Source organism: Escherichia sp. MOD1-EC7003, assembly GCF_002965065.1.
Taxonomy (GTDB): domain Bacteria; phylum Pseudomonadota; class Gammaproteobacteria; order Enterobacterales; family Enterobacteriaceae; genus Escherichia.
On sequence record NZ_PTRE01000010.1, the window covers coordinates 1 to 55,997 of the forward strand.

61 protein-coding genes, 1 tRNA gene and 2 pseudogenes are annotated in these 55,997 nt (G+C 50.1%); 52 read left to right on the plus strand and 12 right to left on the minus strand.

Annotated elements, in window-relative coordinates:
- Window positions 1-186 (plus strand): hypothetical protein (locus tag A7090_RS26280; RefSeq protein WP_206748386.1); only part of this gene is annotated, 186 nt, incomplete at its 5' end.
- A gap of 230 nt (window positions 187-416) precedes the next feature.
- On the opposite strand, the gene A7090_RS00980 is transcribed toward A7090_RS26280, so the two are convergent.
- From A7090_RS00980 to flgA, 8 genes are all read right to left on the minus strand, one after another.
- On the minus strand, window positions 417-914 hold the full coding sequence (locus A7090_RS00980) for an SMI1/KNR4 family protein (RefSeq protein WP_105272678.1): 498 nt from the start codon (window positions 912-914) through the stop codon (window positions 417-419).
- A 144-nt stretch (window positions 915-1,058) separates the two neighbouring features.
- Window positions 1,059-1,220: a hypothetical protein gene (locus A7090_RS25925; RefSeq protein ID WP_157941434.1), complete on the minus strand. Its 162-nt coding sequence runs from the start codon at window positions 1,218-1,220 to the stop codon at window positions 1,059-1,061.
- 576 nt (window positions 1,221-1,796) lie between these two features.
- Window positions 1,797-4,241 carry a glycosyltransferase gene (locus A7090_RS00985; protein WP_123056914.1) on the minus strand — a complete coding sequence of 815 codons (2,445 nt, stop codon included), beginning with the start codon at window positions 4,239-4,241 and terminating at the stop codon, window positions 1,797-1,799.
- 110 nt (window positions 4,242-4,351) lie between these two features.
- A complete protein-coding gene (locus A7090_RS00990; protein ID WP_123056915.1) occupies window positions 4,352-5,281 on the minus strand; it encodes a lysine-N-methylase in 930 nt (309 codons plus the stop codon).
- A gap of 127 nt (window positions 5,282-5,408) precedes the next feature.
- The gene (flgN, locus tag A7090_RS00995) at window positions 5,409-5,837 is read right to left on the minus strand and encodes a flagellar export chaperone FlgN (RefSeq protein WP_105272681.1); all 429 of its coding nucleotides are present in this window, start codon (window positions 5,835-5,837) and stop codon (window positions 5,409-5,411) included.
- Between the two features lie 12 nt (window positions 5,838-5,849).
- A complete protein-coding gene (flgM, locus tag A7090_RS01000; protein ID WP_105272682.1) occupies window positions 5,850-6,128 on the minus strand; it encodes a flagellar biosynthesis anti-sigma factor FlgM in 279 nt (92 codons plus the stop codon).
- A 214-nt stretch (window positions 6,129-6,342) separates the two neighbouring features.
- Entirely contained in the window at window positions 6,343-7,767 is a 1,425-nt protein-coding gene (locus A7090_RS01010; RefSeq protein ID WP_105272683.1) for a DNA cytosine methyltransferase, read from the minus strand.
- Between the two features lie 312 nt (window positions 7,768-8,079).
- Window positions 8,080-8,817 (minus strand): flagellar basal body P-ring formation chaperone FlgA, encoded by a 738-nt coding sequence (flgA, locus tag A7090_RS01015; RefSeq protein ID WP_105272684.1) that lies wholly within the window; start codon window positions 8,815-8,817, stop codon window positions 8,080-8,082.
- A gap of 77 nt (window positions 8,818-8,894) precedes the next feature.
- Between flgA and A7090_RS01020 the strand changes: the two genes are divergently transcribed.
- The 12 genes from A7090_RS01020 (at window position 8,895) to A7090_RS01075 (ending at window position 19,997) form a co-directional block, all read left to right on the plus strand.
- Window positions 8,895-9,230: a flagellar basal body protein gene (locus A7090_RS01020; protein WP_000512950.1), complete on the plus strand. Its 336-nt coding sequence runs from the start codon at window positions 8,895-8,897 to the stop codon at window positions 9,228-9,230.
- 2 nt (window positions 9,231-9,232) lie between these two features.
- Complete coding sequence (gene flgC / locus A7090_RS01025) at window positions 9,233-9,664, plus strand: flagellar basal body rod protein FlgC (protein ID WP_105272685.1); 432 nt, start codon at window positions 9,233-9,235, stop codon at window positions 9,662-9,664.
- Window positions 9,664-10,383, plus strand: a complete 720-nt coding sequence (locus tag A7090_RS01030) for a flagellar hook capping FlgD N-terminal domain-containing protein (protein WP_105272686.1) — start codon at window positions 9,664-9,666, stop codon at window positions 10,381-10,383. The genes flgC and A7090_RS01030 overlap by 1 nt, the downstream gene beginning before the upstream one ends.
- Before the next feature lie 155 nt (window positions 10,384-10,538).
- Window positions 10,539-11,741, plus strand: a complete 1,203-nt coding sequence (gene flgE / locus A7090_RS01035; protein ID WP_105272687.1) for a flagellar hook protein FlgE — start codon at window positions 10,539-10,541, stop codon at window positions 11,739-11,741.
- Window positions 11,741-12,478, plus strand: coding sequence for a flagellar basal body rod protein FlgF (locus A7090_RS01040; RefSeq protein ID WP_105272688.1), 738 nt, complete (start codon window positions 11,741-11,743; stop codon window positions 12,476-12,478). Before flgE ends, A7090_RS01040 begins: the two co-directional genes overlap by 1 nt.
- A gap of 79 nt (window positions 12,479-12,557) precedes the next feature.
- A complete protein-coding gene (flgG, locus tag A7090_RS01045) occupies window positions 12,558-13,343 on the plus strand; it encodes a flagellar basal-body rod protein FlgG (RefSeq protein ID WP_105272689.1) in 786 nt (261 codons plus the stop codon).
- A 468-nt stretch (window positions 13,344-13,811) separates the two neighbouring features.
- On the plus strand, window positions 13,812-14,477 hold the full coding sequence (gene flgH / locus A7090_RS01050; protein WP_105272690.1) for a flagellar basal body L-ring protein FlgH: 666 nt from the start codon (window positions 13,812-13,814) through the stop codon (window positions 14,475-14,477).
- A 14-nt stretch (window positions 14,478-14,491) separates the two neighbouring features.
- Entirely contained in the window at window positions 14,492-15,592 is a 1,101-nt protein-coding gene (locus A7090_RS01055) for a flagellar basal body P-ring protein FlgI (protein ID WP_123056916.1), read from the plus strand.
- Entirely contained in the window at window positions 15,592-15,891 is a 300-nt protein-coding gene (locus A7090_RS01060) for a rod-binding protein (protein ID WP_105272692.1), read from the plus strand. The genes A7090_RS01055 and A7090_RS01060 overlap by 1 nt, the downstream gene beginning before the upstream one ends.
- A 794-nt stretch (window positions 15,892-16,685) precedes the next feature.
- Window positions 16,686-18,062, plus strand: a complete 1,377-nt coding sequence (gene flgK, locus A7090_RS01065; protein ID WP_105272693.1) for a flagellar hook-associated protein FlgK — start codon at window positions 16,686-16,688, stop codon at window positions 18,060-18,062.
- Between the two features lie 14 nt (window positions 18,063-18,076).
- Window positions 18,077-19,006, plus strand: coding sequence for a flagellar hook-associated protein FlgL (gene flgL, locus A7090_RS01070; protein WP_105272694.1), 930 nt, complete (start codon window positions 18,077-18,079; stop codon window positions 19,004-19,006).
- A 16-nt stretch (window positions 19,007-19,022) separates the two neighbouring features.
- The gene (locus tag A7090_RS01075; RefSeq protein ID WP_105272695.1) at window positions 19,023-19,997 is read left to right on the plus strand and encodes a flagellar hook-associated protein; all 975 of its coding nucleotides are present in this window, start codon (window positions 19,023-19,025) and stop codon (window positions 19,995-19,997) included.
- Window positions 19,998-20,054: 57 nt separating this feature from the next.
- On the opposite strand, the gene A7090_RS01080 is transcribed toward A7090_RS01075, so the two are convergent.
- On the minus strand, window positions 20,055-20,906 hold the full coding sequence (locus A7090_RS01080; RefSeq protein WP_123056917.1) for a transcriptional regulator: 852 nt from the start codon (window positions 20,904-20,906) through the stop codon (window positions 20,055-20,057).
- Between the two features lie 483 nt (window positions 20,907-21,389).
- Here A7090_RS01080 and lafA point away from each other — a divergent pair, with 483 nt between their 5' ends.
- The 14 genes and pseudogenes from lafA to A7090_RS01155 all read left to right on the plus strand — a co-directional run bounded on the left by lafA (window position 21,390) and on the right by A7090_RS01155 (window position 33,072).
- Window positions 21,390-22,304 carry a lateral flagellin LafA gene (gene lafA / locus A7090_RS01085; RefSeq protein WP_105272697.1) on the plus strand — a complete coding sequence of 305 codons (915 nt, stop codon included), beginning with the start codon at window positions 21,390-21,392 and terminating at the stop codon, window positions 22,302-22,304.
- Window positions 22,305-22,708: 404 nt separating this feature from the next.
- Window positions 22,709-24,025: pseudogene (gene fliD, locus A7090_RS01095) on the plus strand (flagellar filament capping protein FliD).
- 22 nt (window positions 24,026-24,047) lie between these two features.
- The gene (gene fliS, locus A7090_RS01100; RefSeq protein WP_105272699.1) at window positions 24,048-24,440 is read left to right on the plus strand and encodes a flagellar export chaperone FliS; all 393 of its coding nucleotides are present in this window, start codon (window positions 24,048-24,050) and stop codon (window positions 24,438-24,440) included.
- A gap of 4 nt (window positions 24,441-24,444) precedes the next feature.
- A complete protein-coding gene (locus A7090_RS01105; RefSeq protein WP_105272700.1) occupies window positions 24,445-24,756 on the plus strand; it encodes a flagellar protein FliT in 312 nt (103 codons plus the stop codon).
- Entirely contained in the window at window positions 24,753-25,814 is a 1,062-nt protein-coding gene (locus tag A7090_RS01110; protein WP_105272701.1) for a flagellar hook-length control protein FliK, read from the plus strand. Before A7090_RS01105 ends, A7090_RS01110 begins: the two co-directional genes overlap by 4 nt.
- A gap of 7 nt (window positions 25,815-25,821) precedes the next feature.
- Window positions 25,822-26,289, plus strand: a complete 468-nt coding sequence (locus A7090_RS01115) for a flagellar basal body-associated FliL family protein (RefSeq protein WP_105272702.1) — start codon at window positions 25,822-25,824, stop codon at window positions 26,287-26,289.
- Window positions 26,290-26,308: 19 nt separating this feature from the next.
- A complete protein-coding gene (locus A7090_RS01120) occupies window positions 26,309-27,025 on the plus strand; it encodes a FliA/WhiG family RNA polymerase sigma factor (protein WP_105272703.1) in 717 nt (238 codons plus the stop codon).
- 12 nt (window positions 27,026-27,037) lie between these two features.
- Window positions 27,038-27,901 carry a flagellar motor stator protein MotA gene (gene motA, locus A7090_RS01125; RefSeq protein WP_105272704.1) on the plus strand — a complete coding sequence of 288 codons (864 nt, stop codon included), beginning with the start codon at window positions 27,038-27,040 and terminating at the stop codon, window positions 27,899-27,901.
- Between the two features lie 2 nt (window positions 27,902-27,903).
- Window positions 27,904-28,827 (plus strand): putative lateral flagellar export/assembly protein LafU, encoded by a 924-nt coding sequence (gene lafU, locus A7090_RS01130; RefSeq protein ID WP_105272705.1) that lies wholly within the window; start codon window positions 27,904-27,906, stop codon window positions 28,825-28,827.
- 70 nt (window positions 28,828-28,897) lie between these two features.
- Window positions 28,898-29,953: a DNA polymerase IV gene (dinB, locus tag A7090_RS01135; protein ID WP_105272706.1), complete on the plus strand. Its 1,056-nt coding sequence runs from the start codon at window positions 28,898-28,900 to the stop codon at window positions 29,951-29,953.
- The gene (locus A7090_RS01140) at window positions 29,950-30,402 is read left to right on the plus strand and encodes a GNAT family N-acetyltransferase (protein WP_105272707.1); all 453 of its coding nucleotides are present in this window, start codon (window positions 29,950-29,952) and stop codon (window positions 30,400-30,402) included. Before dinB ends, A7090_RS01140 begins: the two co-directional genes overlap by 4 nt.
- 317 nt (window positions 30,403-30,719) lie before the next feature.
- On the plus strand, window positions 30,720-31,859 hold the full coding sequence (locus tag A7090_RS01145) for an RNA ligase RtcB family protein (protein ID WP_198599553.1): 1,140 nt from the start codon (window positions 30,720-30,722) through the stop codon (window positions 31,857-31,859).
- On the plus strand, window positions 31,856-32,470 hold the full coding sequence (prfH, locus tag A7090_RS01150; protein ID WP_105272709.1) for a peptide chain release factor H: 615 nt from the start codon (window positions 31,856-31,858) through the stop codon (window positions 32,468-32,470). Before A7090_RS01145 ends, prfH begins: the two co-directional genes overlap by 4 nt.
- A gap of 77 nt (window positions 32,471-32,547) precedes the next feature.
- Window positions 32,548-33,072 (plus strand): metal-dependent hydrolase, encoded by a 525-nt coding sequence (locus A7090_RS01155; RefSeq protein ID WP_123056918.1) that lies wholly within the window; start codon window positions 32,548-32,550, stop codon window positions 33,070-33,072.
- 8 nt (window positions 33,073-33,080) lie between these two features.
- Here A7090_RS01155 and A7090_RS01160 read toward each other — a convergent pair whose 3' ends face one another.
- A complete protein-coding gene (locus A7090_RS01160) occupies window positions 33,081-33,362 on the minus strand; it encodes a hypothetical protein (RefSeq protein WP_105272711.1) in 282 nt (93 codons plus the stop codon).
- Window positions 33,363-33,370: 8 nt separating this feature from the next.
- Window positions 33,371-34,828 carry a cytosol nonspecific dipeptidase gene (gene pepD / locus A7090_RS01165; RefSeq protein WP_105272712.1) on the minus strand — a complete coding sequence of 486 codons (1,458 nt, stop codon included), beginning with the start codon at window positions 34,826-34,828 and terminating at the stop codon, window positions 33,371-33,373.
- Window positions 34,829-35,088: 260 nt separating this feature from the next.
- Here pepD and gpt point away from each other — a divergent pair, with 260 nt between their 5' ends.
- The 3 genes from gpt (at window position 35,089) to crl (ending at window position 37,342) form a co-directional block, all read left to right on the plus strand.
- Window positions 35,089-35,547 (plus strand): xanthine phosphoribosyltransferase, encoded by a 459-nt coding sequence (gpt, locus tag A7090_RS01170; RefSeq protein WP_001291990.1) that lies wholly within the window; start codon window positions 35,089-35,091, stop codon window positions 35,545-35,547.
- 91 nt (window positions 35,548-35,638) lie between these two features.
- Window positions 35,639-36,883 (plus strand): esterase FrsA, encoded by a 1,245-nt coding sequence (gene frsA, locus A7090_RS01175; RefSeq protein ID WP_105272713.1) that lies wholly within the window; start codon window positions 35,639-35,641, stop codon window positions 36,881-36,883.
- 57 nt (window positions 36,884-36,940) lie between these two features.
- A complete protein-coding gene (gene crl / locus A7090_RS01180) occupies window positions 36,941-37,342 on the plus strand; it encodes a sigma factor-binding protein Crl (protein ID WP_105272714.1) in 402 nt (133 codons plus the stop codon).
- A gap of 109 nt (window positions 37,343-37,451) precedes the next feature.
- Here the strand turns inward: crl and phoE are convergent, their stop codons facing one another.
- Window positions 37,452-38,507, minus strand: coding sequence for a phosphoporin PhoE (gene phoE, locus A7090_RS01185; protein WP_105272715.1), 1,056 nt, complete (start codon window positions 38,505-38,507; stop codon window positions 37,452-37,454).
- Window positions 38,508-38,794: 287 nt separating this feature from the next.
- On the opposite strand from phoE, the gene proB reads away from it, so the two are divergent.
- The 22 genes and pseudogenes from proB to A7090_RS01300 form a co-directional block, all read left to right on the plus strand.
- On the plus strand, window positions 38,795-39,898 hold the full coding sequence (proB, locus tag A7090_RS01190) for a glutamate 5-kinase (protein ID WP_105272716.1): 1,104 nt from the start codon (window positions 38,795-38,797) through the stop codon (window positions 39,896-39,898).
- An 11-nt stretch (window positions 39,899-39,909) separates the two neighbouring features.
- Window positions 39,910-41,163 carry a glutamate-5-semialdehyde dehydrogenase gene (gene proA / locus A7090_RS01195; RefSeq protein ID WP_105272717.1) on the plus strand — a complete coding sequence of 418 codons (1,254 nt, stop codon included), beginning with the start codon at window positions 39,910-39,912 and terminating at the stop codon, window positions 41,161-41,163.
- 114 nt (window positions 41,164-41,277) lie between these two features.
- A tRNA-Thr gene (locus A7090_RS01200) sits at window positions 41,278-41,353 on the plus strand.
- Window positions 41,354-41,518: 165 nt separating this feature from the next.
- The gene (locus A7090_RS01210) at window positions 41,519-42,733 is read left to right on the plus strand and encodes a tyrosine-type recombinase/integrase (protein WP_019841421.1); all 1,215 of its coding nucleotides are present in this window, start codon (window positions 41,519-41,521) and stop codon (window positions 42,731-42,733) included.
- Between the two features lie 143 nt (window positions 42,734-42,876).
- On the plus strand, window positions 42,877-43,758 hold the full coding sequence (locus A7090_RS01215; protein WP_019841420.1) for a DUF6387 family protein: 882 nt from the start codon (window positions 42,877-42,879) through the stop codon (window positions 43,756-43,758).
- 197 nt (window positions 43,759-43,955) lie between these two features.
- Window positions 43,956-44,153: a helix-turn-helix transcriptional regulator gene (locus tag A7090_RS01220; protein ID WP_000083330.1), complete on the plus strand. Its 198-nt coding sequence runs from the start codon at window positions 43,956-43,958 to the stop codon at window positions 44,151-44,153.
- Complete coding sequence (locus A7090_RS01225) at window positions 44,153-44,584, plus strand: hypothetical protein (RefSeq protein ID WP_021542405.1); 432 nt, start codon at window positions 44,153-44,155, stop codon at window positions 44,582-44,584. Before A7090_RS01220 ends, A7090_RS01225 begins: the two co-directional genes overlap by 1 nt.
- Before the next feature lie 12 nt (window positions 44,585-44,596).
- A complete protein-coding gene (locus A7090_RS01230; protein ID WP_021542404.1) occupies window positions 44,597-45,430 on the plus strand; it encodes an antA/AntB antirepressor family protein in 834 nt (277 codons plus the stop codon).
- Window positions 45,423-45,605 (plus strand): DUF4222 domain-containing protein, encoded by a 183-nt coding sequence (locus tag A7090_RS01235; RefSeq protein ID WP_000042977.1) that lies wholly within the window; start codon window positions 45,423-45,425, stop codon window positions 45,603-45,605. The genes A7090_RS01230 and A7090_RS01235 overlap by 8 nt, the downstream gene beginning before the upstream one ends.
- Window positions 45,599-46,666, plus strand: a complete 1,068-nt coding sequence (locus A7090_RS27210) for an ash family protein (RefSeq protein WP_021542403.1) — start codon at window positions 45,599-45,601, stop codon at window positions 46,664-46,666. Before A7090_RS01235 ends, A7090_RS27210 begins: the two co-directional genes overlap by 7 nt.
- On the plus strand, window positions 46,659-46,853 hold the full coding sequence (locus tag A7090_RS01245) for a hypothetical protein (RefSeq protein WP_001065738.1): 195 nt from the start codon (window positions 46,659-46,661) through the stop codon (window positions 46,851-46,853). The genes A7090_RS27210 and A7090_RS01245 overlap by 8 nt, the downstream gene beginning before the upstream one ends.
- The gene (locus A7090_RS01250) at window positions 46,850-47,113 is read left to right on the plus strand and encodes a hypothetical protein (RefSeq protein ID WP_001024675.1); all 264 of its coding nucleotides are present in this window, start codon (window positions 46,850-46,852) and stop codon (window positions 47,111-47,113) included. The genes A7090_RS01245 and A7090_RS01250 overlap by 4 nt, the downstream gene beginning before the upstream one ends.
- Window positions 47,110-47,331 carry a hypothetical protein gene (locus A7090_RS01255; RefSeq protein WP_000181940.1) on the plus strand — a complete coding sequence of 74 codons (222 nt, stop codon included), beginning with the start codon at window positions 47,110-47,112 and terminating at the stop codon, window positions 47,329-47,331. The genes A7090_RS01250 and A7090_RS01255 overlap by 4 nt, the downstream gene beginning before the upstream one ends.
- Complete coding sequence (locus tag A7090_RS01260) at window positions 47,324-47,926, plus strand: hypothetical protein (protein WP_001058743.1); 603 nt, start codon at window positions 47,324-47,326, stop codon at window positions 47,924-47,926. Before A7090_RS01255 ends, A7090_RS01260 begins: the two co-directional genes overlap by 8 nt.
- A 10-nt stretch (window positions 47,927-47,936) precedes the next feature.
- On the plus strand, window positions 47,937-48,278 hold the full coding sequence (locus A7090_RS01265; RefSeq protein ID WP_000628966.1) for a hypothetical protein: 342 nt from the start codon (window positions 47,937-47,939) through the stop codon (window positions 48,276-48,278).
- Window positions 48,271-48,642, plus strand: a complete 372-nt coding sequence (locus tag A7090_RS01270; protein WP_001208878.1) for a hypothetical protein — start codon at window positions 48,271-48,273, stop codon at window positions 48,640-48,642. The genes A7090_RS01265 and A7090_RS01270 overlap by 8 nt, the downstream gene beginning before the upstream one ends.
- Complete coding sequence (locus A7090_RS01275; RefSeq protein ID WP_020231445.1) at window positions 48,629-51,385, plus strand: TOPRIM and DUF927 domain-containing protein; 2,757 nt, start codon at window positions 48,629-48,631, stop codon at window positions 51,383-51,385. Before A7090_RS01270 ends, A7090_RS01275 begins: the two co-directional genes overlap by 14 nt.
- 584 nt (window positions 51,386-51,969) lie before the next feature.
- Window positions 51,970-52,131: a hypothetical protein gene (locus A7090_RS26095; protein ID WP_001018524.1), complete on the plus strand. Its 162-nt coding sequence runs from the start codon at window positions 51,970-51,972 to the stop codon at window positions 52,129-52,131.
- Window positions 52,132-52,147: 16 nt separating this feature from the next.
- The gene (locus A7090_RS01285; RefSeq protein ID WP_001468271.1) at window positions 52,148-52,609 is read left to right on the plus strand and encodes a DUF2824 family protein; all 462 of its coding nucleotides are present in this window, start codon (window positions 52,148-52,150) and stop codon (window positions 52,607-52,609) included.
- Window positions 52,603-53,280 carry a hypothetical protein gene (locus A7090_RS01290; RefSeq protein ID WP_000909175.1) on the plus strand — a complete coding sequence of 226 codons (678 nt, stop codon included), beginning with the start codon at window positions 52,603-52,605 and terminating at the stop codon, window positions 53,278-53,280. The genes A7090_RS01285 and A7090_RS01290 overlap by 7 nt, the downstream gene beginning before the upstream one ends.
- Entirely contained in the window at window positions 53,280-54,701 is a 1,422-nt protein-coding gene (locus A7090_RS01295) for a phage DNA ejection protein (RefSeq protein WP_019841349.1), read from the plus strand. The genes A7090_RS01290 and A7090_RS01295 overlap by 1 nt, the downstream gene beginning before the upstream one ends.
- Window positions 54,701-55,936, plus strand: a pseudogene (locus A7090_RS01300) (injection protein); the annotation flags it as partial. The gene A7090_RS01295 and the pseudogene A7090_RS01300, both read left to right, overlap by 1 nt.
- Between the last annotated feature and the right edge of the window lie 61 nt (window positions 55,937-55,997).

Sequence of the window (55,997 nt, forward strand, 5' to 3'; positions counted from 1 at the left end):
TTCTTTTGTTCTGCTATTATTGACCGAAAGGAGACTGCCACGCATAACGGTTCTGCGAGAGGCGACCGTCTTCATATGATTTTTTCAGAAAATCTTTCATATTATATATCCTTCATTGAGCAGGAAATGTCTTACCAGCAGCAGGGTGAGAACATGAAAAGTATGTTTTTGTACACGCCTGAATAAAGGATAAAATACAATCAGAGTCTGTGTATTTAGCACGCTAAACACAACATTTTAAATGCAACTCTGCATTAAATTTTACAGGTCAATATTGCATTATTGCTAAATTCATAAATTAACATTTAAATTATAGTTATCATGATCTTTCCCTGGGGGATAACAGTCATTTTCAGTATTGCTGGAAATTTATACTCACTATCAGTGTTGTTGAATTATATCTAAAGTGTTTTTTATTATATTCCGGCGCAAATTCCTTTGCAGAAAATAAAAAATGATGGAGCGACATTTATTATGTAGCTGGGATCGGAGTCAAAGCATATATATTTTACCCTTCCTGTTTTTAAATCAATCCAATAATCATTGCCACTGGCATCAGATGCGAACGGGAAGTGTGAGTTTACAAAATTGGACATATTTGTTAAGTGTTTTATTCTGGCATTCCATCGTTTGAAAATAGAGCCAAGGTAAGGCATCTGTTGTTCAGGCATCGCCGGAATAAAGTAAAATGACTCAATTTCAACAGAAGTATAGCCATCTTTTGATGACTCACTATCATCTCTACAAAAACGAGCACCATCAGGGAAGCGTCCACCATTATTTTCCAGATAAAAATGAATAAAGTACTCATCACCGTTAAAACCAAGAGGAATGATTGCTGCTAGTTGCTCTTTAGTAACATTCATAGCAGAACATTCAAATCTAACATTACTCTCTAAAAAAAATCCATTCATTGTAATTTTCCTTAATAAATTAGTTTTGTTTAAATTAATTTATTCAGTTTCAATAGTCAGGAGATACTGCCTTGAGCCTCTTCAACGCCTCAGATCTTGCAGATTCCGTATCATATTTGAAGTTGTCTGTACCAGTCTTAAGTTTTACATCATCTTCAAACTCTTTGACACCACCGACATGCTACCTTTGTGAGCATCTTTAGATACAAGTTGCATTTTCATTTCATTAGTCTCTGGATCATAACTAATATGATGGCTGATCCAGGCTTGTCTGTAATCGGGGATAATAGAAATATATCCCATCATTTTTTAAGTTCCATTTTGTTCTACTTATTTAAGTAAGGAGTATTTGATCATGTATAAGAAATAAAAAACAGCCTCAGGCAATAACGAATATCTCAATTATTGAACATAAAATGCGAATTATTTAGTACAAAAAAGCAGCGTTACGTGATCTTTCCCTGCCTGGACTCGGATCCTGTAAAAATATTATGAATGACAAGTAATATTCTTCTTTATAACGCTACCGCCCTCCCGTTTCATTATTCACAGGCTTGCAGCTATAGGTGGCCCCCGAGGGATACAACATGCATTTTGCGGGTGAGGTATGTTGCCGCCAATATAGGTAAAAAAGAATAGTTATAGAAGGAAGAAGGGCGCTTTTCGGAATTCATAAAGACAACTCCCCCTGGCTCCAAAATGTGCAACTTTTACCGATTCACAGTCATAAAGCGATGTGTTTGAAATCAGAGGGTAGATAAGTGCGCTGTTCGTGCCGGATGCGGCGTAAACGCCTTATCCGGCCTACAAATTGCTACGAATTCACTATATTGCAATGGCGCGTAGGCCTGATAAGCGAAGCGCATCAGGCACTTGCGCGGTTTACCCCAGCGCCTCCATAATCACCATCGCCGCCCGTTCTCCTGCTTTGCCATCCATAAACGCGTCGCAATAGTGATGCCGAATCTCCGTCAACCGTTCCTGCAACGCTGTCCAGTCAAATGCGTCGGACAGCAAATAACGCAGTTGCGCCATATCACGAGCAACCGGCAATATTTCGCGGATTTGCTGATCGGTGCTTTCCGGTGTGGAGTAACTTTTCTCGCCATCGAGCAGTTCGGTCATGCCCGGAAAGTCGAGCAGGATAACCCGCTTATCGACATGGATAGCATCGAAAATAAAGCCGCTGTTATCGGTGAGCACATAATCGGCCTTTGCCAGCAGCGCCAGCGTGTGGCGTGCTGAGTCGGTGCGCTGTTTTAAATGCCTGCACGCCAGTGCCCGCGATGCGGCTTCTTCCGGGCGCGAGCAGGTGCCATGGTGAAGCTTGCAAATCAGATTCATATCGCCGCTCAGGCGGCCTAGTTTTTCTGCCCAGTAGGGCAGGGAACAGAGTGCACCGAAGGTAGGGGCGTAGAGTACGGTGGCTTTATGGTCATCCAGCAAGATATTTTCCGGCAACGAACGATCGAACGTGCCGTTATGCCAGGCGTCGAAGCGCGGGTTGCCAACCACTTCTGCATTGCCGAAATGTGCCAGCGCCTGCTGGCTGTAGTGGCTGTAACACAAAATGCGCTGATAAAAACGGTTCCAGTCGGCGTGGTTCCACGTTTCTTTGGCTAAGCCGTACATGGCGCGGATGTTCATCGCCGCCAGGCCATTGAGCGCGGGCGTGTGGTAGGGGCTGACCAGGCATTTCATCCGCTGACCGTGCGCCTGCATTTCAGACAAGCGCATACCTTTAAGCAGCTGATCGTCGATGCTTTTTAGCGTCGCCAGCATTTCATCCAGAAACGGTTTAAACACGCGGTCGTTGATCACCAGCGTGCAGCTCTGCCCCCGAGCCTGTAGGGCGGTGATGATTGGGCGGTAGAGGGCGTAGTGGAAGGAGGTTTCCATAAAAAAGCCGATGGTGTCGGTGATGGGGAACGTGGATGGCTTGGTGGCTACGGGTAATTTATTGAAATAGTGAGCAATGTTATCAGTTGTTTTTTTCTCGATATCACTAAAGCCCGGTCGCTGGTAACTAAGGCTCGGGTAACAGGCCAGCCATTTGTCGGTGCGTAGCAGCGGCTGCCAGCAGGCTTCCAGCGAGTGCTCACCGCTGCTCATCTGCTGCGCCAGTTGCGGGTAGTAGCGGCTGTTCACCAGATAAGCACACACTTTGCGGCAGTCCCGCGCGTGTACCAGCCCCGGCAAACTTTTTAGCATCGTTCCTTGCGAAATTTCGCCGCCAAGGAGCATCACCTGCCAGGGAATTTTCGCCAGGCTGGCGAGCAGCGTGTTCAGCACCTGAATATGTTTTTCCTGCTTGAGAATAACCGCGTCATCTTCCAGCAGCAGGTAGTTTTGCCAGCCGTGCTGTTGTGCCAGGCGCAGCGCCTGCAAGTGTGACTGACGGCGTCCCCGTTGACCGTTTTCATCTTCACTGGCGGCAAGGCGGGTGATCTTCTCGGGTGGAATATGCAGCTGTGCCAGTTCTTCATTGATCTGCTGTAGACGATCCGGGCGTTTATCCAGATTCACGATGACCACCTGATCGATTGCCTGATGATTGATCGCCTGGTGATGAGTGGTGTTATGCAGACTTAGATAAGCATTGCGTAGCAGCGGATCGCGGACGATATCCGCAAGCACCGTGTTTACTGGCGTGCAGGCCCCGAGAATAAAGTCTTTATCAAAGGTGTTGTGGTTGTGCGAGATACACAGGATGGTGCGCTCGCCGGGGAGTTGTAGCGGGTTAACGGTGAAGTTATTGGTAAAACTTTTCTCTTCACCTAAATTGCAATCATCGTCGTAACGGTGTTTTTTCAGGTAGTTACGGTGATAGCAAAAGGTGCCGTTGAGGATGTTACGCGGGCCAAAGCTGTGGCTTTTGAAAATGCGGTTGATGTGGCTGTACCAGATAGGGATCTGGTCGGAACCGGAGATGAGCGCCCGGTGTTTTTGCATCATGGCGAGGGTCCAGGAGATTTTATCTGCCGGATAATAGTCGTCATCGTCCATGCAGAGGATGTATTCGCCGCGCGCCAGTTCGTTGAGTATGTTACGTTTTTTGCCCAGCGGCAGTTTTTCCGGGTGATGGATGTAGCGGATGTTAAAGGCTTCCGGCGTGCCATTGGTCAGACGGTTGATGATGTGTTGATGGCTTTGCGGAGAGTCGTCGAGGATGATCAGTTCGCGGCGGTCTGCTGGGTAATCCTGATAGCGGTACATGTAAACCAGGTACGGCAGGAATGTGCTGCGGTTCCAGGTTGGCGTGACGACGCTGACAAACGGTTTTTCGCGGTGAGTGACGAGTGTTTTGATGATGGTTGGTGTTGGCATGGTGTTTGGGTGAGTTAATGGGTGAATGTGATGGATAAGGGGGGCTGAACGCGCTTGCCCCTCACCCTAACCCTCTCCCCGAGGGGCGAGGGGGCCGATCGAGCGAGGCTTCACCTCAGCAACGAAAACGCTGAAAGCAGCGGGTCGGCAGCACATAACGACTGAATTTGCTGGCGAATCAGCTGCGCATTTTCACTGGCTCGCCAGCGTTCAAATACCGCGAAGAGGGCGAAAATATCCTCCCGCCGCAGCGTCGAACCATCCAGCGTCCACAAACTGATTAACGTGCGGATGAGATAGAAATCGCATACCAGCGGCAGATAATCTGCCCCGTCAGCTTGCCCAATCACGTCGTGGTAAACACGGTAAATCAGATAATTATGCAAGAATGAGGGGGAAGCCGTGAAATGTGGCTGCCAGGTGGTTTGCCACTGCGCCTGAAGCTGTTGTTGCAACAAAGCTTCGCTGTTAGCGTCATGTAGTGTCAGCAAAGTAATCTGCAACGGCAGTGAGGCTTTGCGAGGGCTTTCCGGCAGGATCGACCAGTCAAACGCAAAACTCCCGAGCAGCGTCATCAACTGGCGCGCCAGCTGTGGCACGGGCGGGAGTTGGGCGAACTGTGCCTGTAGCGTGCCTTTTTGTGCATGATCGGCCAGCGCCTGTGGCATCGTCGTCAAACGGGCCAGAGTATCGCCATCCCTGCCGGGCATTTTACTGGCGCGGGAAAGCAGGATACCGACAGCATACAATGACAGTTCTGGTGTTAAATCGGGCAGCGTGAGCGTGCTCAAAATCATCTGGTTGACTATCGCATCGCGTGCGGATAGCTCTGCGGCATTTTCTTCCATAGGGTGATAGGTAAGCTGTAATTCAAAGTCCCTGGCATCGTTGAGCACCGCTTTGCAACTGGCAATATCGGTCAATGCCAGGCTCTGGCGAATCTCATTCTTCCAGACCTTACGGACGTATAAGGGTGAACCGGGATGCTGCGACAAAAAATTGTGCACATATTTCGGTTCGTAACATTCAATAAAACTCATAGGTGGCTTCCAGTCTTTATTATTTTGTGGGATGTGCAATAAGCGTGCCGGGAATTTTTACAATCAAAAACAAAGGATTGATAATCAGGCGGAAAATCCGTTTCCGCGATGGGGGAAGGAATTGTTGTTATTCGTGGTAAATAAAATCTGCTTCGCTGCCTAAAAAAGACTGAATAAATTCATACTGGCGAATCAACAGCTCGCCGTTTTTATCGTTGTAGGATTTGCAGCGTTCCGCTTTTTGCTCAAGGCGTTGCCACAACTGCTGTGCTGCCGCTTTTTGAACTGCCGGAAGCCAGGCGAAAACCTGAGCCAGACCGTCACGATTGACGCTGACACCGAGCAGTTGCAGCAGGCTGTGCCGCTGATGGCTATGGCTGTGTAACTGCTCATAGTGATGGGTTATCTCATCATTAACCGTCAGCAGCTCCTCGCTGGCGCGGCGAATCATGCAGATCCGCTGACGCTGGAGAAGTTCACGCAGGGAATCATATCGCGCGTCGTCGTCGCGAATGCCCTGCAACAGCGCCTTCACCTGTTGTAACCGGATACTCACTTCATCGGCCTCTTATTTCTGGAAAAAACTCAGCATGTCGCTGGCTAACTGTTCGGTGTCCACTTGCAGGTTGCCGGAGGCCAGTATCGCCTGCATTTGCGCCACTTTGTCGCTGTCTATATCGCTCTCGTTCCGGTCGTTCAGTGTTTGCTGGGCAGACTGTAATCCCGCCTGGGTAATGTCGTCGGCGCTTAGCGTTGTGGTAGTGGTCGCCGTGTTTTTGCGTGGCTGGCTGGTGCCTGCCGTTGTGGCTGTCGGGCGATTGCCTGACATAGTCGGGGTGATTTTCATTGCAACCTCGTCTCGGTATTTGGGGGATACTCCGGTAAAGCGGTTAGCAGGCGGCAAAACTTTAATCGTCCTTCGGTTTTATTCCGAAAAGCTGGAAATATAGCTTTCCTTCTGGTCTGGCGATTATTCAATATGCGGCGGGTTATTACCCGGCTGGCGTAACCAGCCAGATGACCAACTTTTAGAATGCCGCCGTATTGAATATTAATTATTATTAATCGTTAATAACATGCCTGTTGACTGCTTTTTGTATATATGGTTCTAGTAATCTTGCTACAGCTTCAAATACTGGAACAACAACTGAGTTCCCAAATTGTCTATAGGCTTGAGTATCTGACACAGGTATTCTAAAAGGTCTTCCCCCAGCTTTTTCAAAACCCATTAGCCTGGCACATTCGTGAGGTGTCAGTCTTCTTGGACGATTTTTTTGATTCGCTGGATTACTAAAATCAATTTCACCGATAGTCTTATCCCAGCCACGATCGATCAGTATTTCAGAGCCATCTTTATGGTAACGAGCAGACAGCGTCCGTGCGATACTTTCTGGATTTTTAGGATCCACCAGGCTAAAACCAAACCCATTTCCTTTTGCTGCATGTTTTTTGGCGTAATTGTAAAGATACTCCCATAACCTTGGCGTTAAAATATATTTATCGTCAACATCATGATCTAATAATTCACCAAATGTTGGCCTGTTTTGAGGGTAAAAGCGGTTAATGTTTCGTAACGTGAAATCATTGTGAATATTCAGATCCCTACGAAATCCTACCAACACGATACGTTCGCGATGTTGGGGTAAAAAATGTTTTCCATCGATAATTTTAGGATCATCTGAGCCAGTAACACCGGCATCGGCGACTTCATATCCTAATTCATCGAGTGTTTCCATGATGACTTTGAAAGTCTTACCTTTATCGTGACTTTTAAGGTTCTTCACATTCTCAAGCACAAAAATAGCTGGTTTTTTTGATTTAATAATTCGAGCGACATCAAAAAATAGTGTTCCTTGTGCCTCACATTCAAAACCATGTGCACGCCCCAGAGAATTTTTCTTGCTTACCCCTGCCAGACTAAAGGGCTGACATGGAAAACCAGCCAGAAGGACATCATGATCTGGAATATTTTTGCTTATATGATTATAGGCTTCCACTTCGGAAACATCATCTCTATCACTTAAAGTGACTTCTCGTATATCAAGATTAAATTTATGATTTAGTTCATCATTAAACCAATTCGCTTTGTAGGTTCTTACCGCTTCTTTATTCCATTCGCTAGTAAAAACACATTGCCCACCAATATTTTCGAAGCCTTTACGAATACCCCCAATCCCTGCGAATAAATCAATAAAACGAAACGTATAGTTAGGATGATGTTCGGGGGGTTCTGGAAGCATCTTTCGTAGTAAAGTTTCCTCAGCAGAAGTTAATTGCTTAGGGTTACATTTACCATTTATCCAACGGTTAAGTGTTTCTCTGCTCCATTCATTTTTTCCTACTTTTCGTAGGAGTTCTGCAACATATTTTTGATCATAGATTTCAAGAACCTTTGAAATTAATTCTCGATCTTTTTCTTGTCGCTTTTTCTCATCTTTTTCTGATTTTAAAAGAAGATCTTTCACGAGCAATTCAAATTCAGACATAGCACCCCCATAGGTCTTATTAGTGATAAGATATCACTCATTTGACCCAGATGAAATGGTTATCGTCTGGATATTTAAACAGTGGTGATTATACCCGTCATACTTCAGGTTGCATGTGCGTTGGCTGCGTTCGTTCACCCGAATCACTTACTTAGGTAAGCTCATCGGGATTCTCTCACTTACCGCCTTCCTGCAACTCGAATTATTCAGGGGACAGATGCTCAATAATCCCCCAAAAGATACGATGAAATTTGTTAGAAAGTCATAATATTGGGAGATAGTCATACATATGCTACGCGGTATTGCAGCAAGTTACTCTGCGCTTACCGTTGTCACCACGCCGCTTTCTGCCACCATTGTGCTGATGACCCGCTGGCTGCTGGCGTTACGTACTTTCACCATCTCGCCTTTACGACCATTTTTCAGCGCCACGCCGGGCATTGAGGCGGTGATCCCCGCATTCTGGTAAACAATCATCACGGGTTGATCGCGCTCGACCAGCACAGGCGAAACCAGCTCTTCTTTGGTGATTGGCCTGCCCGGTTGCAGCGCGTGCTTACTGCTTAAACCAATTGCGTCGTCAAGGTTCATCAATACATCCCGGCGCTGGGCGCTGACGTTGTAGGGCTTCAACTCCACATCATTTGCCGTGAGCGGCGTATCGCGGGCAATCACTGATTTCGTCATGACCACTGGCACCCGTACATCCGGGCGCACCGCCACATTCATCTGCCAGCTTTGCGGGCAACTGACGGTGAAGTTCATCCGGTTAAGGGCTATTTCCGCAGGTGAAGTCAGCGTGATGCCGGGTGCCGTAGCACAGGGCGCGGCGCTCGCCACCTGCGAGGGAATGTAGACCTTAAAGGTGTAGCGATAGTCATGCCATTGCCGCTGTTGCGCCAGCGATCCAATTTCTTGGCTCGCGGCGTTCAGCACCTGGGCGTTGACTTGTTCCCGCGCACTGTGTTGCACGGGATGGACGGCGGCGTAGCCCGGTAAGGCCAGCATCAGGAGGAAGTAAAACTTCCACCTGTAAAATTGAAAACTCATAAACCCTTTCTCATCAGTCACTTAAAAAATGGCACGGTAATTGCCTAGCGTATGCGGATGAGTCAGGAGCGACGGACATGGGGATCAGTTTTCAGCAGGCATTGGGAGTACATCCGCAGGCAGTGAAGTTACGTCTTGAGAGGACCGAGCTACTGACTGCGAATCTGGCGAACGTCGATACGCCAAATTTCAAGGCTAAAGATATTGATTTCGCCAGGGAGATGCAACGGGCAAATAACGCGGCGGTGGATGTCCAGTACCGTGTGCCGATGCAGCCATCGGAAGATGGCAACACCGTGGAACTGAACAGCGAACAGGCGCGGTTTTCACAAAATAGTATGGATTATCAAAGCAGTCTGACCTTCCTGAATCTGCAAATCAGCGGCATCAGAGAGGCCATCGAAGGGAAATAAGTATGTCATTTACGGATATTTATCAGATTTCCGGCTCGGCGATGACGGCGCAGACCATTCGCCTGAATACCGTTGCCAGTAACCTGGCAAACGCCCAGGCGCCAGCGGGCAGTGAGGCGCAGGCGTATAAAGCGCGCAGCCCGGTGTTTGCTGCGGTGTATCACAGTAGCTTGCTGGCGGGAACTCATCGTCATGCTATCGACGGTGCCAGCGTGCAGGTGCAGGACGTGCTGCAAACCGGCGGCGCGGTAAAACGCTACGAACCGCATCATCCACTGGCTGATGCCAATGGCGATGTCTGGTATCCCGATGTCAATGTGGTGGAGCAGATGGCAGACATGATGTCAGCCTCGCGCGATTTCGAAACCAACGTCGATGTGCTCAACAACGTGAAAAGTATGCAGCAAAGTTTGCTGAAACTGGGAGAGGCCTGATGAATACCCTGGCACTTAATGCACAGCAACAGCCGCACTCGTCTGCGGTAGGAAGCAGCGCGGTGGGTGACGCTACGGATACCACCACTTCATCAACGAATTCATCGCCTGTCGATACCTTCCTGACGCTGTTTGTCGCCGAGATCCAAAATCAGGACCCGACCGACCCGACCGACGCCACTGAATATATCGACCAGCTCTCTTCCATGGCCCAGGTGGCGATGATGGAAGAGATGAGCGTGCAGGCCAACACCAACGCGGTGCTGATGAGCAACATTCAGGTGATGGCGCTGGGCAACCTGGTGGGCGACGACATTATGGTGCAGACCACCGCCTTGCAGGTGAGCGACCAGACCATTAACGGTCGCGCCACCCTGGATGATGCCTGTACCACCGCCGATCTCCACTTTATCGATGCCGCAGGCGATGACTACACCGTCTCGCTGATCCCGCAAGGGAGCTCCTCTGTCGGGCCAGGCCAGGTCGATTTCTCGGTGAATCCCGCCGATTACGGCATACCACCGGGCGATTACGACGTCTCGGTAGTGACCAACACCGGGGAAGAGGAGGTGCCGATTGAAGTCTCCGGCGAAGTGGAAGATGTGCGTATCCCGCTTGACGGTAGCTCTCCGGTGCTGAACGTCGCGGGTGTAGGTGAAGTGCCGTTCACCATGATTAGCCAGTTTGGTGTACCCGATGCCGACAGTGATGTGGCCTGATTTTGTAGGCCGGATAAGGCGTTCGGTGCAAGATGCCTGATGCGATGCTGGCGCGTCTTACCAGGCCTACGAGTTCGCGCATATTTGTATGTTTACGCCGCATCCGGCAAAACAACGGGCACGTTGTCAACAATCTGAATTAACAGGAAGACACAATGAGTTATGAAATTGCCGCAACGGGGCTGAATGCCGTTAACGAACAACTGGACGGGATCAGTAACAACATTGCTAACGCCGGAACGGTGGGCTACAAGTCGATGACCACCCAGTTTTCTGCCATGTATGCCGGAAGCCAGGCGATGGGCGTCGGCGTGGCGGGCACCGCGCAAAGTATCTCCCGTGGCGGTTCGATGGTCTCTACCGGTAATGCATTGGATCTGGCGATTAATGACGATGGCTTTTTTGTTATGTGTGACAGCGCGGGAAATCTGACTTATACCCGCAATGGGTCGTTTGAAACCGATAAAAACGGCTATATCGTTAACGCGTCAGGTGATTATTTGCAGGGGTATCCGGTGGATGGCAACGGCACCCTGCAAACGGGTACGGTGACGGATATCCAGATTAAAACGGGTAATATTCCGGCCCAGGCCAGTAGCAGCCTGACCTTCACCGCTAACTTTGACGCCAGCGATGAGGCGATCGATCGTACCTCTGTACCGTTCGATCCGACCATAAGTAGCTCGTATACCAACAGTTACACGACTACGGTATACGACTCGTTAGGCAACGAACACTCGGTGTGTCAGTACTTCACCAAAACCAGCGACAACACCTGGGAAGTGCAGTATACCTTCGACGGTCAGCAGCAAGCGGGCGTGTCTGCGTCCACGCTAACCTTCGACCCGAATACCGGGAAACTGACTTCCCCGACCACGCCGCAGACCATAGAATTTCAGACCGCCGCCGCCGCACCTATCGACTTGACCGTCGATTGCTCGACCTGTACGCAATACGGCTCTGACTTTTCGGTCACCACTAACACCGCCAACGGTTACGCCTCCGCGACTCAAAACGGCGTGCAGGTGGACAACGATGGCAAAGTTTACGCTACCTATAGCAACGGCGAGCGCATGTTGCAGGGACAGGTGGTGCTGGCGACGTTCCCGAATGAAAACGGCCTGGACGCGGTGAGCGGCACCGCGTGGGTACAAACCGGAGAGTCTGGCACACCACTGATTGGCGTTCCCGGCTCCGGCACCTGCGGCACGCTCTCGTCGGGGATGCTTGAAAGCTCGAACGTCGATATTACCAATGAACTGGTCAACCTGATGACCGCCCAGCGTAACTATCAGGCTAATACCAAAGTGATCTCCACCAGCACACAGCTGGATGATGCACTGTTCCAGGCAATGTAATGGATCGCTTGATTTATACCGCCTTGAGCGGTGCCTCTCAGACCTTGTATGAACAGCAGATCAGCGCCAACAACCTGGCGAATGTCAACACCAACGGCTTTCGCGCCGATATGGCGATGGCGACCAACGACAAGGTAAAAGGCGGTGGTTTCGATACGCGTTATATGGCACAGGAAGGGGCCAGCGGTGTGAACGACAGTACCGGTGTGGCAGAGAAAACCGAACGCCCGTTGGATGTCGCTCTCCAGGGGGCAGGGTTTATCGCGGTGCAGGATAAACACGGCAACGAAGTGTATACCCGCAACGGCAACATTCAACAGAATGACCAGGGACAATTGACTATCGATGGCAATCTGGTGCTGGGCGATAACGGGCCGATTATTCTGCCGCCGAACGCCATTGCCTCGTTTGGCAGTGACGGTACGCTTTCGGTGACACCTGATGATGGCGACGTTACCGCAACGATGGATATCGACCGCCTGAAGCTGGTGGATATCCCGGTTACTAACCTGGCGAAAAACGCCGAAGGGATGCTGGTGACTGCCGATGGCGTTTCGGCCCAGCGTGATGAAAACATCAAAGTTAGCGGCGGTTTTCTTGAGGGCAGCAACGTCTCGGCGGTGAGCGAAATGATGTCGTCCATCGCCATGAATCGCCAGTTTGAAGCGCAAATCAAGATGATGAAGACCGCCGAAGATATCAGCGATGCGGGCAACCGCTTATTGCGCGGTTCGTAACCGCACATCGTAGGCCGGATAAAGCGTTTACGCCGCATCTGGCAACAGCGACCCAAAAAATAACACGGAATTTACCACCATGAACGCAGCATTATGGATCAGCAAAACCGGCCTCTCGGCGCAGGATGCTGAAATGAGCGCGATTGCCAACAACATCGCCAACGTTAACACCACCGGCTTTAAGCGTGACCGGGTAATGTTTCAGGATCTGTTTTACCAGACCCAGGAAGCGCCGGGTGCGATGCTCGACCAGAACAACATCATGCCGACCGGGCTGCAATTCGGTAGCGGCGTGCGCATTGTCGGCACCCAAAAAACGTTCACCGAAGGCAACGTCGAAACCACCGATAACGCGATGAATGTCGCCATTATGGGGCAGGGTTTTTTGCAGGTGCAGAAAGCTAACGGCGATACCGCCTATACCCGCGACGGCAACCTGCAAATTAATGCCGACGGCGTACTGACCAACTCGCAAGGGTTACCATTGCAGCCGGAAATCGATGTTCCAACGGGGGCGACTAATATCGCTTTTGGCGAGGATGGTACGGTGACAGCGATCTTACCTGGCAACAGCGATGCCACTGAGTTAGGGCAACTGACGCTGGTTAACTTCGCCAACCCGGCGGGGCTTTCTGCCGAGGGCGACAACCTGTATCTGGAAACTGCCGCCAGTGGTCAGCCGACCGAAGGCGTACCGGGCGAAGATGGGCTTGGCACCTTGCAGGACAATGCGCTGGAAGGCTCAAACGTCGATATCGTCAACGAAATGGTGGCGATGATTACGGTACAACGCGCTTACGAAATGAACGCCAAAATGGTCTCGGCTGCGGACGATATGTTGCAGTACATCAGTCAGACGCTGTAAGGCGAAATGTCGGATGCGACGCTGACGCGTCTTATCCGACCTACAAAAGCTCTTGTAGGCACGATAAGTTAGTGGACGGTGCACATGAGTTTGGTTGATTAATTGTTAATGAACCGTCCACACACGCATCGGGCAATTTGCACACGCTGTTGTCGGATGCGGCGCTGACGCCCTTGTAGGCACGATAAGTGAGTGGACGGCGCACATGAGTTTGGTTGATTAACCGTTAATGAACCGTCCACACACGCATCGGGCAATCTGCACACGCTTGTTGTCGGATGCGACGCTGACGCCCTTGTAGGCACGATAAGTGAGTGGACGGCGCACATGAGTTTGGTTGATTAACCGTTAATGAACCGTCCACACACGCATCGGGCAATTTGCACACGCTGTTGTCGGATGCGACGCTGACGCGTCTTATCCGACCAACAAAAGCACATAACTCACTGTATTTAAAACAGGCAGAACGTGAAAAATTATCTCTGGCTGATGGCGCTGCTTCCACTCCTTAGCGGGTGTGAATCGCAGGCCATTCTGGTCAAAAAAGACGACGCATACTTTGCGCCACCGAAAACTGAAGCGCCGCCTCCGGCAGACGGGCGTGCCGGGGGCGTATTTGAAACGGGCTATAACTGGTCGCTGACGGCAGACAGACGGGCTTACCGTGTGGGCGATATCCTGACGGTGATCCTCGAGGAATCTACCCAGTCGAGCAAACAGGCGAAAACCAACTTCGGCAAAAACAACACTGTCGATATCGGCGCGCCGACGATTTTTGGTCACACCAAAGATAAGCTTTCCGGCTCCATCGATGCCAACCGCGACTTTGACGGCAGCGCCACTTCCCAGCAGCAGAATAGCCTGCATGGGGAGATCACCGTTTCCGTCCATGCGGTACAGCCCAACGGCATCCTGGAAATTCGCGGCGAGAAATGGCTCACCCTCAATCAGGGCGATGAGTACATCCGTTTAAGCGGCCTGGTGCGTGCCGACGATATCCAGAACGACAACTCGGTTTCCTCGCAGCGGATCGCCGACGCTCGAATCTCTTACGCCGGACGCGGCGCGTTAAGTGACGCCAACGCCGCAGGCTGGCTGACGCGGCTGTTTAACCATCCTCTGTTCCCGATTTAATGCCGGAGAGTGCAATGCAAAACTGGATAAAGACCGTGGTTATCGCCGCAAGTCTGGCGCTGCCCGGCATGACGCAGGCGCAATCGCTGGAGTCGTTGGTGAATGTACAGGGCGTGCGCGAAAACCAACTAGTGGGCTACAGCCTAGTGGTCGGCCTCGACGGCACTGGCGATAAAAATCAGGTCAAATTCACCAATCAGACCATCACCAATATGCTGCGCCAGTTTGGCGTGCAGTTGCCGAATAAAATCGACCCGAAGGTGAAAAACGTCGCGGCGGTGGCGGTGAGCGCCACGCTGCCGCCGATGTACTCCCGCGGGCAGACTATTGATGTCACCGTCTCGTCGATTGGCGATGCCAAAAGTATCCGTGGCGGCACCTTGCTGCTGACCCAACTGCATGGCGCGGATGGCGAAGTATATGCTCTGGCGCAGGGCAGTGTAGTGGTGGGTGGGATGAACGCCACCGGGGCCAGCGGTTCCAGCGTGACGGTTAACACACCGACCGCCGGGTTAATTCCCAACGGTGCAACGGTGGAACGCGCGATCCCCAGCGATTTTCAAATGGGCGACACTATCACCCTCAACCTGAAACGCCCGTCGTTTAAAGACGCCAACAACATTGCAGCGGCGATCAACGCCTCTTTCGGCGGCATTGCTACCGCGCAGAGTTCCACCAACGTCACCGTACGTGCGCCCACCAGCCCCGGCGCGCGGGTGGCGTTTATGTCACAACTGGACGATGTGCAGGTGCAGGTGGAGAAAGTTCGCGCCCGCGTGGTGTTTAACTCACGTACTGGCACGGTGGTGATGGGCGACGGCATTGCGCTGCATGCGGCGGCGGTGTCGCACGGCAGTTTGACCGTCTCGATTAACGAAAGCAGTAACGTCAGCCAGCCGAACGCGTTTGCCGGAGGTCGCACAGCGGTGACGCCACAGAGCAATATTGCGGTGAATCATGCACGTCCAGGCGTGGTGAATTTGCCTGAGTCAAGCAACCTGAAAACGCTGGTGAATGCGTTGAACAGCTTAGGGGCGACACCGGACGACATCATGTCGATTTTGCAGGCGTTGCATGAGGCAGGCGCGCTCGATGCCGACCTGGAGGTGATCTGATGAAGGTAAACGCCAGCGGTGGGATTGACGGCAGCGATGCGTTAATGGGGCCGAAGGTTCAGGCCAATGATATCAAGCAGGCCGCCGAACAGTTTGAGGCGATTTTTTTACGCAACATGCTGAAAGAGATGCGAAAAACCAACGAATTGTTTGATTCGAAAGATAACCCGTTCAACAGCGATTCGGTGCGCATGATGCAGGGTTTTTATGACGATGAGTTGTGTAACACGCTGGCGCAGCAGCACGGAATTGGGATTGCCTCGATGATTGTGAAGCAATTGTCGCCTAAGCACAGGTGAGGCTCCGACGTTCGGTGCCTGATGCGGCGTTCGGTGCACGGAGCCTGATGCGACGCAGTCGCGTCTTATCAGGCCTACGAGTTCGCACATATTTTTATGTTTGCGTCCGTTTGTAGGCCGGATAAGGCGTTTACGCCGCATCCGGCGCACGGTGCACGGAGCCTGATGCGACGCAGTCGCGTCTTATCAGGCCTGCGAGTCCGCACATATTTTTATGTTTGTGCCCGTTTGTAGGCCGGATAAGGCGTTTACGCCGCATCCGGCGTTCGGTGCACGGAGCCTGATGCGACGCAGTCGCGTCTTATCAGGCCTACGAGTCCGCACATATTTTTATGTTTGCGTCCGTATGTAGGCCGGATAAGGCGTTCACGCCGCATCCGGCGCACGGTGCACGGAGCCAGATGCGACGCAGTCGCGTCTTATCAGGCCTACGAGTCCGCACATATTTTTATGTTTGCGCCCGTTTGTAGGCCGGATAAGGCGTTCACGCCGCATCCGGCGCACGGTGCACGGAGCCTGATGCGACGCAGTCGCGTCTTATCAGGCCTGCGAGTCCGCACATATTTTTATGTTTGTGCCCGTTTGTAGGCCGGATAAGGCGTTTACGCCGCATCCGGCGTTCGGTGCACGGAGCCTGATGCGACGCAGTCGCGTCTTATCAGGCCTACGAGTCCGCACGTATTTTTATGTTTGCGTCCGTTTGTACGCCGCATCCGGCGCACGGTTTACGGAACTTAAGAATCCCCAACTTCACGCCGCTTTTAACCGGAACAATTGACCGGTAAGGACTCAACATGGACATGATTAACATCGGCTACAGCGGCGCATCAACCGCGCAGGTGGAGCTGAACGTCACGGCGCAAAATACCGCTAACGCCATGACGGATGGCTATACCCGTCAGGTGGCAGAGATCAGCACCATCAGCGCCAGCGGTGGCTCGCCGAACAGTGCCGGTAACGGCGTGCAGGTCGACAGCATTCGCCGCGTCTCTAACCAATATCAGGTGAATCAGGTGTGGTATGCCGCCAGCGATTACGGTTATTACAGTACTCAGCAGACCTATTTAACCCAGCTTGAAGCGGTGCTCAGCGATGACAATACCAGCCTGAGCGGCGGTTTTGATAATTTCTTCGCGGCGCTCAACGAAGCCACCACCAGCCCGGATGATTCCGCCCTGCGTGAGCAGGTGATCAGCGAAGCCGGGGCGCTGTCATTGCGTATCGACAATACGCTCGATTATATCGACTCACAAAGCACGGAAATCGTCAGCCAGCAGCAGGCGATGGTGTCGCAAATCAACACCCTCACCAGCGGGATCGCCAGCTATAACCAGCAAATCGCCCAGGCCGAAGCCAACGGTGATAACGCCTCCGCACTGTACGATGCCCGCGACCAGATGGTGGAACAACTGAGCGGAATGATGGATGTGCAGGTTAATATCGATGACCAGGGCAACTACAACGTCACGCTGAAAAACGGTCAGCCGCTGGTGAGCGGGCAGCAAAGCTCAACCATCGCGCTGGAAACCAACGGCGATGGTACGCCAACCATGTCGCTGACTTTCGCTGGCACCACCTCGACGATGACCTCCGATACAGGAGGAGCATTAGGCGCACTGTTTGACTATCTGAATGAGGTGCTGACGCCGCTGGCTGACACCATCAACAGCATAGCGTCGCAGTTTGCCGATGCGGTCAACAACCAGTTAGCGCAGGGCTACGACCTCAATGGCAACCCCGGCGAACCACTGTTTATTTACGATGCCAGCAATGCCGATGGCCCGCTGACCGTTAACCCGGATATCACCGCCGATGAACTGGCATTCTCCAGTTCGCCGGACGAAAGCGGCAACAGCGACAACCTCCAGGCGCTGATCAACATCTCCACCGAACCGCTGGAAATTGCAAACCTCGGCAGTGTGACCGTAGGGCAGGCGTGCTCGTCAATCATCAGCAATATCGGCATTTACTGTCAGCAAAACCAGACGGAAGTCGATGCCGCGTCCAATGTCTATTCCGAAGCGCAAAACCAGCAGAGCAGCGTCAGCGGCGTCAGCATGGACGAAGAAGCGGTGAATCTGATCACCTATCAACAAATTTACGAAGCCAATTTGAAAGTCATTTCTGCCGGGGCCGAGATTTTCGATTCGGTGCTGGAAATGTGCAGCTAAGCAGGAGCGTGAGAATGCGAGTAACCACCCAACAAACCTACGTCTCGATGACGCAAAGCTTTAATAATCTCTCCGACTCCCTGGCGCATGTGGTGGAGCAGATGGCGACGGGCAAACAGATTTTGCAGCCATCGGACGACCCTATCGCCGCCACGCGTATTACCCAGTTGAATCGCCAGCAGTCAGCGATTGAACAGTATCAGAGCAATATTGACTCCGCATCGGCGGGCTTAAGTCAACAGGAGTCGATTCTTGATGGCGTCAATAACAGCCTGTTGGCGGTGCGCGACGACCTGCTGGAAGCGGCGAATGGCACCAATACCGCCGATTCGCTCGCAAGCCTCGGGCAGGATATTCAGTCGCTGACCGAATCGATGGTCGCGGCGTTGAACTATCAGGACGAAGACGGACACTACGTGTTTGGTGGCACTATCAACGATCGGCCACCGATTGTGGTCGTGGACAATGATGGCGATGGCGTCACCGACAGCTACAGCTATCAGGGCAACAGCGATCACCGCCAGACCACGGTATCGAACGGTGTGGAAGTAGACACTAACGTGGCGGCAAGCGATTTCTTCGGCAGTAATGTAGACGTGCTTAATACGCTTAATTCACTTTCACAGGAGTTGCAAAACCCGGACGTTGATCCGGCCAATCCTCAAGTGCAAAGCGATATTCTGAACGCCATTGATGTGGTGGATACCGCGTCGAACGACCTCAACGCCTCGATTGCTTCACTCGGTGAGACGCAAAACACTATGTCGATGTTGAGTGATGCACAGACGGATATCTCTACTTCTAATGATGAGCTGATTGGTTCATTGCAGGATCTCGATTACGGTCCGGCGTCGATCACCTTTACCGGACTGGAAGTGGCGATGGAAGCCACCCTCAAGACTTACTCGAAGGTGAGTGAGTTGAATCTTTTTAGCGTGATTTAACCTCTTCAGGAACAGTATGCAGGTCGGACTTACTTCTTCGTCACTTGCCACCGGCGGCGCGCATAGCGCTGCGGTATCGTCGTCAACCGTTGCACCTACTCAGTCGGTGCGGCAAAAACTCCCGGCAACGGCGAGTGAATATCCGGCTTCGCCGCTGATTACCACTCGCCCGCAGCGTTACAGCGTGCAGCTTAACGACCAGATCACCACCTTGCAGCAGGCAGATCACTATCTCGGGCAACTGGAGCAGCAGTTGCTCGACTATCGTCATAGCCAGCGCAAGGGCGGGCAGGCGCAAAGTTCAGCGCTGATGCAGATGCTGGACAACCGCATCGCACTTTCCGGCGGTGCGGTGGACCGTCAGTTACAGCCGGTTTTACAGGGCGAAGCGCGGGTGACCTTTCACTCTCCGGATCTGGCAAATCTCGTACACAATCCCACGCCGGGAACGCGCATGTTCAGCGTCTTTGACGGGCGGCAGACTCAGTTTTCGGCGGTAATGCTATCTGACGACGCCGCCGGGCAGTATCAGACGCGGCTGACCAACGCTCTGCGCCGCGTAGGCATGCAGGTACATCAGCAAGCGGACGGCATCAGTTTCTCCACCACCGAAAAACAGTGGCCTGACATCGAACGCACCTTAAGCGTGCGCACCGATGGCGATAAGTCGGCGTTTATGCCGCTGAAAACGTTTGCTGAACCGTCACAGGCCGAGCGTTTAGCGCAAAGTTTGCAACAGGGTGGGGTGGGGATTTCTCAAATGTTAGAAAACATTAATCAGCAGCGCGCACAGATGGCGGTGCAGCAAGAAAAAGCGCGGCAGTTGATCGATGGCATGTCCCGCTTCCCACAAACAGAAAACGCCGTACAGGCGTCGGAAAATCTCGGCGGCGTGCTCGACAGCGCCAATCATAACTATCAGGTTTTATTGCAGGCGGTAAATGGTCAGGCGCGAATTTCCAGCCAGACGGTGAGGAGTTTATTGGGGTAATTATTTGTGGCCGGATAAGACGCGTGTAGCGTCGCATCCGGCATTTATTAGCATTCGTCAGCATTTCTGCACCGTATTTAACAACTTCTCCAAATTCTGATACATCGCGCTATTGATATCACTATTCTGCCAACCTTCCATATTAAAGGTTAATTGCCAGCTGCCGTTGCACTGGTTGCGCAGAACAATATCACTTTCCAGTCGGTTGCGAACATATTTATAATAGGCTGTCATTGTCATATTATGCGCTGACAATAAGTTATCAAGTTTGTCTTTTTCTGGTGCGAGAGTTTGTGAAAGTAACGGTGCTGAATTATTTCCCTCACCAGATGTGAGATGAAATATTTTTATTCGGGGACTATTTATTGTCTCGTTTACCAGTTGCGGTACATCAGGCGTGTTTTTACAGAGATGCCATCCCACGGCACTGCCCACCAATACGATGGCAGTCAACATCGCTACCCCCATCATTTTTTTATTTTTTTTGCGAACTGGCGTCAGCGGTGCTGTGAGCGATATGTCTTGTGAAATGTTGGTGAGCACTGCTTGTGGTGCGGTAGTTATTATTATCGTTTCACCGGGGAGCGATACTGGCAGCGATACATATTCTTTACAGCACAAATAACCTTTTTTCGGGATGGTTTTAATAATATTCTGTTGCTTGCCATCATCATCAATGGCTATGCGCAGGGCATGAATTGCCGTTGGCAGGCTGTTGCCACCAACAATACGGTTTTTCCATACTTCGGCACATAAATAAGATCGCGATAAAACAGTATCGGCATTTTTTGCTAATGTTTCCAGCAAAATAAAATGGTATTCGCCGAAGCGACGTGTTTCACCCGTTTCACAATGAATTAAGGCATTCAGCGACGGGTCCATCCGCCAGTTGTTGACAATGATACTCATGGTTGGTTTTGCCTTTATTATAGATAAGTGCTGGCTGATATTATGCTGCATTAATCAACGTATTGTACGTCCTTGAAAATAATGTCTTCTGCGTGATAATTAATATTCTATGGTAATGGGATTATTCTTAATGATTGTGTGGTATGAAATGTAACTAAATGACTGGCTGGTCACAATGCTAAAATGTGTACCATTTGCAACGCAATGTAAATTTTGGCATCAGAGCATTGAATGGAAAACGATTTTATCATGGGTTATTTTAATGATTTCAAGTAGTTGATGAAGACATACTTTGATACCTGGTCATATGGCAGATATTGCTAATAATCTTTTTATCTGAATTAAAATCCTGCCGTTTTTAACAAAAAATGGCATCAAAGAAAGGATGTGGAAAGTTTTTTATCAATGATTTTAAGTTTGCTCGCTGGCTGTCGTTTTTACAGGGTATCGAAACGAAAACGATGAATCTCAAGGAGCAATACCATGTTATCTATTAACACCAATAACGCCTCAATGGCCGCCGTTAATGCAATCAACAAAAGCAACTCATCTCTGTCTACCTCTATGGAACGTCTGGCAACGGGTAACCGGATTAACTCTTCTGCTGATGACGCCGCAGGCAAACAAATTGCTAACCGCTTAACTGCCCAGTCCAGCGGCATGGGCGTGGCGCTGAGCAACATTAATGACGCAACTGCGATGCTGCAAACCGCTGACAGCATGTTCGACGAAATGTCTGACGTACTGGGTCGTATGAAAGACCTCTCTACCCAGGCCGCGAACGGCACTTACAGCGACGACGACCTGCAGGCGATGCAGGATGAATACGACGAACTGGGTCAACAGATGTCTGACATGCTGCAAAACACCACTTACGGCGGCACCAACCTGTTCGGTGTTTCCAGCACCAGTAATACCAAGACCGACGGCCTGTTCCAAAGTGCGGTCACCTTTCAGGTGGGGGCAGAATCTTCTGACACGATGACTGTGGATATCTCCAGCCAGTTGGATACCCTGGTAACTGACCTTTCTGGTATCAGCACCTCCTTTAGCGCCGACCAGGCAGACACCACCGGCACCGCAGGCGTTTCTGGCGGTACTGAACTGACGGCGTCTGGCTCCGCTAACCAGATGATCACTGACATCTCCACCGCGATGGATGACGTTTCTAAGATCCAATCCAAACTGGGTGCGTCTATTAACCGTCTGAACGACACCGCCAATAACCTGACCAGCATGCAGGACAACACAGAAGTGGCGATCGGCAACATTATGGATACTGATTACGCGACAGAAGCGTCCAACATGACCAAACAGCAAGTGCTGATGCAGACTGGCATCACCATGCTGAAACAATCCAACAGCATGTCCAGTATGGTTTCCAGCCTGCTGCAGTAATAACGGACTTGCCGGATGCGGCGTGAACGCCTTATCCGGCCTACAAAAACATGTAATTTCAATAGATTGCAGAGATTGCGTAGGCCTGATAAGCGTAGCGCATCAGGCAATTTTGCGTTGTTCTTGCCGGATGCGGCGTGAACGCCTTATCCGGCCTACAAAAACATGCAATTTCAATAGATTGCAGAGATTGTGTAGGCCTGATAAGCGTAGCGCATCAGGCAATTTTGCGTTTGCCACCATTCTGACACCGCCTGTGGGCGGTGTTGTGTTTTCTGCGGCAGACACGTTTCCACCAAACCGGAAGTGGTATTTCCGTATGTTTCTCAATCTATTGATTATTCACATAAAAATTATTGGCATGTCTTTTGCTAATAAATTGATATCGTTACCTGGAGTCATCAATGATTAACCCAAGAACCATTGCGCAACAAATTGCCTATGCCGATGTGGCGACTCAAGCGGCAAATTTGCAGGAGAAGCAGACTGAGCTGGATGCCGAAAGCTCGGGCCTTGATACATTGAGTTCGGCGTTGAGCGATTTTCAAAGCGCCGTTGACGCACTGAACAGCGATACCTCCGGCCCGGTGACCTTTGCCGCAACCAGTAGCAACGATTCTGCCAGTGTGTCTGCCAACTCTCAGGCACAGCCGGGAAGCTACTCTTTCTACGTAGAGCAATTGGCGCAGGCGCAGCAGACCACTTTCAATATGGGCGATGACACGTTTTCGGCGACGGGAACCTTCGAACTAACGATGAGTGACGGCACCATGGATATCGATCTGGCGGCGGCTGACCAGAACGGTGATGGCGATGGTTATATCGATGCCAGCGAACTGGTAAATGCCATTAACGATTCCGATGATAATCCAGGCGTTTCCGCCGCATTGGTTAAAACCGATGGCACGACAACTATCATGTTGACCTCTGACAGCACTGGGGCACAAAGTCAGTTCACCCTCAATGTGACAGGCCATGATGCGGCGAACGACAGCGACAGCGCGCCGTTGCCAACTAAGTTAACTACCGCCCAGGATGCGATTATTCATATTGGTAGCGCGACGGGACCCTCCATCACCAACAGCAGCAATACCTTTGATGATGTGATCCCCGGTGTCAGCATGACCTTTAGCGAAGTCAGCGATTCTGCCGACGATCTCACCACCTTTAACATCAGCGAAGATTCCAGCGCCACCGAGGACAAAGTGCAGACCTTCGTCGATGCTTATAACTCGCTGATTGATACGGTTGATTCATTAACCACCAGCGGTAGCAACGGCTCCACTGCCGGGGTTTTTGCCGGTGATGCGGGATTAAGTTCACTGGCTAACCAGCTCGATGATATCGCCCACGCCAGCTACAACGGCGAATCAATTGTCGATTACGGCATTACGCTCGACTCCAACGGTCACTTGCAGATTGGCTCTGACCAGTTCAACGACGCGATGAAAAGCGACCCCGATGGCCTGACCTCCATTTTCGTTGGCGATAACAGCATGGTGGTGCAGATGGACGATCTTATCGACACCTATACCGACTCCAGCAATGGCATCATCACCCTGCGCCAGCAGAACATAGACGACCAGCAGAGCAAGATTCAGGACGAGGGCGACCAGCTCACCGAAACCTATAACGCCAACTACTAGCGTTATCTCGAGGAGTACACCAATACGATAGTTGAGGTTTACACCATGAAAGTCAGCATGGCGGCATTCGCGTAATTCATAAGGAATCACCTTAACGATGTACGAAGTACAGGACGGCTATTCGCAATATAAAGAGATTGATCTCGCGGCGCGTACAGCGGCGGCATCGCCTCTGGAACTGGTACTAGTGCTGTTTTCCGGCCTGATGGACGAGCTGGAGCGCGCCAAAAGTCACATCGAAGGGCGGCGTTTCGAGAAGAAAGCCCAGAGTATCAATAAATGCATCGACATTCTCAATGCGCTCACCAGTTCGCTGGAGTTTGAAACCGGCGGCGAGCTGGTGGTGAACCTTTCGCGCCTCTATGACCACTGCGTTTACCGTTTGTATGAGGCCAGTGGTGAATTGTCGGCAGAAAAAATCGATGAAGTGATACTGATCTTAAGCAACCTGCGCGAAGGTTGGGAAGGACTTTCGGGAAAGCTGGGTTAAGACGATGGAAAAACAACGCAGGCAACTTTTTGTGCTGGTTGAGGCGATGAACGAAACGCTCGACAAACAACGCTGGCGGCGCCTTCCGGCACTACATCAGCAGTTGATGCGCCAGTTTCACGATTACGCGGCGGTGGAAACCGATACGGCGCAGTTGGATGTGGTGAAGGCGCAGTTGTACAGCGCGTTTAATTCCCTGATTAAACGGCGCGAGCAGCGTGCAGATGTGTTAAAGGCGCGTATGGAACAACATCAGCGGCATCAGGAAGGTGTGCTCGCCTACTCAATTGTTAATTTACTTTCGGAGAAGTCATGAATCCGGCATTGCTTGCCACGCTCGGAACGCTTGCGGAAACGGCGTCGTTGAAAGCGGATATTTTACCGCCGGTGAGCGGTGAAAACGCCCCCGTGTTTACTTTGCCGAAAATGGCGGTGGCCGCGGTAGCGGAGCGCGTTCATAGCGCTAAAACCAGTCAGCAACAGGCGATGCGCCCGCAGGAGAACGATCCGGCGGGGATGCAGGCGCTAATGGCACTGTTACTTCCGCAACCTGCCGCGCTGCATCAGGACACGCCGCAGCCGCGAAACGTCGCAACATCGCCGGTTATCCAACAATTGACGAAAGCAGGGGCGCAAAACGCGCCGCAACGCCCGCAGCCGCCGCAGGAACTCACGCCGTTGCCGCCGCAATTGCAGGAACTGGTCAGTCAGTTGCCGCAGGCGAAACCCGAGCAGCAGGTCAGACTGGCGACTTACGCCTGCGAAGATTTACATGCTATTGCGCCGACGCAGCTACGTACATCAGCACAGCCATCTCGTCCGAAACCTGAACTAACCCGCGTGACCGCACGACCGCAGGTCGCACGAAAAACGGAAAAAGTAGCAGACAGCGAACCGGTTATGGCGCGTGCGGTGTTGCAGGTTAAGACGCCGGAGCCGATCAGCGATCATCAGGAGATAACCGCTAAACCCGTCACGCTCTCGATGGACGAGCTGGGTGAAAAACTGACGACGCTTTTGAAAGATCAGATCCACTTTCAACTCAACAAACAGCAGCAGATCTCTACCATCCGTCTTGATCCACCGTCGCTTGGCAAGCTTGAGATCGCCGTACAACTCGACAGCGGCAAACTGATGGTGCATATCGGCGCCAGCCAGGGCGAAGTTTGTCGCGCGTTGCAGCAGTTTAGCGACGATCTCCGCCAGCATCTGACGGCGCAAAATTTTATGGAGGTGAATGTACAGGTCTCCTCCGAAGGGCAGTCGCAGCAGCAACAACAGTCGGGCCATCAGCAGGAAGAGGTGAGTGCAGCCTTACTTCTCGATGATGCGCCTCAATTTCAACAGAACGAATCCGTTTTGATCAAAGTGTAAAGTCAATATGAAGAAAATCGTGGTGGCGGGCGTGGTCAGCGCCGTTCTGGCGTTGGTGGTGGGTGCCGGAGCTGGATGGGGTGTCTGGCATCATTATGCCGGAAAAGGAAAACCGACTGCTGCCGCGCAGACGGAAACAGTAGAAACCCTGGATGAAAGCAAAAGCGTGTTTGTGACGTTACCGGAAACCATCGTCACGCTGCATGACAACAACGGCGCGGACCATTATTTGTCGGCAGAATTAGTGATGGTGGTCGCCAATGACAAAGAAGCGGAAAAAATAAAACATCAGGAGCCGCTGTATCAAAGTATTGCAGTTGAATGCCTGACGGAAATGAAATTTGAAGATTTGCGCGGTATGAAAATATCAGCCATCCGCAAACTGATTTCTGACGCGTTAAAGAAAGAGCTTCAGCGTCGCAAAATGAGCGCACCGTATAAGGATTTGCTGGTGAAAAAAGTGGTCTTCCAGTAATCACCAGATGGATATAGACATGCTACAGGACGTATTCGAGTCAGAAGAATTTGCTGCGGCGCCGGTATTAACCCCGCAGCAGGAGAGCCACTATTTGCAAGCCTATTTACCGTTGGTGCGTAAAGTGGTGCGGCAACTTGCTCCGCAGTGTAATTGCATTATTGACCGTCAGGATATGGAACAAACGGCGTTAATGGGGCTGCTTAACGCCATTCGCCGTTATGGGCTGCCGGACGAAGGTTTTGCGGGCTATGCCGTGCATCGTATTCGCGGTGCGATCCTTGATGAGCTGCGTGCTATTGACTGGCGACCGCGCCAGCTGCGGCAGAAATATCATCAGATGAAAGACCTGATTCGCGAAACGCGTAAAAAAATGGGGCACGAGCCGGAATGGTCAGAACTGGCCGCGGAAGGGATCTCGCATGAAGATTATCTCGAATATCAGCAACTGGAAGGGGCAGAAACGCTCGCCAGCCTTGACGAACTGCTGAACAGCGAGGGGCCTGGCATTTCGCTTGCTGGCAGGGAACTGGAAGATCAGTTTGTCACTCAGCAAATGTTGCAACACGCGCTTTCACAATTAAGCGAAAAAGAGCAACTGATCCTCTCCATGTATTACCAGCATGAGATGAATCTCAAAGAGATTGCGCTGGTATTAGGGTTAACCGAGGCCCGAATTTGTCAACTGAATAAACAGATCGCGCAGAAAATTCGTAATTTTGTCTATCCGAATTAAAGTGAAGAAATCATGCAAAAAATATTAGGTTTACTGGTGGTGCTTGGCTGCGTATTTGGCGGCTATTTTGAAGCGGGCGGTCAATTAATTGCCATCTGGCAACCGGCAGAGATGATCATTATTTTGGGGGCAGGTTTTGGGGCGATGATTATTGGTAACCCGAAACATGTTCTGAAAGAGATAGCCCATCAAATTAAAGGCGTGATCAGTAAAAAACAGCTTGGTCCGGAGTTTCAACGTCAGCTATTAATGTGCCTGTATGAATTGCTTGAGATGGTACAAAACGGCGGCCTGCGTATGTTGGATCAACATATCGAGCAGCCGGAAGAGAGCACTATTTTCCAGAAATACCCGCTGGTATTAACTCAGAAGCGGCTGGTGACTTTTATTGCCGATAACTTTCGCCTGATGGCGATGGGCAAGATTGATGCTCATGAACTGGAAGGCATTCTCGATCAGGAGCTGGACACCGCCGAAGAGTCGCTGTTAACGCCATCACGCTCGTTGCAACGTACCGCCGAAGCGATGCCGGGATTTGGTATTTGTGCGGCAGTGTTGGGCATCATCATCACCATGCAGTCGATTGACGGCTCTATTGCCCTGATTGGCCTGAAAGTCGCGGCGGCGCTGGTGGGGACGTTTTTAGGTGTGTTTATCTGCTATTGCCTGATGGACCCGCTCGCCAACGCCATGGAACAACAGGCGCGGGCAGAACATTCTTTGCTGGAATGCGTGCGTACCGTGCTGGTGGCGCAGGCGGGCGGCAAACCGACGCTGCTGGCGGTGGACGCCGGGCGTAAGCTGCTGCATCTGGCGTCTAAACCGACCTTCGCCAACCTCGACGCGTGGGTGAATGCGATGCTGGAGCAAGAATAAGCATGAGAAAGATGGGCAACCGCCGCGATCGTGGGGCAAAAATGACCATCGTCCGGCGGCAGATCAAAAAGAATCATGCCGGGCATCACGGCGGGGCGTGGAAGGTAGCGTTTGCCGACTTTACTTTGGCAATGATGGCGCTGTTTATGACGCTGTGGATTGTCAACAGCGTCAGTAAATCCGAGCGTGAAAGCATTATCGCCGCGCTGCATGGGCAGTCGATTTTCAATGGAGGCGGGCTGTCGCCTTTAAATAAAATCAGTCCGAAGCATCCACCGAAACCTGCCACCGTGGCGGTGCCGGAAGAGACGGAGAAAAAAGCGCGCGACATCAACGAGAAAACGGCGCTGCTGAAGAAGAAATCCACCACTGAGCTTGGTGAACTGGCAACCAGTATTAACACCATCGCCCGTGATGCGCATATGGAAGCGAATCTGGAGATGGAGATTGTTCCCCAGGGATTACGCGTGCTGATCAAAGATGACCAGAACCGTAATATGTTTGAACGCGGCAGCGCGAAAATTATGCCGTTCTTTAAAACGCTGTTGGTGGCGTTAGCGCCGGTTTTTGATTCGCTCGACAATAAGATCATCATCACCGGGCATACCGATGCGATGGCCTACAAAAACAATATCTACAACAACTGGAACCTTTCGGGGGACCGTGCGCTTTCGGCCCGTCGGGTGCTGGAAGAAGCCGGAATGCCGGAAGATAAAGTGATGCAGGTGAGCGCGATGGCAGACCAGATGCTGCTGGATGCCAAAAATCCGCAAAGCGCAGGTAACCGACGCATTGAGATTATGGTGCTGACCAAAAGTGCGTCCGATACGTTGTATCAATATTTTGGGCAGCATGGGGATAAGGTGGTGCAGCCGCTGGTGCAAAAGCTGGAGAAGCAGCAGGTGTTTTCGCAGCGAACGCATTAAATGCTGAATCTTTACGCATTTCTCAAACCCTGAAATCACTGTATACTTTACCAGTGTTGAGAGGTGAGCAATGCGTAAAATCATTCATGTGGATATGGACTGCTTTTTCGCCGCAGTGGAGATGCGCGACAATCCCGCCCTGCGCGATATCCCTATTGCTATTGGCGGCAGCCGTGAACGTCGGGGGGTGATCAGCACTGCCAATTATCCCGCGCGTAAATTTGGCGTACGTAGCGCTATGCCAACTGGGATGGCGCTCAAATTATGCCCGCATCTTACCTTGCTTCCAGGGCGCTTTGACGCCTACAAAGAAGCCTCAAATCATATCCGCGAAATTTTCTCGCGCTATACCTCGCGCATTGAACCGTTGTCACTGGATGAGGCCTATCTTGACGTCACCGACAGCGTACATTGCCACGGTTCTGCGACCCTCATCGCCCAGGAAATTCGCCAGACGATTTTCAACGAGCTGCACCTGACGGCATCTGCGGGCGTGGCACCGGTTAAGTTTCTCGCCAAAATCGCCTCCGACATGAATAAACCCAACGGCCAGTTTGTGATTACTCCGGCAGAAGTTCCTGCATTTCTGCAAACCTTGCCGCTGGCAAAAATTCCCGGTGTTGGCAAAGTCTCGGCGGCAAAACTGGAAGCGATGGGGCTGCGGACCTGCGGTGATATACAAAAGTGTGAGCTGGTGATGTTGCTTAAACGCTTTGGCAAATTTGGCCGTATTTTGTGGGAGCGTAGTCAGGGCATTGACGAGCGCGATGTTAACAGCGAACGATTGCGAAAATCCGTCGGCGTGGAACGCACGATGGCAGAAGATATTCATCACTGGTCTGAATGTGAAGCGATTATCGAGCGGCTTTACCCTGAACTGGAGCGCCGTCTGGCAAAGGTGAAACCTGATTTACTGATCGCCCGCCAGGGGGTGAAATTAAAGTTCGACGATTTTCAGCAAACCACTCAGGAGCACGTCTGGCCGCGGCTGAATAAAGCTGACTTAATCGCCACCGCGCGTAAAACCTGGGATGAACGCCGCGGCGGGCGCGGTGTGCGGCTGGTGGGGCTGCATGTGGCATTGCTTGACCCTCAAATGGAAAGACAATTGGTGCTGGGATTATGAATAACATACAAATAAGAGACTATCAGCCTGGCGATTTTCAGCAACTATGCGCTATTTTCCTTAGAGCGGTTACGATGACCGCCAGTCAGCATTATTCACCACAACAAATTGCTGCCTGGGCACAGATTGACGAATTTCGCTGGAAGGAGAAACTCGCGAAATCACAAGTGCGGGTTGCAGTCATTAATGCACAACTGGTTGGCTTTATTACCTGCATTGAACATTATATCGATATGCTATTTGTTGACCCGGAATACACCCGCCTCGGGGTTGCCAGCACCTTGTTAAAACCATTGATTAAGTCTGAATCCGAACTTACGGTGGATGCCAGCATAACCGCAAAACCCTTTTTTGAACGTTATGGTTTTCAGATAGTTAAGCAGCAGCGCGTTGAGTGCCGGGGAGCGTGGTTTACTAATTTTTATATGCGATATAAACAGCAACATTAAATCCAGCTTGCAATGAAAATAACGCCCGCCTAGTATGTGCGCGTTTTCTTATTCCACAAACTGCAAGGAGGTAAATCATGACAAATCCTTTATCAATGACTCTTTGCAGACCTTTCCAGGATTAATTCTTTTTTTCTTGCCCTGGATTCGTCTGCCATTTCCTGATTTTTATATTTATATACTCTAAATAATTCGAGTTGCAGGAAGGCGACAAGCGAGTGAATCCCCAGGAGCTTACATAAGTAAGTGACTGGGGTGAACGAACGCAGTCGCAGTACATGCAACTTGAAGTATGACGAGTATAAATGGAATGGTACATGGGCAAATATATTCGTCCCTTATCCGATGCGGTATTTACCATCGCATCCGATGACCTGTGGATCGAGAGTTTAGCGATCCAACAATTACATACCACTGCAAATTTACCCAACATGCAACGCGTAGTAGGGATGCCAGATTTACATCCCGGACGCGGCTACCCAATTGGCGCAGCGTTCTTTTCCGTTGGTCGTTTTTATCCGGCGCTGGTCGGCAACGATATTGGCTGCGGCATGGCGTTATGGCAAACAGATATTCTCGCTCGCAAATACAACGCCGATAAGTTTGAAAAGCGATTATCAGATCTGGATGACGCAGCTGAAGAAAGCTGGCTGGAGGAAAACCTGCCGCCAGCGTTTGCACTGCATCCGTGGCGCAGCTCGCTTGGCTCCATCGGTGGCGGTAACCACTTCGCAGAACTGCAACAGATTGATCAAATCATCAACGCTGAGCTGTTTGCACTGGCAGGTCTGGATGCGCAGCATCTGCAACTGCTGGTTCATAGCGGCTCGCGTGGGTTGGGGCAATCTATTTTACAGCAGCATATTGCCTCGTTTTCGCATCATGGGTTGCCAGAATGCAGTGATGACGCGCTACGGTATATTGCGAAACATGATGATGCGTTGGCGTTTGCGCGTATTAATCGCCAGATGATCGCTTTGCGCATAATGCAACAAGTTAAGGCCACCGGAAATTTGGTTCTGGATGTGACGCATAACTTTGTTAGCGCGTGTCAAATCGGCGATCAACAGGGCTGGTTGCATCGTAAAGGTGCCACGCCGGATGAAAACGGTCTGGTGATTATTCCCGGTTCACGTGGCGATTACTCATGGCTGGTTAAGCCTGTTGAGAACGAAAAAACGCTCCACTCGCTGGCACATGGGGCAGGGCGTAAATGGGGGCGCACTGAGTGTAAAGGGCGTCTGGCAGCGAAATACACGGCGACGCAACTCTCGCGTACTGAACTTGGCAGTCGGGTAATTTGTCGCGATAAACAACTCATCTTTGAAGAAGCGCCACAAGCCTATAAATCGGCAGAAAGCGTGGTGCAATGCCTTATGCAGGCCGGTTTAATTATTCCTGTCGCTCGGCTGCGTCCGGTGCTGACGCTCAAAAACAGTGGAGGGAAAAAAGGATGATCTTGCTACAACTTTCCTCTGCTCAGGGGCCGGAAGAATGTTGTCTCGCAGTGAAAAAGGCGCTGGACAGGCTGATTAAAGAAGCTGCCCGACAAGACGTCGCGGTAACGGTGCTGGAAACAGAAACGGGCCGTTACTCTGACACGCTGCGTTCGGCGCTGGTTTCTCTGGATGGCGACAACGCATGGGCATTAAGCGAAAGCTGGTGCGGCACTATTCAGTGGATTTGTCCGAGCCCGTACCGGCCTCATCATGGGCGCAAAAACTGGTTTCTGGGCATTGGGCGTTTTACTGCTGATGAACAAGATCAATCCGACGCGATCCGTTATGAGACGTTGCGTTCGTCGGGGCCGGGCGGTCAACATGTCAATAAAACCGACTCGGCGGTACGCGCCACGCATCTGGCAACCGGGATTAGCGTGAAGGTTCAGTCAGAGCGCAGCCAGCATGCTAACAAACGGCTGGCGCGATTGCTGATCGCCTGGAAGCTGGAGCTGCTGCAACAGGAAAATAGCGCGGCGCTGAAATCGCAGCGGCGAATGTTCCATCACCAGATTGAACGTGGCAACCCGCGACGGACATTTACAGGAATGGCTTTTGTCGCTGTGTAATTTTGTCGCTGTGTAATTGAGGAATGTCTCCCGCCGTTTTCTACATGAAAGCGGCGGGAAAAACGAAAGGAATAGTCATGTTTATCGGTCATCTTCCGGCTGGTTATTTAATAACTTGTACTTTAGTGAAACGCTTGCCACTGATTGCTCGTCATGCGCGCTGGGCGATGGTTATTGGCTTAGTTGGGGCCATTGCGCCCGATTTTGATCTTTTCTGGTGCTATCTGGTTGATAACGGGCAACGCCATCATCATCTTTACCCGTCTCATTGGCCATTATTATGGTTTGCTCTGCTGGCGGCGACATTAGTTTGGGCCGCAATTGCGAAGAATAAACTTCCGGCGTGGTTGGGCGTGGTGTTTTGCCTGAATGGTATCGTGCATTTATTACTCGATACGCTGGTCGGTGATATCTGGTGGTTGATGCCTTTCGTTAACCAACCCTTTGCACTCTTTCATATTACGGCGGTACATCATCCGTGGTGGCTCAATTTTTTATTACACTGGTCGTTTTTACTGGAACTGGCATTAGTAGCTGCCGCCATTGCCATGTGGTGCAGGCGTAATGCTAAAATGGTAAATGTAAAACGCGTGAAAAAATGATTCTGACTTTAAGCGGCGTAACATGTTTCCTGGGGAAATTCTCCCGTGGCTAAGTATGTTTTCCTGACTTTGCCCCAGGCTCTGAACATATAAAAATTCTGCTTTTCACCCTTAAGTTCTTTCACGGATTCCAGCGCAAAACTTTCTTTGGCGATCAGAAATTCTCCCCATGAAATATGGTCGCAGCTATATAAATATGCGACCTTTTCATGAGTTTCATAATGTTTTGTTATTTCGATATAGATAGCCATTGGCTTCAAACAGTAGTCCACGCCCGCAGGCGTGGACATTATTGTAATTACTTCGCCGGAATTTCTTTCAGCAGTTCAGTCAGAAGTCGCCAGTAGTGACCTACGCTTTCGATGTGAACTTGTTCATCCGGAGAGTGTGGACCGGTGATTGTTGGCCCGATAGAAACCATGTCCATTTCCGGATACGGTTTTTTGAACAGACCACATTCCAGGCCCGCGTGGATAATCTGGATGTTCGGCGTCTTGTTGAACAGACGCTGATAGGTTTCACGTACCAGATGCATAACCGGAGAGTTTGCGTCCGGCTGCCAGCCAGGATATGCGCCTTTCGCTTCGGTTTTCGCGCCAGCCAGTTTACCCAGCGAATCCAGCATGCTTACCACGTAGTCTTTACCGCTGTCGATCAGAGAACGGATCAGGCAGTGAATCTCTACGTTGTTGTCGGTCATGGTCACAACACCGACGTTCAGGGAGGTTTCAACCACGCCTTTGGCTACATCGGAGTTACGGATCACGCCGTTCGGAGTCGCGTTCAGCAAACGAATAAAGGTATCGCGAGATTTCGCGATCAGGGCAGCTTTATCGTTCGCAACAGAGTCCAGCAACAAGGCCAGATTTTTCTCTTTCTCTGCCAGCTCGTTTTTCAGGATGTCCTGATAGGTATTCACCAGAGATTTCAGTGCGTCGACTTTATCGGCTGCTACAGCTACAGTAGCAAAGGCTTCACGCGGGATGGCGTTACGCAGTGTGCCGCCGTTGAAATCGATAAGGCGCAGATCCAGTTCTTCCGCATGACCCGCCAGGAAGCGCACCAGCAGTTTGTTGGCATTACCCAGGCCAACGTGGATTTCACCGCCGGAGTGACCGCCTTTCAGCCCTTTTAAGGTTAACTTGAAGGTTTCAAAACCAGCCGGAATCGCTTCACGATCTAAATGCAGATTGGAGGTAAAATCGATACCGCCCGCACAGCCCATGTAGATTTCACCTTCTTCTTCGGAGTCGGTGTTAATCAGAATGTCAGCCTGCAACCAGTTGCTCTGTAAGCCGAACGCACCGTCCATACCGGCTTCTTCGGTCATGGTCAGCAGCACTTCCAGCGGGCCGTGAACTACGTTTTCGTCAGCCAGAACCGCCAGTGCAGAGGCCATACCAATGCCGTTATCTGCCCCCAGCGTGGTACCGCGAGCTTTAACCCATTCGCCATCAATATAAGGTTGGATAGGATCTTTAGTGAAGTCATGCACGGTGTCGTTATTTTTCTGCGGCACCATATCGAGGTGGGCCTGCAAGACGACCGTTTTACGATTTTCCATACCTGCGGTGGCAGGTTTACGAATCAGGATATTACCCACCTGATCGCGTTCGACATGGAAACCTTTCTCTTTTGCCCAACCTACAATGTATTCAGCGAGTTGCTCTTCATGATAGGACGGGTGAGGGATAGAACAGATTTTGGCAAAAATATCCCACAGCGGCTGTGGAGATAATTGAGACAGTTCAGACACGTTAAGTCTCCTTGTCAATCACCCGCAAAACAGTATTGCAGGTCACAGGGTTAGCAGAAAATGTTGTCAACACAAGACAGGCTTGCGAGATATGTTTGAGAATACCACTTTATCCCGCGTCAGGGAGAGACAGTGCGTAAAAAGACACGGAGTCATGTGAAATACTGGTTTTTAGTGCGCCAGATCTCTATAATCTCGCGCAACCTATTTTCCCCTCGAACACTTTTTAAGCCATAGATAAACAGGCTGGGACACTTCACATGAGCGAAAAATACATCGTCACCTGGGACATGTTGCAGATCCATGCACGTAAACTCGCAAGCCGACTGATGCCTTCTGAACAATGGAAAGGCATTATTGCCGTAAGCCGTGGCGGTCTGGTACCGGGTGCGTTACTGGCGCGTGAACTGGGTATTCGTCATGTCGATACCGTTTGTATTTCCAGCTACGATCACGACAACCAGCGCGAGCTTAAAGTGCTGAAACGCGCAGAAGGCGATGGTGAAGGCTTCATCGTTATTGATGACCTGGTGGATACCGGTGGTACTGCGGTTGCGATTCGTGAAATGTATCCAAAAGCGCACTTTGTCACCATCTTCGCAAAACCGGCAGGTCGTCCGCTGGTTGATGATTATGTTGTTGATATCCCGCAAGATACCTGGATTGAACAGCCGTGGGATATGGGTGTCGTATTCGTCCCGCCAATCTCCGGTCGCTAATCTTTTCAACGCCTGGCACTGCCGGGCGTTGTTCTTTTTAACTTCAGGCAGGTTACAATAGTTTCCAGTAAGTATTCTGGAGGCTGCATCCATGACACAGGCAAACCTGAGCGAAACTCTGTTCAAACCCCGCTTTAAACATCCTGAAACCTCGACGCTTGTCCGTCGTTTTAATCACGGTTCGCAATCACCTGTGCAGTCGGCCCTTGATGGTAAAACCATTCCCCACTGGTATCGCATGATTAACCGCCTGATGTGGATCTGGCGTGGTGTTGATCCGCGTGAAATTCTTGACGTCCAGGCGCGTATTGTAATGAGCGATGCCGAACGTACCGACAGTGATTTATACGATACGGTGATTGGTTACCGTGGCGGTAACTGGATTTATGAGTGGGCCACCCAGGCGATGGTGTGGCAACAAAAAGCCTGTGCGGAAGAAGATCCGCAACTCAGTGGTCGTCACTGGCTGCATGCGGCGACGTTGTACAACATTGCCGCTTATCCTCATCTGAAAGGAGATGACCTGGCCGAGCAAGCGCAGGCTTTGTCAAACCGCGCCTATGAAGAGGCCGCCCAACGCCTGCCGGGCACGATGCGGCAAATGGAGTTTACCGTACCGGGCGGTGCGCCAATCACTGGCTTTTTGCATATGCCGAAAGGCGATGGCCCGTTCCCGACAGTATTAATGTGTGGTGGTCTGGATGCGATGCAGACGGACTATTACAGCCTGTATGAACGTTATTTCGCGCCGCGCGGCATTGCGATGCTGACTATTGATATGCCGTCGGTGGGCTTTTCTTCAAAATGGAAGCTCACCCAGGACTCCAGCCTGTTGCATCAGCACGTCTTAAAAGCGCTGCCTAACGTACCGTGGGTGGATCACACTCGCGTCGCGGCCTTTGGTTTCCGTTTCGGCGCTAACGTTGCTGTGCGTCTGGCATACCTTGAATCGCCGCGTCTGAAAGCGGTTGCCTGTCTTGGTCCGGTAGTTCATACCCTGTTGAGTGATTTTAAGTGCCAACAACAGGTGCCGGAAATGTATCTTGACGTTCTGGCGAGTCGTTTGGGGATGCATGATGCTTCCGACGAAGCGTTGCGCGTGGAGTTGAATCGCTATTCATTAAAAGTGCAAGGATTGCTGGGACGTCGCTGCCCAACGCCAATGTTATCAGGCTACTGGAAGAACGATCCGTTCAGCCCGGAGGAGGATTCACGCTTAATCACTTCGTCATCTGCTGACGGTAAATTATTAGAGATCCCATTTAACCCGGTGTATCGGAATTTTGACAAGGCACTCCAGGATATCACTGACTGGATCGAAAAACGATTGTGTTAAAAATTTGCTAAATTTTGTCAATTTGGTAAAACAGTTGCTTCACAACAGGAGATCGCAATGACGTTACCGAGTGGACACCCGAAAAGCAGATTGATCAAAAAATTTACCGCACTAGGCCCATATATTCGTGAAGGTAAGTGCGAAGATAATCGATTCTTTTTCGATTGTCTGGCTGTATGCGTCAACGTGAAACCCGCGCCGGAAGTGCGTGAGTTCTGGGGCTGGTGGATGGAACTGGAAGCGCAGGAGTCCCGTTTTACCCACAGTTACCAGTTTGGTCTGTTCGATAAAGCAGGCGACTGGACGAGTGTTCAGATAAAAGATGCCGAAGTGGTTGAGCGACTGGAACATACCCTGCGTGAGTTTCATGAGAAGCTGCGTGAACTGCTGACGACGCTGAATCTGAAGCTGGAACCGGCAGATGATTTTCGTGATGAACCGGTGAAGTTAACGGCGTGAGTGAAAAGTGCCGGATGCGATGTTAGAGCATCTCTTCCGGCCTGAAATATTGGTTTTCGTAGTTTTCGTAGGCCGGATAAGGCGTTCACGCCGCATCCGGCAATATTCATTAAAACTGATATGTCATCCCAACCGCGACAATATCATCATTATTAATACTCAATTTGTTATCGCTATCCAGTTGGTTGATTTTATAATCAACAAATGCCGACATATTTTTGTTGAAATAATACGTAGCACCGACATCAATATAATTAACCAGCTCCTCATTACCGATACCTTCAATATCTTTCCCTTTCGATAAGACATAACCCAGCGACGGACGCAGACCAAAGTCAAACTGGTATTGAGCAACCGCTTCAAAGTTCTGTGTTTTATTAGCAAAACCGCCAGATATTGGCGTCATTTTACGTGTTTCAGAATAGAAAGTTGCAAGGTAAATATTATTGGCATCGTATTTCAGACCTGTTGCCCATGCTTCTGCACGCTTGCCTGTGCCACGGCTTTGTAGGTTTTGTTCGTTGGTGCGATCGGAGTTGGTATAGGCCCCACTGATGGCGAAATCGCTGCCGCCAAAGTCATATGTCAATGACGTGCCGAAGCCATCGCCATTTTGTTTTTTAACGTCGCGGTTTTCGTTTTTCCCTTGATATTGCAGGGTTAAGTTCAGACCATCGATAACGCCGAAGAAGTCGGTGTTCCGATACGTCGCCAGACCGCTGGCGCGCTTGGTCATAAAGTTGTCGGTCTGCGCGGAGGAATCGCCACCAAATTCCGGGAACATATCGGTCCAGGCTTCCACGTCATACAGCGCGCCCAGGTTACGACCATAGTCGAAAGAACCCACATCTTTATATTTCAAACCGGCAAAAGCGAGACGCGTTTTTTGCTGCGCAGTATCACTCTCTGCTTTATTACCGGCAAACTCTGCTTCCCAACGACCATAACCAGTCAGTTGCGCGTTAATTTGTGTTTCGCCTTTAAAACCAAAACGGATATAACTTTGGTCGCCATCTTTACTGTCATTATCACTCATATAATGCATGGCTTTAACTTTGCCATAAACATCCAATTTATTACTGTCTTTGTTATATATTTCTGCGGCCTGTACGGATACAGATGCCACAATGCCCATCACCATTAATGCCAGAGTGCTCTTTTTCATTTTCATTCCTGATTTTAATTAACGCGCGAATATTCAGCGGGAGTGTCCCGTTGAAAACAGGAAGTTTTTTAACCTGAGATTGTTAAAGATATATTACAGATTAATAATATTCTTAAAATGTGGTAATTTATTAAATATGTAATAAAAATGTAAACAGCTGCCGTTACGCTTGCTGATCCCGCGCAACAAAAAGCCATGCTTTACTCGCAGATGGTTGGCAACTGGCGACAGTCCTGCTAAAACGTTCGCTTGATATCATTTTTCCTAAAATTGAATGGCAGAGAATCATGAGTGACAGCCAGACGCTGGTGGTAAAACTCGGCACCAGTGTGCTAACAGGCGGATCGCGCCGCCTGAACCGTGCCCATATCGTTGAACTTGTTCGCCAGTGTGCGCAGTTACATGCCGCCGGGCATCGGATTGTTATTGTGACGTCGGGCGCGATTGCCGCCGGACGTGAGCACCTAGGTTACCCGGAACTGCCAGCGACTATTGCTTCGAAACAACTGCTGGCGGCGGTAGGGCAGAGTCGACTGATTCAACTGTGGGAACAGCTGTTTTCAATTTATGGCATTCACGTCGGGCAGATGCTGCTGACTCGTGCTGATATGGAAGACCGTGAGCGCTTCCTGAACGCCCGCGATACCCTGCGTGCGTTGCTCGATAACAATATCGTTCCGGTAATTAATGAGAACGATGCTGTTGCGACTGCAGAGATAAAAGTTGGCGATAACGATAATCTTTCGGCGCTGGCGGCGATTCTGGCGGGTGCCGATAAACTGTTGCTGCTGACCGATCAAAAAGGTTTGTATACCGCTGACCCGCGCAGCAATCCGCAGGCAGAACTGATTAAAGATGTTTACGGCATTGATGACGCACTGCGCGCGATTGCCGGTGACAGCGTTTCAGGCCTCGGAACGGGCGGCATGAGCACCAAATTGCAGGCCGCTGACGTGGCTTGCCGTGCGGGTATAGATACCATTATTGCTGCGGGCAGCAAGCCAGGCGTCATTGGTGATGTGATGGAAGGCATTTCCGTCGGTACGTTGTTCCATGCCCAGGCGACTCCGCTTGAAAACCGTAAACGCTGGATTTTCGGTGCGCCACCGGCGGGTGAAATTACCGTTGATGAAGGGGCGACTGCCGCCATTCTTGAACGCGGTAGTTCCTTGCTGCCTAAAGGCATTAAAAGCGTGAGCGGCAATTTCTCGCGTGGTGAAGTCATCCGCATTTGCAGCCTTGAAGGTCGTGATATTGCTCATGGCGTTAGCCGTTACAACAGTGATGCATTACGCCGCATTGCCGGACACCACTCGCAAGAAATTGATGCAATACTGGGATATGAATACGGCCCGGTTGCCGTTCACCGTGATGACATGATTACCCGTTAAGGAGCAGGCTGATGCTGAAACAAATGGGCATTGCCGCGAAGCAAGCCTCGTATAAATTAGCGCAACTTTCCAGCCGCGAAAAAAATCGAGTGCTGGAAAAGATCGCCAATGAACTGGAAGCACAAAGCGAAAGTATCCTCAACGCTAACGCCCAGGATGTTGCTGACGCGCGTGCCAATGGGCTTAGCGAAGCGATGCTTGACCGTCTGACACTGACGCCCGCGCGTCTGAAAAGCATTGCTGATGATGTGCGTCAGGTGTGTAACCTCGCCGATCCGGTGGGGCAAGTGATTGATGGCGGCGTGCTGGATAGCGGCCTGCGTCTGGAGCGCCGTCGCGTACCGCTGGGGGTGATTGGCGTGATTTATGAAGCGCGCCCGAACGTGACGGTTGATGTCGCTTCGCTGTGCCTGAAAACCGGTAACGCGGCGATCCTGCGTGGTGGCAAAGAAACCTGTCGCACTAATGCTGCAACAGTGGCGGTGATTCAGGACGCCCTGAAATCCAGCGGCTTACCGGCGGGTGCGGTGCAGGCGATTGATAATCCTGATCGTGCGCTGGTCAGTGAAATGCTGCGTATGGATCAATATATCGACATGCTGATCCCACGCGGCGGTGCTGGTTTGCATAAACTGTGCCGCGAACAATCGACGATCCCGGTGATCACTGGTGGTATAGGTGTCTGCCACATTTACGTTGATGAAAGTGCAGAGATCGCTGAAGCCTTGAAGGTGATCGTTAACGCGAAAACTCAGCGCCCGAGCACGTGTAATACGGTAGAAACGTTGCTGGTGAATAAAAACATTGCAGATAGCTTCCTGCCCGCATTAAGCAAGCAAATGGCAGAAAGCGGCGTGACGTTACACGCTGATGCAGTTGCGCTGGCGCAGTTGCAGGCAGGCCCCGCGAAGGTGGTGGCTGTTAAAGCCGAAGAGTATGACGATGAATTTCTGTCGTTAGATTTGAACGTCAAAATCGTCAGCGATCTTGACGATGCCATCGCCCATATTCGCGAACACGGCACGCAACACTCCGATGCGATCCTGACCCGCGATATGCGCAACGCCCAGCGTTTTGTTAACGAAGTGGATTCCTCCGCTGTTTACGTTAACGCCTCTACGCGTTTTACCGACGGCGGTCAGTTTGGTCTTGGGGCAGAAGTGGCGGTAAGCACGCAAAAACTGCATGCGCGCGGCCCGATGGGCCTGGAAGCGCTGACCACTTACAAGTGGATCGGCATTGGTGATTACACCATTCGTGCGTAAATAAAACCGGGTGATGCAAAAGTAGCCATTTGATTCACAAGGCCATTGACGCATCGCCCGGTTAGTTTTAACCTTATCTCCCGTGATTCGCACTCGTGAACATGTCCTTTCAGGGCCGATATAGCTCAGTTGGTAGAGCAGCGCATTCGTAATGCGAAGGTCGTAGGTTCGACTCCTATTATCGGCACCATTCAAACATCTCCCCAAGTCTACTAAAGTCTTTCAAAACCCCTTATAATCCGCGTATTAAAGCCCCGTTCGTCTTTTGACGTCTACTAAAGTCCCTCAAAATCTACGGTCAGATGGGGGTACTTATGGGGGTATTTGCTGTTCGGTTTAGTGGAGGTACCCCCAAGTGAAACTCAATGCCCGTCAAATAGACACAGCCAAGCCAAAAGAGAAGGCTTACAAGCTGGCCGATGGTGGCGGTTTGTATCTCTTGGTAAAACCTAATGGAGGTAAATACTGGCGACTTAAATATCGTGTAGCTGGTAAAGAGAAGCTATTGGCACTAGGTGTGTATCCTGAGGTTACTCTAGCCGATGCTCGGGCAAAACGTGAAGATGCGAAAAGAGGTATCGCTGGTGGTATCGATCCGATGGAAGCGAAACGAGAGGAAAAGATTGCCCGGGAAACGCAGTTAAACAACACCTTCAAAGATATTGCCCTTGAGTGGCACAGCAGCAAATTAAAAAAATGGTCTGCTGGTTATGCTTCAGACATCCTCGAAGCCTTCAACAAAGATGTGTTCCCTTACATTGGCAAAAAACCAATCGCCGAAATCAAACCACTTGAACTTCTGAATGTGCTGCGGCGCATCGAGGGGCGCGGTGCGACAGAAAAAGCCAAAAAAGTGAGGCAACGGTGCGGGGAAGTTTTCCGCTATGCAATAGTCACTGGTCGCGCAGAGTATAACCCTGCACCAGACCTTACTAGCGCGATGCAAGGCCATGAATCTAATCATTACCCTTTCCTTACAGCTAAAGAATTACCTGATTTTTTCAAGGCATTGTCCAGTTACTCAGGAAGCGCATTGGTTGTTATGGCGGCTCGTCTACTGATTATCACCGGCTTGCGGACTGGCGAACTACGTGGCGCATTATGGGATGAAATTGATTTCAACAAGGCTATCTGGGAGATACCCGCTTCACGTATGAAAATGCGGCGGCCTCATATTGTGCCATTGTCTGAGCAGGCTCTTTCGCTTATTGGGAAGATTAGAGAAATAACAGGCAATTACCCTCTTATGTTTCCCGGGCGCAATGATCCAAGGAAAACAATGAGTGAGGCCAGCATAAACCAAGTGTTTAAGCGCATTGGCTACGCTGGACGTGTAACTGGTCATGGGTTCCGACACACTATGAGCACGATTTTGCATGAGCAGGGCTATAACACCGCGTGGATAGAAACGCAGCTCGCTCACGTTGATAAGAACTCAATTCGTGGCACATACAACCATGCGCAATATCTGGATGGACGGCGGGAGATGCTTCAATGGTATGCCGACTATATGGATGCGCTGGAGAAGGAGGAGAACGTTGTTCATGGTTCGTTTGGGAAACGAGCTTAACTGTATGAATAGACAGTGTTAAGCAATGGTAGTAGACTTATGTAGACGAACAAAGAATAGGCTATGTCTAGGCTGATCCCCGAAAACCCGTACACCCCTACGGGCTGGCATAGCCGTCAGAATTAGGGGGCGCGGGGTGGCGTATGGTGAGAGCCAAAAAACAAGATTTAGCATGGTTTGATATTAGTAATTATGAATTTTTAATTGATTTAACCTTGCCGGACTTGATTCAAGAATTAGAGTGGCGCGATTTTTTATTGCGTCATGCAAAAGATGACACTGCTATATTCAAAGAAGAGTACGATATAAAATATGAAAGGATTTTTTCGGGCGATCCTAACCTAACCATTCTCAATGAAGAAGAGGAAGAGGTTGAAGAATTTATTCGCAAAGTAAATGATGAAGCCCCATCATTAAGAAATGAGTACGATGATCTTCCCTCATTATCTTCAGCTATGGGGGTTAGTCCAGTAACATTTTCAGAGCTGGCCATGTACTCTTTCTCATCGATAGATCAAGGCTTTTTTAAAAGAGACGAAGAGGATTGCTACCTCAAGGCAAACGCTATGCTTGCGAGTGTTACTGGAAACCTAAGTAATTGTTCCCCTAACAGCATACTCGTTTCTATAGATTTAGATGACGCCACTGATGACGAAATTATTACCAGCCTGACTCACCTTCTACCTCTATGGCGAAAAGAGTTAAAAGTACCAGAGAGAGAGCATGTCGCTCAGAAAAGGATTGGATTAAAGACCCTCCAGAAGTTGATATCTAATAGAGTGATACCTATTGTTGATCTGCTGATTTGGGGTGAGAAGTCAGGTAAGGAAGTGAGCAATCCGATGATTTCTGCCTTGGTTTTTAGTGATGATCCGAAAGATACGCAGGCTATTAAGGAATCAATAAAGCCTTTTGCACTTGAATCCATAAGCGAGAGATACACCCGCTTGCTTCAGCTTTATGTAAACAAAGACAGAGAAATGAGCTTGATAAAAATATCTGATTTAATGAGTAGAGATTTATAGCAAGCAAAATCCTACGTAAACGTTTTAAGTAAATTTCGCGATTTCCGCTTTGAATACGCTACTGTGTATTTCAAAGCGGATAATCTTCTCAAAAAAATATTTTATTTTTATCCGCTATCACCCATTCACCGGTTTGTTTAATCTCCTTTCTGTCTACTGATGTCCATTAAAGAAGATGACAGAATATAGGAGTAAACATGTCTCAATCATTTATTCGTCTTTCTGAGGTTCAACGCCGTACTGGTTACAGCAAAGCGTGGATTTATCGGCTCATCAAAGAACAGCGATTCCCTCAATCTGTAAAGATTGGAAGCCGATCAATTGCGTTTATTGAAAGTGAAATTGAAGAATGGATTAATCAGCGCATCGCTGAGTCGCGTGGCGAGGTAGCGTAATGAATAAGAAAAACCGCCCATTACAGGCGGCTAATTCAGATATTCGCGTATCTGATGTTACGCCCCTGACAAAATCCCTTCAAGCACCAAAGCGCACACCGAAAAAGCATCGCGCCCGAGTCTATATGCTGCGTACTGGTATAGAGGGATGGACAGAAAATGACATTCTTCGCTACTGCCGTCTGTCTTCTGGTCGTAACTATGCAACAGAGTTAGAACGCCAGCTTGGAATCACTCTGGAGCGTATCGACGAAAAGAATCCTGATGGTATCGGAACACACCTTCGCTACCGTTTCTCCTGCCGTGGTGATGTTCTGAAAGTGATCACTCATGTTAACCATCTTGCGAACATAAATGATCACAACGGACTTTCTCAGCAGGAAATTGCCGACATTCTGAAACTCTACCCGGACGCGTTTAACGCCGCCTAACGGAGACTGAAAATGAACATCGAAAAAAGCAGATTAATTTCTGAGGCTGCCCCTCATCTGAACGCCTCTCTGGGCACAATTAACGGTAATGAATTTGCCGCAATTGTCCCGGTTATTCCTGGTCATATCGGTGGGCGTGAAACCAATATTGTTAGCGCAAAAGCGTTACACAAAGCGTTGGGCGTGGGAAAAGACTTCTCTACATGGATCACTGATCGCATCTCTGAATATGACTTCACCATTGGGCACGATTACTCAGTCCATAAAACAATTTCCCCAAATTTGGGGAAAAGCCCGAATGGCGCGGCTTACAGCAAGATTAAGCAGTCTGGCAGACCCGGCAAAGACTATCTGTTAAGTGTCGGAATGGCGAAAGAACTGGCAATGATCGAACGCAATGATCAGGGTCGCGCTATCCGCCGTTATTTCATCCAGTGCGAGGAAGAATTACAGCGTAGCGTGCCTGAAATCGCCGCCCGCTATCGTCGCCAGCTAAAAGCCCGTATCAGTGCCGCAAACAACTTTAAGCCAATGTGCGATGCGCTGAATATGGCCCGTGCCGAGCAGGGGAAAACGACGCAGCAACACCACTACACAAACGAGAGCAATATGATTTCTCGTATCGTTCTTGGTGGGCTAACTGCTAAGCAGTGGGCGCGGATAAATGGCTATTCTGGCGAACCTCGCGACCATATGAACGCAGAACAGCTTGAGCACCTCTCATATCTCGAAAGCACCAATATCACGTTAATTGATATGGGCATGGAATATGAGCAGCGTAAAGGAGAACTCACCCGCCTGTCGCAACGCTGGCTCGCCAAGCGTCTGGAGGTGGTCAATGTCTAAGCCAACAGGAACACCACAACCACAAAAACGCTACAAAGATGCCCACGGAGCACTCGTTACTGTCGAAAGCGTGTCTCACAACCGAGTGACGTTTTATCGCGACGGGTATCAATCGCCATGCGTACAACCGCTGGCACGTTTCATGAAGGAGTTCGCGGAGGTTAACAAATGCTAACCGTCCAGAAGAAGACATTTTCACTGGCTGGCATGTCGCCAAAATCCAGCAATATGACGGCAAAGTCAGGCATTAATACAGCAGATACAAGCAAAGTTTATCATTTGCTGGTGGTCGGAACGGATGCCTTAACCATACCAGAAATCTCGGGCGATGATATTAGCATTGAGAAGGTCAGCGGCTGCGCCAGAAAATTTCTGGTCGTAGATGATGTCTTCCGCTCGTGTAGTGACTCCACAAAAACATTCGTCCACGCGCGTGACGTTAACGAAATGAGCACGATGTACTGTGCTTCTGGTTCTTCCAATAGTGAGTTTTCGGAGTCCATAAAAAAGAGCTTGCCGTTATGCGGCAACACGGTTTATGGTTATAAGGCACCTCATAAAACGGGTGCCGGGTTTCGCAGCCCGGAAATGTACGAGGCGACACATGACGCGCCGAGCGTCTTTTTTTGTGCCGTTAGCCAGACTCACACTTTTTTCAGTGATGTGGTTATAATCCGCGTCGCTTGCAAAATTATGGTGGGCTGGACAGGGCAGCCGAAAGGCTGGCCGGTTTCCTTGTACGCCGGTACTGCGAACTCTGTTCAGTCCACCACCAGCGAGTTTCGCAGCTCCGGTGGTGGGAAGAATTCCCAGTACAAGGAGGCTGCCACATGCTGGCTACTACCCCTACCCAAAAAACGCAATTTATCTGGATTATCGCCGCAGTTCGCCGCGATTGCCCGACAATTACCGCCAAAATTCATCATATTGCTGCCGAGTCTGAACGCGATGCTCGCCGTTCTCTGGTGCGCGATCACGTCTGCTTTTTTGCTGGTCGTATCCGCATGGAGGTGGCACATGATTAAAACCTACGATGTGCATATGGACCCCCTCGAACGCACAAGCCAGATCATCACACTGACAGAAGTGATTAACGACATTCTGGTGAGCAACTCTCCCTCACGAGACGAAAGACTGAAGGCGTTACTCGCGATATTGGACCTCGCCGTTCGCGACGTTCATTTCCTGCTGGAAGGTGGCGAAATGCCAGGAAAAACGGGGGCAACCAATGAATAACTCAATTAATACCCCTCGCCTTACGTCCGCACTTCAATTAATCGAGCAAGCAGCGGCTGTCCTGGTTGCTGTCAGTCTTTCGGCTGAAGAAATGGACGCTGCTGATGTCGTGGATGCGATTAAAGCGTGCTCATCTTTGGTTAACGATGCCCGTGCAGAGCTGGTAATTCTTGGGGGTGAAAAATGAATATCAACTTAATTTATCGTCATCCGTGTGAGCTGGAAATTGAATCATTGCTGGGGCGCGAAGAGCCATATCCAGACACATTCACTCCCGCAGATTGCGCGACTGAACGGCTTACCAGAGCGCGCACAGGTCTGGTTCATGTGATGAATGAGATTGTTCCCTCGGTGGGAGGGGAACAGGCGACAGTAATCAATAGCTGGCTACAAAAAGTTACCTCCCTGATAGATATCGGTTTAATCGATGTGGAGAGTGCGAAATGACCAACATCCAGCTCATTGAAGCGCAATGTCGCATCGAACAGGTTCAGACTGTTTTAGGGTTCTGGCTTGAAGGGGCCAGCCCCAGCAACAGAGACAAGTTAATGATTGGCGCGGTTATGTCACTGCTCAATGGCGTACCAGAAGCTATTCAGGAAGCGGACGAATTGTTGGGCAAATATGAGTTACAGAATCATTCAGGCGAGGCGAAACATGAATAATTTCTTAACTTTCCATGCAGAAGCAACGCCTGACGGCGTAAACATCATGTACCGCAGCAACGATGGCATGACAGAACGCGTTGAGGCCGTCTCATATATTGATGCCGTAAATCGTCTGGATGCCGGGGATTATGACGATAAACCAGATGAAGGTATGTCAATACATCTCGCTATTGCCGATGGCGGCAACCAGGGATATTTCGATTACACATCACAGCATAACGTCATTATGTGGAGATGGCTGATCGCAACAGTATTCATGCTGGAAATGAGAGAGGAAAACGGCACTGTCAGCATCATTGATGATACTGGCAATCCTTCCGAAGTGGCTGTTTATTCCAACGGCATCGTCGCCATGCCGCTGTATCCAGTAGCAGAGCGCCTCGCTATGGCAAACAACATTGAGGGCGCGATGATAGAACGTTTTGGCATCGAGTCTGGCACAGAACGCGCCATCATTTTCTACAGAGCCATGATGGATGTGGAACAAGGAGCACTGACTCCATTTGGTCGTGAAACGCTTGCTGAACTTCACAACAGCTTTATAGCTGAACTGAATGAAAACGGCATGCCAGCGGAACCAGTGACGCACTGAGGATGGAGCCATGATTACTAAAAATTTCCGACTAAATGCGCTGGCAAATAAGTATGCGTCGGCACTGTATAACCACATTACCTCCACCAGCGGCGGGGACTATTTCATGGTTGATGCGGACGGCGAGGCCGTCCGTGTGGAAATCGTCAATGGAGTAAAAGGCGTTCGCAGCCTGATCGATAGCTACACACTGGCAGCCATGAAAGTGTTCTACCCGCAGTGGGAAACCGTGGGGATAGAGCTTCTTGATCGTTGCGTCACTAAGGACGGATTGACTGACGTCGGGCGTGAGATATGGCAAAGCATGGTTAATGACATGGGCGCAACTGTAGCGGGAGGTTCTCATGCGTGAAAATGCAGAAATGGCGCTTAGCTCCGCAATCGGAGAGCAGGTGGCAAAGATTGCTGGCGCTGTGTGGATTCATAACCTTCATTCTACTGGTGAAGAGAAAATGGCAATTCAGACGCCAGAGGGACGCACCATTACTACATCTCTGAAGCCGTCAGATGTTTGTGATCTGATTTGCGCATTCATGTACCCAGCAATGAGGACTGTCCACGGCGATAAGTGGAAACTTGCGACAACCGCTGAATTTGATATGTGGCTAAACAATGATGGCATGCTGACTGATTACGGAATAACCAAGTGGCAGATGCTGGTTAGCCATATCGCAAACGCTATAGACCACGTGGGGTACGGTGATGCGAAACATTGATCTTATCCGTCAGGTTATCAGTGCGTCTGAAAACAACTGGCCTCATGTGCTGGGCTGCCTGAACATAAATGTCCCTGACTCTCCGCGCCGTCATGCTCCCTGCCCTGCATGTGGGGGCAAAGATCGATTCCGGTTCGATGACAACGGGCGCGGTAGCTTCATCTGTAATCAGTGCGGCGCTGGTGATGGGCTGGATTTAATTAAACGCGTAAATAACTGCGACACAACAGAGGCGGCGCTTCTTGCCGCTGATGTTCTGGGTATTGATTACCGGACAACGGAAACACCAGAAGCCACCAGCCAGAAACGGGAACAACTGGAAACCGAGCGCCAGCGACGCGAACAGGAGCGCCTGAAAAGGGCAGAGAAGGACGAACAACAAAGACGGGATACGTTTTCCCGTCAGTTTGATGACATGCGCAGAAAGGCTGTAAACGGTAAATCTGATTATCTGGTTGCGAAAGGGGTAGGTGATTTTACATTCCCCGTGTTGCCCGATGGATCTCTGTTGCTGGCGCTGGTGGATAAATCCGGCGCAGTCACAGCAGCACAGACTATTACCTCACATGGTGAAAAAAGACTCCTGACAGGTTCAGCAAAACGGGGAGCATATCACGCCATAAACGCACCAGAAACAACACAGAGCATCTTAATCGCAGAAGGGCTGGCAACGGCATTATCTGCCCATTTAATTCGTCCAGAGGCGCTGACAGTGGCGGCGATTGATGCCGGGAACCTGTTATATGTCGCCCAGGTACTGCGGGATAAATATCCTTCAGCACAAATCATCATTGCTGCGGATAACGACCACAGCGAAGGAAGACAAAACACGGGGAGAATAGCAGCAGAAAAAGCAGCTTTATCTGTTTCTGGATGGGTGGCATTACCCCCGACAGATCACAAAGCAGACTGGAATGATTACCACCAAAAACACGGCATTAAATGCGCCACAGAAACGTTCAATAAGTCAATGTACCAACCACAGGGTAATGGCGTGAAACAGGAGCCACAGACCATTGAGGGAAGCGATTTTAAGGTTATGGATACCGACCCACTGAAACCAAGAATAGAAAGCCGCGAGGATGGTATTTATTGGGTATCTCCGAGAGCTGACAGCCAGAGTGGAGAAATCATCAATAACGAAAGCTGGTTATGTTCGCCGTTAAGCGTTATCGGTACTGGCAGAGACGATAAAGACCAGTATCTCATTCTTCGCTGGCTGTCGTTTGGTTCTGAAACGCCGACAACCGCTGCCATTCCACTGGCTGATATTGGTGAACGTGAAGGATGGCGCACACTTAAAGCTGGTGGGGTAAATGTCACGACCAAAAGCAGCCTCAGAGCAATACTGGCAGACTGGCTACAACGCAGTGGCTCTCGTGAATTGTGGCGTGTTGCTCATGCCACTGGCTGGCAATGCGGAGCGTACATCATGCCTGATGGGGAAATCATCGGAACACCTGAAAATCCTGTGCTGTTCAGCGGGAGAAGCTCAGCCGCAGCCGGATATACCGTCTCAGGGAGCGCGAAAAGCTGGCGTGATAACGTGGCGCGTCTGGCCTTTGGTAACTATTCAATGATGACCGGGATCGGCGCAGCACTGGCAGCGCCATTGATTGGGCTGGTGGGCGCTGACGGGTTCGGCATTCATTTCTATGAGCAGTCGAGCGCAGGTAAGACCACCACGGCAAACGTGGCGAGCAGCTTATACGGCAACCCTGATTTACTGCGGCTGACGTGGTACGGAACCGCGCTGGGGCTGGCAAATGAAGCCGCCGCCCACAATGACGGACTAATGCCGCTTGATGAAGTTGGTCAGGGCGCTGATCCTGTCAGTGTTTCACAGTCTGCCTATGCGTTATTTAACGGTGTAGGGAAACTGCAAGGCGCTAAAGATGGTGGAAACCGGGATCTAAAACGCTGGCGTACAGTGGCAATCAGCACCGGAGAAATGGATTTAGAAACATTTATCGCTACTTCCGGGCGAAAAACCAAAGCCGGACAACTGGTGCGACTGCTGAATATTCCGTTGAGTAAAGCAGTACGCTTTCACGATTACCAGAACGGAAAACAGCACGCAGACGCACTGAAAGACGCTTACCAGCATCACCACGGCGCAGCCGGGCGTGAGTGGATTAAATGGCTGGCAGACCACCAGCAACAGGCAATTAAAACTGTTCGTGACTGCGAAAGCAGATGGAGAAGTCTGATCCCATCCGATTATGGTGAGCAGGTTCACCGTGTAGCCGCGCGATTTGCCATTCTGGAGGCCGCATTGCTGTTAGGCGAGGTTGTAACAGGCTGGGATGCTCAGACATGCCGTGATGCGATACAGCACAGCTATAACGCATGGTTGCGCGAGTTCGGCACAGGTAACAAAGAACATCAGCAGATTATTGAACAAACGGAGGCATTTCTTAATGCCTATGGGCTTAGCCGTTTTGCACCATTTCCATACAGCCCGGCAGATTTGCCCATCAAAGATTTAGCCGGATACCGTCAGCGTGGAGAACATGACGAAAGCCCAATGATTTTCTACACATTCCCGGCCACATTTGAAAAGGAGATCGCATGTGGTTTCAACGCAAAACAGTTTGCTGAAGTGTTGAAAAAAGCCGGGATGCTAACCCCACCAAACAGCGGTCGTGGATACCAAAGAAAATCACCACGTATTCAGGGACGACAAATAAACGTTTATGTACTCAATTACCAGCCAGGAGATTACAACTCATCTGAAGAATGAGCTTCTTCATGTGCGTAGAAAAGGCGTTGGTTCAGTTGGTTCAGTTGGTTCAATTTGTAAAGAGTGTTGTTTTATAAGGATTTTATTCTTTTTATTGAACCAACACTGAACCAACAACACGGTATTTTGAACCAACACAATGTGACTGAATTGATGCGCACAACACCTGGCTGGCATCAGAGAGTGTTTTACGAGACTTTCGTAAAATCCTGTGTACAAGGGCGTGACGTTTTTGAAAGTGAGCACTACGAAATTTTCGTAGTTCAGAAAACAGCCCCTGAGAAGTTGTTATGCCTGTTCAGCAAACCATCCGCATAGCTGATCGCGAATCAAATTACCAATGGAGCCAGAAGCAAGGGCAGAACTGGAAAGCGCCTTCCGTGAAGAGTAATGCGACACCATAAATATAGTTTTTAGAGTCCATAAAAAACCTGTCAAAACCTGACACACAGAACGATGCCACCAGCTACTGAGCGGTGGCATTTTTTTGTGCTATTTGTTTCATATTTTACAATCACGATGATGAATATTGCGATTTATGAAACTATAATAACTGTTGTTTTATACAGTTCTAAGGGGGCGTTATGGCTATTTCAGTAAAGCCGGTATTGATAAGTGAGAAGCAAATGGAAGCGATAAAGAAAATTCAGGAAGAGCAGCGTAAAAAATCAGGAATTGGAGTAGCGCCAACTCTGCATGAAATTGCACGAGGGTTAATAGATAAGGCGCTGGCAGGCTGTATGTGAAAATGGATGGCATCGCATGGAACTAAAATTTATTGATAACCCTGTGCGATTACAGGCCTTTCTTAACGAGCCTGGCAATACCGAAAATATTGTTGAGCCGGGGCACACGTACTACATCAAGCCTGATGCGGTATATCTCGGTATCTACGAAGGATTGGTGCTGGCTGGCGTTCATGAAGTGCGTAACTTCTGGCATAGCATTGTTGAATGCCATGCGGTGTACGACCCCGGATTCCGTGGTGAATATGCACTGCAAGGGCATCGATTATTCTGCAAATGGCTTCTCGAAAACTCACCATTCCTTAACAGCATTACCATGGTTCCTGACACCACCAAATACGGACGGGCAATTATCCGTTTGCTTGGCGCTACCCGTGTTGGTCACCTTGATGATGCTTATATCAGATGTGGTAAACCCGTCGGCGTAACGCTTTATCAGTTAACTCGGCAACAATATAAGGAATTCAGCGAATGTTAATTACCCATATAGCTCATAAACATCTCAATCGTGCCGTATACGAAAAAGGCGGTGATGGTGGTGCCTCTAAAGCTCAGGCGAAGGCCCAGCAGCAGGCAATTGATTTGCAGCGCGAGCAGTGGAATACGGTGATGAATAATCTCAAGCCGTATGCAGAAGTCGGATTGCCTGCTTTACAACAACTACAAGGACTGATGACTCTGGAAGGGCAGAATAAAGCCGCGAATGATTTCTTTGGTTCTGGTTTATATAAAACACAGGCAGATCAGGCCCGTTATCAGAACCTTGTCTCAGCAGAAGCTACCGGGGGGCTTGGCTCAACAGCTACCAGTAACCAGTTATCTTCCATTGCGCCCATGCTTTATAACAATTGGCTTAGTGGGCAAATGCAAAATTATGGAAACCTGCTAAATGTCGGGATGAATGCGGCATCAGGGCAGGCAACAGCAGGGCAAAACTACGCCAATAATACCGGGCAACTCTTGCAGGGGCTTGGCGCTATTCGTGCAGGTCAGGCGCAGCAGCCATCCAGTCTTGCGCGTGGTATTGGTGGGGCGGCATCAGGCGCTTTAGCGGGTGCGCAACTTGGTTCCGTTGTTCCGGGTATAGGTAATGTCGCCGGGGCTATTGGTGGTGGGCTTATTGGTCTTGTTGGGGGGCTTGGATTCTAATGGCGACATGGCAACTTGGCGGGCTGCCTAGCATGGCACCGCAAAATGATAATGCTCCTCGTTCTTCCGTTCCTCAGCCTGTGCAGTATCAGCAGCAGCCAAACGTAGGTTTAATGGCGCTACAGGGGCTAAGAGGCGTTGCTGAGATTAATCAGCAGGCACGTCAACAACAGCGTAAAGCAGAGTTTCAGAAAGCATATGCCGGGGCTTTTGAGTCTGGAGACAGAAACAAAATGCGCAGTCTTATTTCTGAGTATCCAGAAGAATTTGAAAGCGTTCAGAAAGGGATGGGCTTTATTGATGACGACCAGAGAAATTCTATTGGTCATCTTGCGACTAGTGCTCAAATCGCATCTTCGCTCGGAACTGGGGCATTTGGAAAATTCATAGCAGATAACGAAGATGAAATGCGTCGCTTGGGAATTTCTCCTGAGTCTGTTGCCGAAATGCATGTTAATGATCCACAGGGATTCCAGCGGCTTGCTGGTAGTATGGCACTGTTTTCTCTCGGTCATGAGAAGTATTTCGATATCAAAGATCAAATGGAAGGTCGGGATATTGAGCGTGGCAAGTTGGCAGAAACAATCCGCAGCAATCAGGCTGGCGAAGCACTTCAGGCGAGAGGGCAGGATATTAGCCGAGCAAATGCGTTAACGTCAGCATATGCACCAACAGCAGCAATGCAGAATTACAATCAGTACGCTCAAATGTTAAAGGCGGATCCAGAGGGGGCGGCGGCATTTGCGGCAGCGGCTGGAATTAATACAAACGCCAAAAAATTAATGAGTGTTAGAGAAAACGATGATGGCACTGTCACAAAATACTACACAGACGGAAGTGAAGAGCAGGGAAAACTAAACCAGCCAATATCTGGAGATGGGTTTCGTCCAATAGCTTTGCCAACAGCCCAAAAGATCATGGAAAAGTCGCCAGAAGGGGCTAAAAAAGCTGCTGGATTTGCATACAGGGTTAGGGATGCTCTTGATTCAATAGATACACTGAGAGACCAGCTTAGCCCACAGCGAGTGGCGATCATTAATAATGCTTTGGGTAATGGGACGCTGGCTAACTTAACGCTCAGCCCAACAGAGCAGCAATACGTTGTTAATGCTAATGACGCAATAATGGCAATACTCCGTCAGGAAACAGGGGCAGCTATCGCACCTGCTGAAATGTCAAAATATTATCAAATGTATTTCCCTCAGCCTGGCGACTCCACAAAAACCATTGATACCAAGCGCCGGAAGATGGAAAACCAGTTCAATTCGCTGAAAGCTGCTTCTGGTCGAGCTTATGATGCTTTGCGGGTTATTTCAGCAGTTGACAGAGGAACTTCTTCTTCGTCGCAGACATTGCCGCAATCTGAGCAGGTATCACAGCCAGCAGCCAGCAGTAACTTTTCTTCACTATGGGGTGATTAATGGCTAAAGCATGGAAAGATGTTATCGCCTCTCCACAGTATCAGGCGTTAGCACCAGAACAAAAAGCGCAGGCTCAGGAGCAATACTTCAATGAAGTCGTTGCCCCGCAAGCCGGAGAAAGTGTAGAGCAGGCTAAGCAGGCTTTTTATGCTGCCTATCCACTACCATCAACGAATGAAATAGACCGATCCCAATCAGCAACTCAAAATATTCAACATACATCATCTGATAATTCTCTTGCGTCAGGGTATGCAAAGTTAGCTACTCAGCAAAGAGAGGGGCTTGAGCGTTCAGCAGAACAGGGAGCCAGTCTTGGGGCTGCGATGCGCGATGCTATAACAGGCGAAAGCCGAATGACTCCAGAGATGGAGAGACTGCAAAATGTCGCCTCTGCCCCAGAATTGAACTCACTAAGCATGGATGCCCTAAAGGCTGGATGGTCTCAACTTTTCGGCTCTGACGCGTCTCAGGAAAAGATTCTTCAGGGAATGGGGGCGACATTAAGGCAGGATGAGAAGGGGAATACTATCGTTTCTCTGCCATCAGGTGATTATGCCCTGAACAAGCCGGGTTTATCACCGCAAGACCTGACTTCGTTTCTTGCTAATGCGTTGGCGTTTACACCAGCTGGCAGGGCTGGAACGGTGCTTGGTGCCATAGGAAAATCAGCAGCTACAGATTTAGCACTACAGGGAGCCACTAGCCTTGCTGGTGGAGAAGATATTGAACCGTTACAAACGGTAATTTCTGCTGGCATTGGTGGTATTGGTAAGGGGCTGGAAAATACAGCGAGTGCGGTTTCGAGGGCTGTTCGTGGTGATATGTCGCCTGAAGCAAAGGCTGCTGTCGACTTTGCATCGGAAAGAAATCTGCCGTTAATGACCAGTGACATGCTGAAAGATAAAACCTTTATGCAGAGTCAGGCTCAGACATTAGGCGAAAGAGTTCCTTTTTTTGGAACCGGTAAGAATCGGCTGAATCAACAACAAGCACGAGAAAATTTAGTCAGAACATTTAGCGATGGTCTGGGTGGCATTTCTGATAAACAGCTTTATGAATCTGCGACTAAAGGGCAACAAAAATTCATTGAGGCAGCAGGAAAGCGATATAACCGCATAATTGACGCTATGGGGGATACCCCTGTCGATCTCTCAAACACGGTAAAAGCTATCGACAATCAGATTGCCGTGTTAAGCCGCCCGGGCAAATCTCAGGATAGAGCCGCGGTAAAAGTCTGAACCGCCCCGGTTTTCCTGGAGAGTATTTTACCTGTGAACTCAGGCTGCCAGCTCATCA

Excerpts from the sequence above, each read along its gene's own strand:
- A7090_RS00980 (WP_105272678.1), bottom strand. The coding sequence starts at position 914 with ATGAATGGATTTTTTTTAGAGAGTAATGTTAGATTTGAATGTTCTGCT.
- A7090_RS25925 (WP_157941434.1), bottom strand. The coding sequence starts at position 1,220 with ATGATGGGATATATTTCTATTATCCCCGATTACAGACAAGCCTGGATC.
- A7090_RS00985 (WP_123056914.1), bottom strand. The coding sequence starts at position 4,241 with ATGCCAACACCAACCATCATCAAAACACTCGTCACTCACCGCGAAAAA.
- A7090_RS00990 (WP_123056915.1), bottom strand. The coding sequence starts at position 5,281 with ATGAGTTTTATTGAATGTTACGAACCGAAATATGTGCACAATTTTTTG.
- flgM (WP_105272682.1), bottom strand. The coding sequence starts at position 6,128 with ATGAAAATCACCCCGACTATGTCAGGCAATCGCCCGACAGCCACAACG.
- A7090_RS01010 (WP_105272683.1), bottom strand. The coding sequence starts at position 7,767 with ATGTCTGAATTTGAATTGCTCGTGAAAGATCTTCTTTTAAAATCAGAA.
- flgA (WP_105272684.1), bottom strand. The coding sequence starts at position 8,817 with ATGAGTTTTCAATTTTACAGGTGGAAGTTTTACTTCCTCCTGATGCTG.
- A7090_RS01020 (WP_000512950.1), top strand. The coding sequence starts at position 8,895 with ATGGGGATCAGTTTTCAGCAGGCATTGGGAGTACATCCGCAGGCAGTG.
- flgC (WP_105272685.1), top strand. The coding sequence starts at position 9,233 with ATGTCATTTACGGATATTTATCAGATTTCCGGCTCGGCGATGACGGCG.
- A7090_RS01030 (WP_105272686.1), top strand. The coding sequence starts at position 9,664 with ATGAATACCCTGGCACTTAATGCACAGCAACAGCCGCACTCGTCTGCG.
- flgE (WP_105272687.1), top strand. The coding sequence starts at position 10,539 with ATGAGTTATGAAATTGCCGCAACGGGGCTGAATGCCGTTAACGAACAA.
- A7090_RS01040 (WP_105272688.1), top strand. The coding sequence starts at position 11,741 with ATGGATCGCTTGATTTATACCGCCTTGAGCGGTGCCTCTCAGACCTTG.
- flgG (WP_105272689.1), top strand. The coding sequence starts at position 12,558 with ATGAACGCAGCATTATGGATCAGCAAAACCGGCCTCTCGGCGCAGGAT.
- A7090_RS01055 (WP_123056916.1), top strand. The coding sequence starts at position 14,492 with ATGCAAAACTGGATAAAGACCGTGGTTATCGCCGCAAGTCTGGCGCTG.
- A7090_RS01060 (WP_105272692.1), top strand. The coding sequence starts at position 15,592 with ATGAAGGTAAACGCCAGCGGTGGGATTGACGGCAGCGATGCGTTAATG.
- flgK (WP_105272693.1), top strand. The coding sequence starts at position 16,686 with ATGGACATGATTAACATCGGCTACAGCGGCGCATCAACCGCGCAGGTG.
- flgL (WP_105272694.1), top strand. The coding sequence starts at position 18,077 with ATGCGAGTAACCACCCAACAAACCTACGTCTCGATGACGCAAAGCTTT.
- A7090_RS01075 (WP_105272695.1), top strand. The coding sequence starts at position 19,023 with ATGCAGGTCGGACTTACTTCTTCGTCACTTGCCACCGGCGGCGCGCAT.
- A7090_RS01080 (WP_123056917.1), bottom strand. The coding sequence starts at position 20,906 with ATGAGTATCATTGTCAACAACTGGCGGATGGACCCGTCGCTGAATGCC.
- lafA (WP_105272697.1), top strand. The coding sequence starts at position 21,390 with ATGTTATCTATTAACACCAATAACGCCTCAATGGCCGCCGTTAATGCA.
- fliS (WP_105272699.1), top strand. The coding sequence starts at position 24,048 with ATGTACGAAGTACAGGACGGCTATTCGCAATATAAAGAGATTGATCTC.
- A7090_RS01105 (WP_105272700.1), top strand. The coding sequence starts at position 24,445 with ATGGAAAAACAACGCAGGCAACTTTTTGTGCTGGTTGAGGCGATGAAC.
- A7090_RS01110 (WP_105272701.1), top strand. The coding sequence starts at position 24,753 with ATGAATCCGGCATTGCTTGCCACGCTCGGAACGCTTGCGGAAACGGCG.
- A7090_RS01115 (WP_105272702.1), top strand. The coding sequence starts at position 25,822 with ATGAAGAAAATCGTGGTGGCGGGCGTGGTCAGCGCCGTTCTGGCGTTG.
- A7090_RS01120 (WP_105272703.1), top strand. The coding sequence starts at position 26,309 with ATGCTACAGGACGTATTCGAGTCAGAAGAATTTGCTGCGGCGCCGGTA.
- motA (WP_105272704.1), top strand. The coding sequence starts at position 27,038 with ATGCAAAAAATATTAGGTTTACTGGTGGTGCTTGGCTGCGTATTTGGC.
- lafU (WP_105272705.1), top strand. The coding sequence starts at position 27,904 with ATGAGAAAGATGGGCAACCGCCGCGATCGTGGGGCAAAAATGACCATC.
- dinB (WP_105272706.1), top strand. The coding sequence starts at position 28,898 with ATGCGTAAAATCATTCATGTGGATATGGACTGCTTTTTCGCCGCAGTG.
- A7090_RS01140 (WP_105272707.1), top strand. The coding sequence starts at position 29,950 with ATGAATAACATACAAATAAGAGACTATCAGCCTGGCGATTTTCAGCAA.
- A7090_RS01145 (WP_198599553.1), top strand. The coding sequence starts at position 30,720 with ATGGGCAAATATATTCGTCCCTTATCCGATGCGGTATTTACCATCGCA.
- prfH (WP_105272709.1), top strand. The coding sequence starts at position 31,856 with ATGATCTTGCTACAACTTTCCTCTGCTCAGGGGCCGGAAGAATGTTGT.
- A7090_RS01155 (WP_123056918.1), top strand. The coding sequence starts at position 32,548 with ATGTTTATCGGTCATCTTCCGGCTGGTTATTTAATAACTTGTACTTTA.
- A7090_RS01160 (WP_105272711.1), bottom strand. The coding sequence starts at position 33,362 with ATGTCCACGCCTGCGGGCGTGGACTACTGTTTGAAGCCAATGGCTATC.
- gpt (WP_001291990.1), top strand. The coding sequence starts at position 35,089 with ATGAGCGAAAAATACATCGTCACCTGGGACATGTTGCAGATCCATGCA.
- frsA (WP_105272713.1), top strand. The coding sequence starts at position 35,639 with ATGACACAGGCAAACCTGAGCGAAACTCTGTTCAAACCCCGCTTTAAA.
- crl (WP_105272714.1), top strand. The coding sequence starts at position 36,941 with ATGACGTTACCGAGTGGACACCCGAAAAGCAGATTGATCAAAAAATTT.
- phoE (WP_105272715.1), bottom strand. The coding sequence starts at position 38,507 with ATGAAAAAGAGCACTCTGGCATTAATGGTGATGGGCATTGTGGCATCT.
- proB (WP_105272716.1), top strand. The coding sequence starts at position 38,795 with ATGAGTGACAGCCAGACGCTGGTGGTAAAACTCGGCACCAGTGTGCTA.
- proA (WP_105272717.1), top strand. The coding sequence starts at position 39,910 with ATGCTGAAACAAATGGGCATTGCCGCGAAGCAAGCCTCGTATAAATTA.
- A7090_RS01215 (WP_019841420.1), top strand. The coding sequence starts at position 42,877 with ATGGTGAGAGCCAAAAAACAAGATTTAGCATGGTTTGATATTAGTAAT.
- A7090_RS01220 (WP_000083330.1), top strand. The coding sequence starts at position 43,956 with ATGTCTCAATCATTTATTCGTCTTTCTGAGGTTCAACGCCGTACTGGT.
- A7090_RS01225 (WP_021542405.1), top strand. The coding sequence starts at position 44,153 with ATGAATAAGAAAAACCGCCCATTACAGGCGGCTAATTCAGATATTCGC.
- A7090_RS01230 (WP_021542404.1), top strand. The coding sequence starts at position 44,597 with ATGAACATCGAAAAAAGCAGATTAATTTCTGAGGCTGCCCCTCATCTG.
- A7090_RS01235 (WP_000042977.1), top strand. The coding sequence starts at position 45,423 with ATGTCTAAGCCAACAGGAACACCACAACCACAAAAACGCTACAAAGAT.
- A7090_RS27210 (WP_021542403.1), top strand. The coding sequence starts at position 45,599 with ATGCTAACCGTCCAGAAGAAGACATTTTCACTGGCTGGCATGTCGCCA.
- A7090_RS01245 (WP_001065738.1), top strand. The coding sequence starts at position 46,659 with ATGAATAACTCAATTAATACCCCTCGCCTTACGTCCGCACTTCAATTA.
- A7090_RS01250 (WP_001024675.1), top strand. The coding sequence starts at position 46,850 with ATGAATATCAACTTAATTTATCGTCATCCGTGTGAGCTGGAAATTGAA.
- A7090_RS01255 (WP_000181940.1), top strand. The coding sequence starts at position 47,110 with ATGACCAACATCCAGCTCATTGAAGCGCAATGTCGCATCGAACAGGTT.
- A7090_RS01260 (WP_001058743.1), top strand. The coding sequence starts at position 47,324 with ATGAATAATTTCTTAACTTTCCATGCAGAAGCAACGCCTGACGGCGTA.
- A7090_RS01265 (WP_000628966.1), top strand. The coding sequence starts at position 47,937 with ATGATTACTAAAAATTTCCGACTAAATGCGCTGGCAAATAAGTATGCG.
- A7090_RS01270 (WP_001208878.1), top strand. The coding sequence starts at position 48,271 with ATGCGTGAAAATGCAGAAATGGCGCTTAGCTCCGCAATCGGAGAGCAG.
- A7090_RS01275 (WP_020231445.1), top strand. The coding sequence starts at position 48,629 with ATGCGAAACATTGATCTTATCCGTCAGGTTATCAGTGCGTCTGAAAAC.
- A7090_RS26095 (WP_001018524.1), top strand. The coding sequence starts at position 51,970 with ATGGCTATTTCAGTAAAGCCGGTATTGATAAGTGAGAAGCAAATGGAA.
- A7090_RS01285 (WP_001468271.1), top strand. The coding sequence starts at position 52,148 with ATGGAACTAAAATTTATTGATAACCCTGTGCGATTACAGGCCTTTCTT.
- A7090_RS01290 (WP_000909175.1), top strand. The coding sequence starts at position 52,603 with ATGTTAATTACCCATATAGCTCATAAACATCTCAATCGTGCCGTATAC.
- A7090_RS01295 (WP_019841349.1), top strand. The coding sequence starts at position 53,280 with ATGGCGACATGGCAACTTGGCGGGCTGCCTAGCATGGCACCGCAAAAT.